The sequence below is a fragment of the Paraburkholderia sp. IW21 genome (assembly GCF_041321145.1).
Taxonomy (GTDB): domain Bacteria; phylum Pseudomonadota; class Gammaproteobacteria; order Burkholderiales; family Burkholderiaceae; genus Paraburkholderia.
On the sequence record NZ_JBGGWA010000004.1, the window covers coordinates 401,654 to 457,788 of the forward strand.

The 56,135-nt window shown below is 57.5% G+C and carries 60 protein-coding genes and 1 tRNA gene (2 of these 61 running past the window's edge); 23 read left to right on the plus strand and 38 right to left on the minus strand.

The window, feature by feature from the left end:
* Positions 1-369: the beginning of a methyl-accepting chemotaxis protein gene (locus ACAX43_RS12220; RefSeq protein WP_370708655.1), read on the minus strand. It extends 1,272 nt beyond the left edge of the window; only the first 369 of its 1,641 coding nucleotides appear in the window; its start codon is at positions 367-369; its stop codon lies beyond the left edge, outside the window.
* Between the two features lie 305 nt (positions 370-674).
* Between ACAX43_RS12220 and ACAX43_RS12225 the strand changes: the two genes are divergently transcribed.
* The gene (locus ACAX43_RS12225) at positions 675-1,475 is read left to right on the plus strand and encodes a hypothetical protein (RefSeq protein ID WP_370708855.1); all 801 of its coding nucleotides are present in this window, start codon (positions 675-677) and stop codon (positions 1,473-1,475) included.
* A 166-nt stretch (positions 1,476-1,641) separates the two neighbouring features.
* Here the strand turns inward: ACAX43_RS12225 and ACAX43_RS12230 are convergent, their stop codons facing one another.
* Both ACAX43_RS12230 and ACAX43_RS12235 read right to left on the minus strand, forming a co-directional pair.
* Positions 1,642-2,187 carry a single-stranded DNA-binding protein gene (locus ACAX43_RS12230; RefSeq protein ID WP_370708656.1) on the minus strand — a complete coding sequence of 182 codons (546 nt, stop codon included), beginning with the start codon at positions 2,185-2,187 and terminating at the stop codon, positions 1,642-1,644.
* Positions 2,188-2,299: 112 nt separating this feature from the next.
* Entirely contained in the window at positions 2,300-3,490 is a 1,191-nt protein-coding gene (locus ACAX43_RS12235) for an MFS transporter (RefSeq protein ID WP_370708657.1), read from the minus strand.
* Positions 3,491-3,834: 344 nt separating this feature from the next.
* On the opposite strand from ACAX43_RS12235, the gene uvrA reads away from it, so the two are divergent.
* Together uvrA and ACAX43_RS12245 are read left to right on the plus strand one after the other, a co-directional pair.
* Entirely contained in the window at positions 3,835-6,708 is a 2,874-nt protein-coding gene (gene uvrA / locus ACAX43_RS12240) for an excinuclease ABC subunit UvrA (RefSeq protein WP_370708658.1), read from the plus strand.
* A 34-nt stretch (positions 6,709-6,742) separates the two neighbouring features.
* Positions 6,743-7,828: an AI-2E family transporter gene (locus ACAX43_RS12245; protein ID WP_370708659.1), complete on the plus strand. Its 1,086-nt coding sequence runs from the start codon at positions 6,743-6,745 to the stop codon at positions 7,826-7,828.
* Positions 7,829-8,130: 302 nt separating this feature from the next.
* On the opposite strand, the gene purU is transcribed toward ACAX43_RS12245, so the two are convergent.
* The 5 genes from purU to ACAX43_RS12270 form a co-directional block, all read right to left on the minus strand.
* Positions 8,131-9,000, minus strand: a complete 870-nt coding sequence (purU, locus tag ACAX43_RS12250) for a formyltetrahydrofolate deformylase (protein WP_370708660.1) — start codon at positions 8,998-9,000, stop codon at positions 8,131-8,133.
* Positions 9,001-9,100: 100 nt separating this feature from the next.
* Complete coding sequence (locus tag ACAX43_RS12255) at positions 9,101-9,949, minus strand: DUF4743 domain-containing protein (protein WP_370708661.1); 849 nt, start codon at positions 9,947-9,949, stop codon at positions 9,101-9,103.
* A 48-nt stretch (positions 9,950-9,997) separates the two neighbouring features.
* The gene (locus ACAX43_RS12260) at positions 9,998-10,612 is read right to left on the minus strand and encodes a LysE family translocator (protein ID WP_370708662.1); all 615 of its coding nucleotides are present in this window, start codon (positions 10,610-10,612) and stop codon (positions 9,998-10,000) included.
* A 45-nt stretch (positions 10,613-10,657) separates the two neighbouring features.
* A complete protein-coding gene (locus ACAX43_RS12265) occupies positions 10,658-11,224 on the minus strand; it encodes an adenine phosphoribosyltransferase (protein ID WP_370708663.1) in 567 nt (188 codons plus the stop codon).
* 103 nt (positions 11,225-11,327) lie between these two features.
* Complete coding sequence (locus ACAX43_RS12270) at positions 11,328-13,331, minus strand: cation:proton antiporter (RefSeq protein WP_370708856.1); 2,004 nt, start codon at positions 13,329-13,331, stop codon at positions 11,328-11,330.
* 161 nt (positions 13,332-13,492) lie between these two features.
* On the opposite strand from ACAX43_RS12270, the gene kdsD reads away from it, so the two are divergent.
* The 11 genes from kdsD to ACAX43_RS12325 all read left to right on the plus strand — a co-directional run bounded on the left by kdsD (position 13,493) and on the right by ACAX43_RS12325 (position 22,905).
* Positions 13,493-14,476 carry an arabinose 5-phosphate isomerase KdsD gene (gene kdsD, locus ACAX43_RS12275; RefSeq protein WP_370708664.1) on the plus strand — a complete coding sequence of 328 codons (984 nt, stop codon included), beginning with the start codon at positions 13,493-13,495 and terminating at the stop codon, positions 14,474-14,476.
* Positions 14,476-15,036, plus strand: a complete 561-nt coding sequence (locus ACAX43_RS12280; RefSeq protein WP_370708665.1) for a KdsC family phosphatase — start codon at positions 14,476-14,478, stop codon at positions 15,034-15,036. The genes kdsD and ACAX43_RS12280 overlap by 1 nt, the downstream gene beginning before the upstream one ends.
* Positions 15,033-15,641 (plus strand): LPS export ABC transporter periplasmic protein LptC, encoded by a 609-nt coding sequence (lptC, locus tag ACAX43_RS12285; RefSeq protein ID WP_370708666.1) that lies wholly within the window; start codon positions 15,033-15,035, stop codon positions 15,639-15,641. Before ACAX43_RS12280 ends, lptC begins: the two co-directional genes overlap by 4 nt.
* A 20-nt stretch (positions 15,642-15,661) precedes the next feature.
* Complete coding sequence (gene lptA, locus ACAX43_RS12290) at positions 15,662-16,333, plus strand: lipopolysaccharide transport periplasmic protein LptA (RefSeq protein WP_370708667.1); 672 nt, start codon at positions 15,662-15,664, stop codon at positions 16,331-16,333.
* Complete coding sequence (gene lptB / locus ACAX43_RS12295; protein ID WP_370708668.1) at positions 16,330-17,115, plus strand: LPS export ABC transporter ATP-binding protein; 786 nt, start codon at positions 16,330-16,332, stop codon at positions 17,113-17,115. The genes lptA and lptB overlap by 4 nt, the downstream gene beginning before the upstream one ends.
* 186 nt (positions 17,116-17,301) lie before the next feature.
* The gene (locus ACAX43_RS12300) at positions 17,302-18,819 is read left to right on the plus strand and encodes an RNA polymerase factor sigma-54 (protein WP_370708669.1); all 1,518 of its coding nucleotides are present in this window, start codon (positions 17,302-17,304) and stop codon (positions 18,817-18,819) included.
* Positions 18,820-18,989: 170 nt separating this feature from the next.
* On the plus strand, positions 18,990-19,346 hold the full coding sequence (hpf, locus tag ACAX43_RS12305) for a ribosome hibernation-promoting factor, HPF/YfiA family (protein WP_179735939.1): 357 nt from the start codon (positions 18,990-18,992) through the stop codon (positions 19,344-19,346).
* Positions 19,347-19,636: 290 nt separating this feature from the next.
* Complete coding sequence (locus tag ACAX43_RS12310) at positions 19,637-20,152, plus strand: PTS sugar transporter subunit IIA (RefSeq protein WP_370708670.1); 516 nt, start codon at positions 19,637-19,639, stop codon at positions 20,150-20,152.
* 126 nt (positions 20,153-20,278) lie between these two features.
* Positions 20,279-21,247 (plus strand): HPr(Ser) kinase/phosphatase, encoded by a 969-nt coding sequence (gene hprK, locus ACAX43_RS12315; protein ID WP_007179412.1) that lies wholly within the window; start codon positions 20,279-20,281, stop codon positions 21,245-21,247.
* A gap of 95 nt (positions 21,248-21,342) precedes the next feature.
* Entirely contained in the window at positions 21,343-22,236 is an 894-nt protein-coding gene (gene rapZ / locus ACAX43_RS12320; RefSeq protein WP_370708671.1) for an RNase adapter RapZ, read from the plus strand.
* Positions 22,237-22,275: 39 nt separating this feature from the next.
* Positions 22,276-22,905 carry an LON peptidase substrate-binding domain-containing protein gene (locus ACAX43_RS12325; protein ID WP_370708672.1) on the plus strand — a complete coding sequence of 210 codons (630 nt, stop codon included), beginning with the start codon at positions 22,276-22,278 and terminating at the stop codon, positions 22,903-22,905.
* Positions 22,906-22,918: 13 nt separating this feature from the next.
* On the opposite strand, the gene mutY is transcribed toward ACAX43_RS12325, so the two are convergent.
* Both mutY and mutM read right to left on the minus strand, forming a co-directional pair.
* Positions 22,919-23,980, minus strand: a complete 1,062-nt coding sequence (mutY, locus tag ACAX43_RS12330) for an A/G-specific adenine glycosylase (protein ID WP_370708673.1) — start codon at positions 23,978-23,980, stop codon at positions 22,919-22,921.
* Positions 23,981-24,041: 61 nt separating this feature from the next.
* Positions 24,042-24,872 carry a bifunctional DNA-formamidopyrimidine glycosylase/DNA-(apurinic or apyrimidinic site) lyase gene (gene mutM / locus ACAX43_RS12335; protein ID WP_370708674.1) on the minus strand — a complete coding sequence of 277 codons (831 nt, stop codon included), beginning with the start codon at positions 24,870-24,872 and terminating at the stop codon, positions 24,042-24,044.
* Between the two features lie 87 nt (positions 24,873-24,959).
* On the opposite strand from mutM, the gene ACAX43_RS12340 reads away from it, so the two are divergent.
* The 8 genes from ACAX43_RS12340 to hisC all read left to right on the plus strand — a co-directional run bounded on the left by ACAX43_RS12340 (position 24,960) and on the right by hisC (position 32,201).
* On the plus strand, positions 24,960-26,801 hold the full coding sequence (locus tag ACAX43_RS12340; RefSeq protein ID WP_370708675.1) for a tetratricopeptide repeat protein: 1,842 nt from the start codon (positions 24,960-24,962) through the stop codon (positions 26,799-26,801).
* Complete coding sequence (gene lolB, locus ACAX43_RS12345; RefSeq protein WP_370708676.1) at positions 26,801-27,433, plus strand: lipoprotein insertase outer membrane protein LolB; 633 nt, start codon at positions 26,801-26,803, stop codon at positions 27,431-27,433. The genes ACAX43_RS12340 and lolB overlap by 1 nt, the downstream gene beginning before the upstream one ends.
* A gap of 65 nt (positions 27,434-27,498) precedes the next feature.
* Complete coding sequence (ispE, locus tag ACAX43_RS12350; RefSeq protein ID WP_370708677.1) at positions 27,499-28,380, plus strand: 4-(cytidine 5'-diphospho)-2-C-methyl-D-erythritol kinase; 882 nt, start codon at positions 27,499-27,501, stop codon at positions 28,378-28,380.
* A 51-nt stretch (positions 28,381-28,431) separates the two neighbouring features.
* Positions 28,432-28,508: transfer RNA gene (locus ACAX43_RS12355), tRNA-Gln, on the plus strand.
* A gap of 45 nt (positions 28,509-28,553) precedes the next feature.
* A complete protein-coding gene (locus ACAX43_RS12360) occupies positions 28,554-29,510 on the plus strand; it encodes a ribose-phosphate pyrophosphokinase (protein ID WP_370708678.1) in 957 nt (318 codons plus the stop codon).
* Positions 29,511-29,675: 165 nt separating this feature from the next.
* A complete protein-coding gene (locus ACAX43_RS12365) occupies positions 29,676-30,299 on the plus strand; it encodes a 50S ribosomal protein L25/general stress protein Ctc (protein ID WP_370708679.1) in 624 nt (207 codons plus the stop codon).
* Positions 30,300-30,441: 142 nt separating this feature from the next.
* Complete coding sequence (gene pth, locus ACAX43_RS12370; protein WP_091796808.1) at positions 30,442-31,044, plus strand: aminoacyl-tRNA hydrolase; 603 nt, start codon at positions 30,442-30,444, stop codon at positions 31,042-31,044.
* A 77-nt stretch (positions 31,045-31,121) separates the two neighbouring features.
* Positions 31,122-32,201, plus strand: a complete 1,080-nt coding sequence (gene hisC / locus ACAX43_RS12375; RefSeq protein ID WP_370708680.1) for a histidinol-phosphate transaminase — start codon at positions 31,122-31,124, stop codon at positions 32,199-32,201.
* A 78-nt stretch (positions 32,202-32,279) separates the two neighbouring features.
* Here the strand turns inward: hisC and ACAX43_RS12380 are convergent, their stop codons facing one another.
* Positions 32,280-32,537: a YfhL family 4Fe-4S dicluster ferredoxin gene (locus ACAX43_RS12380; protein ID WP_370708681.1), complete on the minus strand. Its 258-nt coding sequence runs from the start codon at positions 32,535-32,537 to the stop codon at positions 32,280-32,282.
* A 290-nt stretch (positions 32,538-32,827) separates the two neighbouring features.
* Between ACAX43_RS12380 and ACAX43_RS12385 the strand changes: the two genes are divergently transcribed.
* Entirely contained in the window at positions 32,828-33,268 is a 441-nt protein-coding gene (locus ACAX43_RS12385) for a hypothetical protein (RefSeq protein ID WP_370708682.1), read from the plus strand.
* Here the strand turns inward: ACAX43_RS12385 and ACAX43_RS12390 are convergent.
* The 27 genes from ACAX43_RS12390 to ACAX43_RS12520 all read right to left on the minus strand — a co-directional run.
* Positions 33,242-33,469: an NUMOD3 domain-containing DNA-binding protein gene (locus ACAX43_RS12390; RefSeq protein ID WP_370708683.1), complete on the minus strand. Its 228-nt coding sequence runs from the start codon at positions 33,467-33,469 to the stop codon at positions 33,242-33,244. The genes ACAX43_RS12385 and ACAX43_RS12390 overlap by 27 nt on opposite strands.
* On the minus strand, positions 33,399-33,812 hold the full coding sequence (locus ACAX43_RS12395; protein ID WP_370708862.1) for a hypothetical protein: 414 nt from the start codon (positions 33,810-33,812) through the stop codon (positions 33,399-33,401). Before ACAX43_RS12395 ends, ACAX43_RS12390 begins: the two co-directional genes overlap by 71 nt.
* A gap of 156 nt (positions 33,813-33,968) precedes the next feature.
* Entirely contained in the window at positions 33,969-35,237 is a 1,269-nt protein-coding gene (locus tag ACAX43_RS12400) for a hypothetical protein (protein ID WP_370708684.1), read from the minus strand.
* A 61-nt stretch (positions 35,238-35,298) separates the two neighbouring features.
* Positions 35,299-35,700, minus strand: a complete 402-nt coding sequence (locus ACAX43_RS12405) for a hypothetical protein (RefSeq protein WP_370708685.1) — start codon at positions 35,698-35,700, stop codon at positions 35,299-35,301.
* A gap of 63 nt (positions 35,701-35,763) precedes the next feature.
* The gene (locus ACAX43_RS12410; protein ID WP_370708686.1) at positions 35,764-36,558 is read right to left on the minus strand and encodes a hypothetical protein; all 795 of its coding nucleotides are present in this window, start codon (positions 36,556-36,558) and stop codon (positions 35,764-35,766) included.
* Positions 36,558-37,580, minus strand: a complete 1,023-nt coding sequence (locus tag ACAX43_RS12415; RefSeq protein WP_370708687.1) for a hypothetical protein — start codon at positions 37,578-37,580, stop codon at positions 36,558-36,560. The genes ACAX43_RS12410 and ACAX43_RS12415 overlap by 1 nt, the downstream gene beginning before the upstream one ends.
* A gap of 43 nt (positions 37,581-37,623) precedes the next feature.
* Positions 37,624-40,830, minus strand: a complete 3,207-nt coding sequence (locus tag ACAX43_RS12420; RefSeq protein WP_370708688.1) for a glucosaminidase domain-containing protein — start codon at positions 40,828-40,830, stop codon at positions 37,624-37,626.
* The gene (locus ACAX43_RS12425; protein ID WP_370708689.1) at positions 40,830-42,569 is read right to left on the minus strand and encodes a hypothetical protein; all 1,740 of its coding nucleotides are present in this window, start codon (positions 42,567-42,569) and stop codon (positions 40,830-40,832) included. The genes ACAX43_RS12420 and ACAX43_RS12425 overlap by 1 nt, the downstream gene beginning before the upstream one ends.
* Before the next feature lie 43 nt (positions 42,570-42,612).
* On the minus strand, positions 42,613-43,008 hold the full coding sequence (locus tag ACAX43_RS12430; protein WP_370708690.1) for a hypothetical protein: 396 nt from the start codon (positions 43,006-43,008) through the stop codon (positions 42,613-42,615).
* Entirely contained in the window at positions 43,009-44,745 is a 1,737-nt protein-coding gene (locus ACAX43_RS12435) for a hypothetical protein (protein ID WP_370708691.1), read from the minus strand.
* An 8-nt stretch (positions 44,746-44,753) separates the two neighbouring features.
* Entirely contained in the window at positions 44,754-45,368 is a 615-nt protein-coding gene (locus ACAX43_RS12440; protein ID WP_370708692.1) for a hypothetical protein, read from the minus strand.
* Positions 45,365-45,790, minus strand: coding sequence for a hypothetical protein (locus tag ACAX43_RS12445; RefSeq protein WP_370708693.1), 426 nt, complete (start codon positions 45,788-45,790; stop codon positions 45,365-45,367). The genes ACAX43_RS12440 and ACAX43_RS12445 overlap by 4 nt, the downstream gene beginning before the upstream one ends.
* A gap of 60 nt (positions 45,791-45,850) precedes the next feature.
* Positions 45,851-46,273, minus strand: a complete 423-nt coding sequence (locus tag ACAX43_RS12450; protein WP_370708694.1) for a hypothetical protein — start codon at positions 46,271-46,273, stop codon at positions 45,851-45,853.
* A complete protein-coding gene (locus ACAX43_RS12455) occupies positions 46,273-46,548 on the minus strand; it encodes a hypothetical protein (protein WP_370708695.1) in 276 nt (91 codons plus the stop codon). The genes ACAX43_RS12450 and ACAX43_RS12455 overlap by 1 nt, the downstream gene beginning before the upstream one ends.
* A gap of 2 nt (positions 46,549-46,550) precedes the next feature.
* Complete coding sequence (locus ACAX43_RS12460) at positions 46,551-46,700, minus strand: hypothetical protein (RefSeq protein WP_370708696.1); 150 nt, start codon at positions 46,698-46,700, stop codon at positions 46,551-46,553.
* The gene (locus ACAX43_RS12465) at positions 46,697-49,243 is read right to left on the minus strand and encodes a hypothetical protein (protein WP_370708697.1); all 2,547 of its coding nucleotides are present in this window, start codon (positions 49,241-49,243) and stop codon (positions 46,697-46,699) included. Before ACAX43_RS12465 ends, ACAX43_RS12460 begins: the two co-directional genes overlap by 4 nt.
* A gap of 100 nt (positions 49,244-49,343) precedes the next feature.
* Complete coding sequence (locus tag ACAX43_RS12470; protein ID WP_370708698.1) at positions 49,344-50,300, minus strand: DUF5309 family protein; 957 nt, start codon at positions 50,298-50,300, stop codon at positions 49,344-49,346.
* A 35-nt stretch (positions 50,301-50,335) separates the two neighbouring features.
* Complete coding sequence (locus ACAX43_RS12475) at positions 50,336-51,496, minus strand: hypothetical protein (RefSeq protein WP_370708699.1); 1,161 nt, start codon at positions 51,494-51,496, stop codon at positions 50,336-50,338.
* A 28-nt stretch (positions 51,497-51,524) separates the two neighbouring features.
* On the minus strand, positions 51,525-52,973 hold the full coding sequence (locus ACAX43_RS12480; protein WP_370708700.1) for a PBSX family phage terminase large subunit: 1,449 nt from the start codon (positions 52,971-52,973) through the stop codon (positions 51,525-51,527).
* Positions 52,970-53,467: a hypothetical protein gene (locus ACAX43_RS12485; protein WP_370708701.1), complete on the minus strand. Its 498-nt coding sequence runs from the start codon at positions 53,465-53,467 to the stop codon at positions 52,970-52,972. The genes ACAX43_RS12480 and ACAX43_RS12485 overlap by 4 nt, the downstream gene beginning before the upstream one ends.
* A gap of 135 nt (positions 53,468-53,602) precedes the next feature.
* Positions 53,603-53,761: a hypothetical protein gene (locus tag ACAX43_RS12490; protein ID WP_370708702.1), complete on the minus strand. Its 159-nt coding sequence runs from the start codon at positions 53,759-53,761 to the stop codon at positions 53,603-53,605.
* Positions 53,762-53,835: 74 nt separating this feature from the next.
* Positions 53,836-54,258, minus strand: coding sequence for an antirestriction protein (locus ACAX43_RS12495; protein WP_370708703.1), 423 nt, complete (start codon positions 54,256-54,258; stop codon positions 53,836-53,838).
* Positions 54,259-54,330: 72 nt separating this feature from the next.
* The gene (locus tag ACAX43_RS12500; protein WP_370708704.1) at positions 54,331-54,666 is read right to left on the minus strand and encodes an HNH endonuclease; all 336 of its coding nucleotides are present in this window, start codon (positions 54,664-54,666) and stop codon (positions 54,331-54,333) included.
* A 94-nt stretch (positions 54,667-54,760) separates the two neighbouring features.
* Positions 54,761-55,015: a hypothetical protein gene (locus ACAX43_RS12505; RefSeq protein ID WP_370708705.1), complete on the minus strand. Its 255-nt coding sequence runs from the start codon at positions 55,013-55,015 to the stop codon at positions 54,761-54,763.
* Between the two features lie 125 nt (positions 55,016-55,140).
* Positions 55,141-55,605: a hypothetical protein gene (locus tag ACAX43_RS12510; protein ID WP_370708706.1), complete on the minus strand. Its 465-nt coding sequence runs from the start codon at positions 55,603-55,605 to the stop codon at positions 55,141-55,143.
* Between the two features lie 36 nt (positions 55,606-55,641).
* A complete protein-coding gene (locus ACAX43_RS12515) occupies positions 55,642-55,989 on the minus strand; it encodes a hypothetical protein (RefSeq protein ID WP_370708707.1) in 348 nt (115 codons plus the stop codon).
* Positions 55,989-56,135: the 3' portion of a hypothetical protein gene (locus ACAX43_RS12520; RefSeq protein ID WP_370708708.1), read on the minus strand. 33 nt of this gene lie beyond the right edge of the window; 147 of the gene's 180 nt are visible here — the last part of the coding sequence; its start codon lies off the right edge, out of view; it ends in the stop codon at positions 55,989-55,991. The genes ACAX43_RS12515 and ACAX43_RS12520 overlap by 1 nt, the downstream gene beginning before the upstream one ends.

A 56,135-nucleotide genomic window follows, 5' to 3' on the forward strand; every position in this document is an offset into this window, starting at 1 on the left:
GCCCAGCATAGCCTTGATCAGGCGCTGTTCGTCGGCATCCCCGCTCGCGCGGCTCACATAGTGATCAAGACGATCGTTGGATGCTTTCTGGTATTGATCGAAACGCTTGAGCACAGCGTTCGCGCCATCCTGATCGTTCAGGTCGACCAGCGAAGCGTAGGTCGCGAGAGCCAGACGCAGGCGCAGCAGTTGCCCCGCACTGCCCTCGAGGTCGGCGACAGCCGGGGTGTCCACCGTGTACATCTGCTGCAATGACGCGTTGCTCGAACGCAACGACAGCAGACCGGCTGCGGCGCCGAACAGCAGCACCACGCCAAAGAACACGATCATCAGGGTAAGGCTGGTGCGAATCGACAGAGTTTTCAACATCGAGCTTGTCTCCATTGGGCTGCCTGACCGGATGTTCAGAAAATTGGCCTCGGCCACGCGTGCTGCGCCCAAAGTCATTCGGCCAGGTCCGCAACTTCTGTTTAAAACTTAAGCGAACGCCACATAGATGTTCTACGGCGGGATGACAAAAAACTTTATGGTTGATGGCGCATACGTTTGCGATACATCAACATACGAGCGGAAGGTGGCCGCCGTTCACGCAGGGGCATTTGCGGAACCGCCCGGGTTTCTGGCGGGCAACGGTTGATAGAAAGTGAAGAGGCATGCGTCTCCGGAGCATTTCTATGTCAGAAATTGGCTCGGCTCTGCTGGTTTTCGCTTTATTGCTTGTCGGGACCGGGCTCGGCGTGTGGGTGCGCCCGCTATTGCCTGAGGAGCATAAGGCGCACGAGACCGTGCAACTCATCCAATTGGTTATCGGCATGCTGGTGACGTTTGCCGCGTTGGTGCTCGGGCTGATGACGGCATCCGCGAAATCCAGTTTCGATACCGAGTCGAATGATTTGCGCAGTTATGCGGCTGACCTGATCGAGTTCGACACGACCTTGCGGGAATACGGGCGCGATACCGATGAGGCCCGGCACCTGCTGCGCGTGTACACCGCCGCGGCGATTGCCTCGACATGGCCTGGCGAGCCGGCTCCGGCCGGTGATTATCCAAAGAACATCGGAACGCAGGACGACTCGCAGAAGCTGGAGAACGTGCGGCTCGGCGATATGCTGACCGCGGTGGGCAGGCAGTTGCGGCAATTGCGGGCGCATGATCCATTCCAACAGCGCGCGCTCGATGATGCGTTGACGCAATATCGGCGGACTGTGGATGCTCGATGGAAGATCATCGAGGAAGCGCACAGTTCAATTTCTCAGCCTTTCTTCATGACGCTGACGTTCTGGCTGTGCGTGATTTTTCTCAGCTTCGGATTGATTGCGCCACGCAATGCCTTGGCACTCGTCACGATTACGCTTGGGGCGGTTTCGATTGCTTCCGCTATCTATGTGATCGTGGATCTGGATACGCCGTTCACCGGGCCGATTGTTGTGTCCAGTTTGCCGATGAGAGATGCGTTGGAGCACCTCAGGCGGTGATGGCTTTTTGCCTTTGGCTGCGGAAGGCAAAACGCGATTCAGCGCAAACAAACCTACAAGGCGCACTGGAGGTCAGGTGAGCCAACGGTGGCAGCTTGCTCACGCTGCAATAAAAAAACCCCGCTGGAAAGCAGGGTTTTTTGCATTCACACGTTCGACACCAGCCTCAGAACGGAATATCGTCATCCATCTCATCAAAGCCACCGCCGGCCGGCGCGCTCGGACGGCTCGAACCACCGCCGCCGCCGCCGCTGCCGCCGCGCGAAGCGCCGCCGCCCGAAACCGCACGGCCACCGCCACCGCCGCCGCCGCTACGCTCCGACGGCTCGCCGCGGCTGTAACCGCCTTCATCACCACCGCCGCCGCCCATCGAGCCGCTACGGCCACCCAGCATTTGCATCTGCTCGGCGACGATTTCGGTCGAGTAACGGTCGGTGCCGTCCTGCGCCTGGTACTTACGGGTACGGATGCGCCCTTCGATATACACCGACGAGCCCTTCTTCAGATATTCGGACACGATTTCAGCGAGGCGGCCGAAAAACGTCACGCGATGCCATTCGGTGGCTTCCTTCATTTCGCCGGACGTTTTGTCCTTGTACCGGTCCGTCGTCGCAAGGCGGATGTTCGCCAGTGCGTCGCCGCTCGGCAGATAACGGACTTCCGGATCGGCTCCGAGGTTGCCGACGAGAATGACCTTGTTCACGGATGCCATGAGTTTCTCCTGTTGATTCCGTTACGGGCGGCGCGGCACACACGGTTCGCGTCTCATGGCCGGCAGGCCGGAGACCAGAACTGCGCCTCAGCCCGCCGCCGGGTGAGTTTTGTCACGCCTTCTTGCGCGGCGGCTGTTTCATATTTGCCGCGATTATAAGCCAGCAAAACACAAGCCCCGAACAGGCGAAAAATACTGCGCTCTGACCATCTGCCTTCAGCAGCCAGCCGCCGATCACCCCGCCCATTGCAAGGCCGATCGACTGCGTAGTGTTGTAGACGCCGGTGGCCGCGCCCTTGCGCGAGCCCGGCGCCAGTTTCGACACCAGAGAAGGCTGCGATGCTTCAAGAATATTGAAGCCCAGAAAGTAGACAAAGAGGATCGCCGCCACACTCAGAATCGTATGCGGTGCGACGCCCAGCAACAACTGTCCGATCAGGATAAGACCGATCGCACTGACCAGCACGATTTTCATCTTGCCGCGCTTCTCTGCTGCAATGATGGCCGGAACCATCATCACAAAAGAGAGGCCCATCACCGGCAGGTAGACCTTCCAGTGCGACGCAACGGGCAAGCCGCCCGCCACCAGAATGCGGGGCACCACCAGAAACAGCGCCGTTTGCGTGGCATGCAGCACGAGCACGCCGAAGTTCAGGCGTAGCAACTCGACGTTGTGCAGCACTTCGGAGAACGGCGCGCGCACGTGGACGGGCTTTGGCGCATCGGGCACGACCCACAGGACGACGCCAATCGCCACAATCGAGAAAATGCCGACCAGCAGGAACAGCCCGCTCATGCCGACCCACTGGAACACGATCGGCGCGCCGACGATCGCCACCGCGAACGACATGCCAATACTGCCGCCCACCATCGCCATCGCCTTGGTGCGATGCTCTTCAGAAGTGAGGTCGGCGATGAAAGCGAGCACGGCGGAAGACACCGCGCCCATCCCCTGAATCACCCGGCCGACAATAATCCACGTCATGTCGTGCGCACCCGCCGCGACAAAGCTGCCGAGCGCGAAGATCAGCAGCCCGGTGGCGATGACCGGCTTGCGGCCGATCTTGTCGGAGATCCAGCCATAGAAGATGTACAGCATCGACTGCGTCACGCCGTACGCCCCGAGCGCGATACCCACCAGCAGCACGTTGTCGCCGCCGGGGATGGTTTTCGCGTAGATCGAGAACACCGGCATGATCATGAAGAGACCGAGCATGCGCAGCGCGAAGATGGCGGCAAGCGACACGGTCGCGCGCAGTTCAGGCGCGCTCATGCGTGAGGATGTAGCGGACGGATTGGACATCGGGAGCGTTCTTTGAATGAGCTTGAGCGACACACCGCAGGCGGCCAACCCAGCAGGGCGGCCACAACCGCGCGGCATACCACGGGACGGCGGGAAGCATGCGGCGCGGCATTCGAGCCGGCGGCCTTTGCACCCTCGCCTGGCACTTCGCGGCGTCTTGTACTCGCGGAAAATGGCCCCAGCTAGACCTCTTCCCCGCAGCGCTGGACCGTTGCTTACAGCTTGCCTCGGCGCCCGTTCAGGCTGTCAGGAAGCCGTAACGGCGGTCTTGAAAAGTCGTTATAGTAGCAGGTTTAGCCTCTTCCTCTTTCCGCCAGGTCACGGGCCAAGTCTTGGAATAACGCGTGGAACAAATCCGTATCCGTGGGGCTCGTACCCACAACCTGAAGAACGTCAATCTCGACCTCCCCCGTCACAAGCTCGTCGTGATTACGGGCCTATCGGGCTCGGGTAAATCGTCGCTCGCGTTCGACACGCTCTATGCGGAAGGACAGCGGCGCTACGTCGAAAGTCTCTCCGCTTACGCCCGTCAATTCCTGCAATTGATGGAGAAACCGGACGTCGATCTGATCGAAGGCTTGTCGCCTGCGATCTCGATTGAACAGAAAGCGACCTCGCACAATCCGCGCTCCACGGTCGGCACGGTTACCGAAATTCACGACTATCTGCGGCTGCTGTTCGCGCGGGTCGGTACGCCTTACTGTCCGGACCACGAAATTCCGCTGGAAGCACAAAGCGTCTCGCAGATGGTCGACGCCGCGCTCGCGTTGCCGGAAGAGACCAAGCTGATGATCCTCGCGCCGGTAGTGGCGAACCGTAAAGGCGAGCACGTCGAACTGTTCGAGGAAATGCAGGCGCAGGGCTTCATCCGTTTTCGGGTGCGCTCGGGCGGCGGCACGGCCAATGAAGGCGTCGCGAAGATCTATGAAGTCGACTCGCTGCCGAAGCTGAAAAAGAACGACAAGCACACGATCGACGTGGTCGTGGACCGTCTGAAAGTCCGCGGCGATATGAAGCAGCGCCTCGCCGAATCGTTCGAGACGGCACTGCGTCTCGCCGACGGCCGCGCGATCGCGCTCGAAATGGATACCGACAAGGAGAAGCTGTTCAGCTCGAAGTTCGCCTGCCCGATCTGCTCGTATTCGCTGCAGGAACTGGAGCCACGCCTCTTCTCGTTCAACAACCCGATGGGCGCGTGCCCGGAATGCGACGGCCTCGGCCAGATCACCTTTTTCGATCCGAAGCGAGTGGTGGCGCATCCCTCGCTGTCCTTGGCGGCGGGTGCGGTGAAGGGCTGGGACCGGCGCAACCAGTTCTATTTCCAGATGCTGCAAAGTCTCGCGGCGTTCTACGAATTCGACATCGACACGGCCGTCGAAGACCTGCCCGAGAAAGTCCGCAAGATCCTGCTGTCAGGTTCGGGGAAACAGGAGATACCGTTCTCGTACATCAATGAGCGCGGCCGCACTTCCGTGCGCGAGCATGTGTTCGAAGGGATCATTCCGAATCTGGAACGGCGTTACCGTGAGACCGATTCAGCCGCGGTGCGCGAAGAACTCGCCAAGTATCAGAATAACCAGCCATGCCCCGCTTGCGCCGGTACGCGGCTGCGCCGGGAAGCCCGTTTCGTGCGGATCGGCTCGGACAGCGATGCACGCGGCATCTTCGAAATCAGCGGCTGGCCGTTGCGCGACGCGCTCGGCTATTTTCAGACGCTGCGGCTCGAAGGCTCGAAGCGCGAGATCGCCGACAAGGTCGTCAAGGAAATCGTCGCGCGGCTAATGTTCCTGAATAACGTCGGGCTCGATTACCTGTCGCTCGAACGCAGTGCGGAAACGCTGTCGGGCGGCGAGGCACAGCGGATTCGCCTCGCGTCGCAGATCGGTTCCGGTTTGACCGGCGTGATGTACGTGCTGGACGAGCCGTCCATCGGCTTGCATCAGCGCGACAACGACCGCCTGATCGCCACGCTCAAACATCTGCGTGATCTCGGCAACTCGGTGATCGTCGTCGAACACGACGAAGACATGATCCGCATGGCCGACTATGTGGTCGACATGGGACCGGGCGCGGGCGAACACGGCGGCATGGTGATCGCCGAAGGCACGCCCAGGCAGGTGGAGGCGAATGCTGCCTCGATGACCGGGCAGTACATGTCCGGCGCGCGCAACATCGAATTCCCGGACGAGCGCAAGGCGCCGGACGAGCGGCGTCTGCGGATCGTCGAGGCATACGGCAACAATCTGCAGCACGTCTCGCTCGACTTGCCGGTGGGCCTGCTGACCTGCGTGACCGGCGTGTCCGGCTCGGGCAAGTCCACGCTGATCAACGACACGCTTTACCACGCAGTCGCGCATCATCTGTACGGCTCGTCTACCGAGCCGGCGCCCTACGAATCGATCGAAGGTCTGGAGCACTTCGACAAGGTCATCAATGTCGACCAGTCGCCGATCGGCCGCACGCCGCGCTCGAATCCGGCCACGTACACGGGTCTCTTCACGCCGATCCGCGAACTGTTCGCGGGCGTGCCGGCGGCGAAGGAACGCGGCTACGAAGCGGGCCGCTTCTCGTTCAACGTAAAGGGCGGCCGCTGCGAATCCTGCCAGGGCGACGGCGTGCTGAAGGTGGAGATGCACTTTTTGCCGGACGTGTACGTTCCTTGCGACGTCTGCCACGGCAAGCGCTACAACCGCGAAACGCTCGACGTCCAGTACAAAGGCAAGAACATCAGCGACGTGCTCGACATGACGGTGGAAAACGCCTACGAGTTCTTCAAGCCGGTGCCGGTCGTCGCGCGCAAGCTGAGAACCTTGCTGGACGTGGGTCTGGGCTATATCCGGCTGGGCCAGTCGGCCACCACCCTCTCCGGTGGCGAGGCTCAGCGCGTCAAACTATCGTTGGAACTGAGCAAGCGCGATACCGGTCGCACTCTGTACATCCTCGACGAGCCGACCACCGGTTTGCACTTTCACGACATCGCCTTGCTGCTGGAAGTCATTCATCGTTTGCGAGACCAGGGTAATACCGTCGTGATCATCGAGCATAATCTCGATGTAATAAAGACTGCCGACTGGGTCATCGATCTGGGTCCGGAAGGTGGAGCCGGCGGCGGTCAGATCATTGCGCAAGGTACGCCGGAGCAGGTTGCCAAGTCGAAGGCGAGTTTTACGGGCAAGTATCTGGCGCCTCTGCTGAAGCGCGCGGCCAGTAAAAAGTAACGCGGTACAACACGGGTGGGAGGCGGAATAAGCCATGGCCAAGCGGAATCAGGCGCGCGACGACGGGCAAGTGCAAGACTTACGCCCACGCCCGGTCAGGCTGACTAGCGACATGAGCCTGCCGAAGCTGTCGGCAGTGGAAATCGGCAGTTATATGCTGATGCTGTTCGGAATGTGGGCGGTCATCGAACTGAGGCTGCTCGGCGCGTTGCTCGCCGGGCTGCTGGTGTTCCAGCTGGTGCACACGATCGCGCCGCGCATCGAGCGGCATATGTCGAGCCAGCGGGCGCGCTGGCTCGCGGTGGTGTTCCTGTCGGTGGTGATAGTCGGCGCGTTGACGGGGTTGACGCTCGGCATCATCGAGCACTTCGAGAACGACGTGCCGAGCGTGCAGAAGCTGCTTGACCAGGCGATGCAGTTGATCGACCAGGCGCGCGGCCGCATTCCGCAATTCGTCGCCAACTATCTGCCGGTCGACACCGAGCAGATGAAGGTGAAGGCGACCGAGCTGATGCAAACGCACGCGAACATGCTGCAGCAAAGCGGCAAGACCGTGGCGCGCGGCTTCACGCACATCCTGATCGGCATGATCATCGGCGCGATCATCGCGGTCGGGGCGCAGAAACATATGCAACGGCTGCCGCTGTCCACGGCATTCGTCACGCGCGTCAGCCGGTTCGCCGACGCGTTCCGCCGCATCGTGTTCGCGCAGGTGAAGATTTCCGCGATCAATGCGGTCTTCACCGGCATCTTCCTGCTGGTGATCCTGCCGATCTTTCACGATACGCTGCCACTGTCCAAAACGCTTGTGCTGGTCACGTTCATCATCGGCTTGCTCCCGGTGATCGGCAACCTGATCTCGAATACGATCATCGTCGCCGTGGCGCTCTCGGTGAGCTTTCCGGCGGCGATGATGTCGCTCGTGTTCCTCATTCTGATTCACAAGTTCGAGTATTTCCTGAATGCGCGCATCGTCGGCGGCCAGATCGAGGCGCGCGCCTGGGAACTGCTGGTCGCGATGCTCGTGATGGAAGCGGCGTTCGGTCTTCCCGGCGTGGTCGCGGCGCCGATCTTCTATGCGTATATCAAGCGGGAATTGATTTATCTGCGGCTGGTTTGAGCGCCTGCCGGGCGCGTAAGCGGACGCAGGCGACAAGCGGCACTTCGGTGCCGTTTTTTTTCGTCGGCCGTCTTCGGATGTCGAGCTGCACGTTCGACGCAAGCCCCCTCGAACAGCCCACGCCTTGCTGAAAATTTGCAGTAGGCAACATGATTCGCAAAAAATGCGAATAAATCCCATTTACACCGCGACCGCCGTGATGTGTCGTTAGCTACTCTTTTCCGCCTGCCGGTGCGCGCTTGCAGCAGGTTCATGCGGCCATGGCTTCACCTCAGTGCCCACCGCAAGCGCATCCACTGCTTTTAGCGAAACACCACCGTTTTGCTACCGTTCAATACGACGCGATGCTCGACGTGCCACTTCACCGCGCGCGCGAGCGTCACGCATTCGACGTCACGGCCGATCGCCGTCAATTGCTCCGGCGTCATGCTGTGATCGACCCGCTCCACTTCCTGCTCGATGATCGGACCTTCGTCGAGATCCGTCGTCACATAGTGAGCGGTCGCGCCGATCAGCTTCACGCCGCGGTCGAACGCCTGGTAATACGGCTTCGCGCCCTTGAAGCTCGGCAGGAACGAATGGTGAATATTGATCGCGCGACCCGCGAGGGCTTCGCACAACTGCGGCGACAGAATCTGCATGTAGCGCGCGAGCACCACCAGATCGGCTTGATGTTCGTCGATCACTTCGAGCACGCGCGCTTCCTGCGCGGCCTTCGCGCCGGGCGTACCGCCCACCAGCGGGAAGTGATGGAACGGAATGTCGTAGCTGGCGGCGAGTTGATAAAACTCTTTATGGTTCGAGATGATCGCCGGAATTTCGATACCCAGCTGACCCGTGCGGTAGCGGAACAGCAAGTCGTTCAGGCAATGGCCGATCTTCGACACCATGATGACGACGCGCGGCTTCACCGACGCATCGTGCAACTCCCAGCGCATTCCAAACTGCTCGGCGAGCGTCGCGAACGACGTACGCAACACCTCCAGGCCCGGATCGCCACCCACCTGCTGGAAATGCACCCGCATGAAGAACTCGCCAGTGCGGCTGTCGCCGAACTGCGCGGAGTCGAGAATATTGCTGCCACGCTCGAACAGAAAGCCCGAAACCGCGTGGACGATGCCGGGCCGGTCGGCGCACGACAGTTTGAGGATAAAGCTGTGATCGGTCGGCATGACCTGGGTGACTCCCTTCTTCAGTGCGTGGTTTGTTCGGTCTGTATTGCTCGATGCAGTGTGTTTCAGCGAACCGGTCGCACAAGCGCCTGACTCGCGTTCATGCAAGCGCCGGCGGTGCGAACACCGTCTCGATGCCCGGACACGCGTCTTCGTCGATCCAGCGGCGGCGCAGCAGGCAATCCAACGTGGCGAGACTCGCATCCACCGTCATCGCGCCTTCTTCGATCCAGCGCGCCACTTCGTCGATCCGCGCGAGCCGGTGTTCACCCACTTCGCCGTCCTGATTGCGCGGCGCAAAATCGGCCGGCAGCGCGAGGTCGTAGATGAAGATCTGTTCCGCCTGCGTGCCTTCCGGCAACGATTGCAGCACATGCGCGGTGCGGCCGGTCACGGCACGCGCGGCAATCTCCTCGGGAATGCCGGCTTCTTCCCTGCACTCCTTGATGATCGTCGCCTCGATGCCGAAGCCCCAGCCGATCCCACCTGCCACGACATTGTCGAGCATGCCCGGATCGGTTGCCTTGGTGTCGCTGCGGCGCGCGATCCACAATTGCGGCGCGCCATCCACGTATTCTACGACGCCGTTCAGATGCACCGCGTAGGTCATCGTGCCGAAGAAGCGCGAGGCCGCGCGTTCAATGTATGCAAGCGGCGGCGCATCGAAGGCATTGCGGATTGCGTAAGTCTCGTTGCGCCAGCCGGGAATGCGGCCTTCTGCAGCCAGCGCGCCGATCACGGAGCCGAGCGCCGCGCTGCGCAGATCGACCGTATTGAAGGCAGGCGCGAGCGTCACGCGGGCGCTGCCGATTTCGAAGACATCGGACCAGCGCGCGAGCAACGGCACATCGGTGAAGCGAATCCAGCCGACTTGCTCAGCGTCGATCCAGAACGGCAGATGCGCGTGAACATCGAAGCGGCGCGCGGCGGTGATGCAAGGCAAAGTCATTAAAGCTCCAACCCTTTCTTCAGTCGCAGTGGATGATCGTCAGGCGCTTCAATCACGCAAGGCCACGCGAATCCCGATCGCGATAAACGTCGCACCAGCGAGCCGATCGAGCCACACGCCCACGCGCGGCCGACGCTTCAGCCAGCCGCCGATCATGCCCGCGCACACGCCGAACAGCGAAAACACCACCACCGTCTGCAGCATGAACAGCACGCCGAGTTCGAGCATCTGCACCGTGACGCTCTGCGTGCCGTGCGGCTGTACGAACTGCGGCAGGAACACGACGAAGAACAGCGTCACCTTCGGGTTCAACAGATTACCGAGCACGCTCTGGCGAAACACCGTCATCAACGGTTGCGGCGCGCGCTCGTGCGCCGTCGCGAGGCCCTGGCTGCGCAACGCCTTGATGCCGATCCAGACCAGATAGGCGGCGCCGGCCAGCTTGATCACTTCAAACGCAACCGGCGACGAGCGCAGCAACGCGGCCACCCCAAGCGCGGCCAGCGTGGTGTGAAACGTGATGCCGGCGGCAAAGCCGAGTGCGGCGACGAGGCCCGCCGCGCGCCCCTGTGAAATGCCGCGCGCCAGCACTTGCAAATTGTCAGGGCCGGGCGCCATCGTGATGGCGATCGAGGTAGCGAGAAACAACAGGAAGTCAGGCATCGTTCTTACCTTCCATATAAGCAGGAAGAAGTTCGTATCCAGCGATCAATGGCCGTCGAATCCAGTCACGGTATAAAGCGGCAAGCCGCCGTCGCGCAGCAGCTTCGAGCCGCCAAGCTCAGGCAAATCGATAATCGCCGCGCCTTCGACCACCACCGCGCCGAGCCGCTCGAGCAGAATCTTGCCAGCCATCATCGTGCCGCCGGTCGCGATCAGATCGTCGATGATCACGACACGGTCGCCGGGCTTGCAGGCGTCCTCGTGAATCTCGACGGTCGCGGTGCCGTATTCGAGTTCGTAGGATTGCGAGACCCGCTTATAGGGCAGCTTGCCCTCCTTGCGGATCGGAATGAAGCCGAGGTTCAACTCGTACGCGAGGATCGGCCCAATGATGAAACCGCGCGCATCCAGACCGGCGATGTAATCGAGCTTCGCGTCGATATAACGCAGGACGAACAGATCGATCAGCACGCGCAGCGATTTCCGCTCCTGCAGGAGCGGCGTGATGTCGCGAAACTGCACACCCGGCTGCGGCCAGTCGGGCACCGTGCGGATGTGGCTTTTGATGTAGTCGGCCGCATCGAGCGGCGCGCTCGCGAGCGCGTTGGACATGATGTCTCCGGATGGACCTCGACAGGTCCGATGAAAGGCTAAATCAGGCGCGGCCGGCTAGGCGCGGCCGGCCAGGCGCGGCCGGCAACGCCGACCGTACGCGTTAGGCCGCAGCGGCGCCCGCGCGGCGATGTTTCGAGAGCCGCTCTTCGGCTTCGGCCAGCTGTTCGGGCAGACCGCGCAACACCACGATATCGCTCGCGCGCAGCTTGGTGGACGGATCCGGCTCGACGCCGCGAATGCCGTGCCGGCGAATCGCCGTCACTTCGACGCCCAGATCGAACAGGCCCAGTTCCGCCAGCGTTCGGCCCACCGCGTCCGAGTTTTCGTCGACCGGCACCGATTGTAGCCGCACCTGTTCGGGGCCGTCGTCGTCTTCCACGTCGTCCGCGCCGTGGAAATAGCCGCGCAACAGCGCGTAGCGCTCGTCGCGCATCTCCTCGACCCGCCGCACCACGCGCCGCATCGGCACGCCCATCAGTACCAGCGTGTGCGAGGCCAGCATCAGGCTGCCCTCGACGATTTCTGGAATCACCTCGGTCGCGCCGGCAGCCAGCAGCTTCTCCAGGTCGGCGTCGTCGACGGTACGAACGATCACCGGCAGCGTCGGTTCCAGTTCATGAATGTTATGCAGCACGCGCAGGGCCGAAGGCGTGTTCGCGTAAGTGATCGCGATGGTGGCAGCACGATGGATACCGGCGGCGAGCAGCGATTCGCGCCGCCCCGCATCGCCGAACACCACCGACTCACCCGCCGCCGCGGCGGCCTGCACGCGATCGGGGTCAAGGTCCAAAGCGACATAAGACAAACCTTCATGCTCCAGCATGCGCGCCAGATTCTGGCCGGCCCGGCCGTAACCGCAAATGATCACGTGGCCGCTTTGCTTCAGGCTCTGTGTCGCGATGCGCGTCATCTGCAACGACTGCATCATCCATTCAGTCGACGACAGCCGCAGCACGATACGATCCGCGTTCTGGATCATGAACGGCGCGGCCAGCATCGACAGCAGCATCGCCGCGAGAATCGCCTGCAGCAGCGTGGCGTCGACGAGATGCTTGTCGAGAATCAGATTCAGCAGCACGAAGCCGAACTCGCCGGCTTGTGCGAGGCCGATACCGGTGCGCATCGCAACGCCCGGCGAGGCACCGAACAGGCGTGAGAGTCCGGTCACCATCACCGCCTTCAGCAGGATCGGCCCGACCAGAAAGCCAAGCACGATGAACGGGTGATCCCAGATCACGCGCGGATTCAGCAGCATGCCCGTCGTGATGAAAAAGAGCCCCAGCAGTACGTCGCGAAACGGCTTGATGTCCTCTTCCACCTGATGGCGGTACGGCGTTTCCGCGATCAACATACCGGCGATGAACGCGCCGAGCGCGAGCGACAGCCCGAATTTGTCCGTGATGAACGCCGCGCCGAGCGTGACCAGCAGCAGATTGAGGATGAACAGTTCCTGCGAGCGGCGCCGCGCCACCACGTTGAACCAGCGCGTCATGAAGCGCTGGCCCACTATTAACAATAGCGCCAACGCCACGACGATCTTGATCGCCGCCACCCCGAGTGCGCTGACGAGATCTTCCGAATTGCCGCCCAGCGCCGCGATGACGATCAACAGCGGCACCACCGCCAGATCCTGGAACAGCAGCACGCCGAAGATATTGCGGCCGTGCTCGGTTTCGATCTCGAGCCGCTCCGCCAGCATCTTGCTGACGATGGCCGTGGACGACATCGCCAGCGCGCCGCCCAGCGCCACGCTCGCCTGCCACGTGATATGCACCCAGCGCTCCAGCACGAAGCCGAGCGTGACCGCGACCGCGATCGTCCCGATCACCTGCAACAGGCCGAGGCCGAACACGAGCCGGCGCATGGAGCGCAGTTTGGAGAGCGAAAACTCCAGCCCGATCGAAAACATCAGGAACACGACGCCGAACTCAGCCAGGTTCTGCGCGCCTGCTGAATCGGGAATCAGGCCGAACGCGTGCGGCCCGACGACGATGCCGACCGTCAGATAGCCGAGCATCGGTGGCAGGTTCAGAAAGCGAAAGATCACCACGCCCGCCACTGATGCCAGCAGCAGGAACAGCGTCATTTCGAGCGGGGAAATCATCGGCGGAAACGCATGGGTAAAGCGTCCTCGTTCGTCAGCGGAACCGCGCACGCAAAACACCGTGCGACCGGGTTGTGGGGCCGTTAAAAACAGCAATAAAAGCAGCGGCTTGGCACAGCAGGCCCGGCGCGGCGAACAAGCGCCTTTGCTATACTCCGCGAATGATAGCGAAAATCAATGGCGACCGGGCACTCGCGCTCGCTCGTGACGTGCTCGACATCGAAGCGGACGCCGTGCGCGCGCTTCGCGATCAACTCGACGATGGTTTCGTCGGGGCGATCGACTTCATCCTGGGCTGCCGTGGGCGCGTCGTCGTTTCCGGCATCGGCAAATCCGGCCATGTGGCCCGCAAGCTCGCGGCTACGCTCGCCAGCACCGGCACACCCGCCTTCTTCGTGCATCCCGCGGAAGCCAGCCATGGCGACCTCGGCATGGTCACGGCGGACGACGTGTTTCTCGCGCTGTCCAATTCCGGTGAAACCGAAGAACTCGTGGCGATCCTGCCGCTCATCAAGCGGATCGGCGCGAAGCTGATTGCGATGACGGGACGTCCGTCGTCGAGTCTCGCACAACTGGCCGACGTGCATCTGAATTCCGCCGTGTCGAAAGAAGCCTGTCCGATGAATCTCGCCCCCACCGCCAGCACCACCGCCGCGCTCGCGCTCGGCGATGCGCTCGCAGTCGCGGTGCTGGATGCGCGTGGCTTCGGCCGGGACGATTTCGCCCGCTCGCATCCGGGCGGCGCGCTCGGCCGGCGCCTGCTGACCTACGTGCGCGACGTGATGCGCACGGGCGACCAGGTCCCGAAAGTGACGCCGCAAGCGACCGTGCGCGACGCGTTGTTCCAGTTGACCGCCAAACGCATGGGCATGACGGCGATCGTCGACCACAACGATCACGTGACCGGCATCTTCACGGACGGCGACTTGCGCCGCGTGCTCGAACGCGACGGCGACTTCCGCGAACTGTCGATCGCCTCGGTGATGACCGCAGGCCCGCGCACCATCGGTCCGGATCAACTGGCTGTCGAAGCCGTGGAACTGATGGAGCGCCACCGGATCAATCAGATGCTGGTCGTCGACGAAGCAGGCAAGCTGATCGGCGCACTCAACATGCACGACCTGTTCTCGAAGAAGGTGATCTGATGACCGTCACCCCCCTGAGCGCCACTGAACGCGCCAGCCGCGTCAAGCTGATGATTTTCGACGTCGACGGCGTGCTGACCGACGGCGGCCTGCTGTTCACGGCGGAAGGCGACACGATGAAGGCGTTCAACTCGATGGACGGTCACGGCATGAAGCTGCTGCGCCAGGCCGGCATCGAAACGGCGATCATCACCGGGCGCCAGTCGGGCATCGTCGCGGCGCGGGTCAAGGAAATGAATATCACCCACGTCTATCAGGGCGTGCAAGACAAACCCCAGGCGTTCGCCGACCTGCTCAAGCAAACCGGCATGACGGCGCAAGAATGCGGCTATATGGGCGACGACTGGGTCGACCTCGGCGTGATGCTGAAGGTCGGCTTCGCGGCGGCGCCGGCCAATTCGCATCCTGAAGTGATCGCGCGCGCCCATTGGGTCAGTGAAGCGCGCGGCGGCCACGGCGCGGCACGCGAAGTCTGCGATACGCTGCTGCGCGCCCAGCATAAATACGACGCGCTGCTCGCGGCAGCCTGTAGCGGCGAACAGCGAGGCCTCGTCGGATGAATCAGTTTCGCTGGACCTCACTGATTCCGCTGGTCGCGATGGCCGCGCTCGCCGGTATTACGTGGTGGCTGCTGCAAGCCACATTGCCGCGGCAGAACGAAGACGTGGTGCGCCCCAAGCAGCACACGCCGGACTACTTCGCGGACAACTTCTCGGTTTCCGAACTCGATCAGTCGGGCTCGACGCAATACCGTCTGACCGCCCAGTCCCTGATCCACTACGAGGACGACGAGCTGAGCGACCTGGTCAAGCCGGCCATGCGCGCGTTCCAGCCCGGCAAGCCGATCGTCACCGCGACCGGCGACACCGGCAAGGTGAATGGCGACGCGTCGATCGTCGATCTGTACGACAACGCGCGCATCCTGCGCGCGGCCGGCAACGGCGATCCGCAGATGCAAGCGGATTCGCAGCATTTTAGGGTGCTGGTCAACGACGATGTGATCGAGACCGAAAAGCGGGTTAAACTTCAGCGCGGCATGTCGGTGATGACTGCCAGCGGCATGAACTACAACAACGTCACCCGGGTGATACAGCTGTTCGGCAATGTGAAGGGCGCGATCGCCGCGTCCGAAGGCTCCGTCAGCTCGCCCAAGCAACCCGGGTAATCCATTCCAGGCGTGACTGCATGAACGAATCGTTCCCCCGTTTTGATACCGGCCGCTCGCGCACTCTGTCCGCGTGCCGCGCCGGACTCGCTGCGCTAATCGTCGCGTTGCCGCTCGTCGGCTTCGCGCCGCTTGCGCACGCCGACCGTGCCGACAAGGACAAGCCGCTGAACATCGAAGCGGACAACATGACTTACGACGACCTGAAACAGGTCAACATCTTCACCGGCCACGTGGTCGCCACCAAAGGCACGATCGTGATCAAGGCCGATCGCGTCGAAGTGACGCAAGACCCGCAGGGCTATCAGTACGCCACCGGCACCTCGAGCGGCGGCAATCTGTCGTATTTCCGCCAGAAGCGCGAAGGCCTGGATGAATACATCGAAGGCACGGCGATCCGCATCGACTACGACGGCCGGCAGGATCTGACCACGCTCACCACCAACGCCACCGTGAAGCGCCTGCAAGGCCTTTCGACGGTGATGGACCAGGTACACGGCAGCGTCATCACCTATGACGGCGAGAACGATTTCTACACCGCGAAGGCAGGCAAGGACGTCGCCGGCCCGGGCAACCCGACCGGCCGCGTGCGCGCGATGCTGGCGCCGCGCAACGGCGGCGCCGCGCCGCTGAACGGCGCGTCGGCCACGCTCGCGCCGTCCACCACGATCCAGGGAGCGCCAAACCAGTGAGCTCCTCCGCATCCCTCCCCAATCGCAAACCGGCTGGCACCAGCAGTTCGCTGGTGGTCCGTAACCTGAAGAAGCGTTACGGCTCGCGCACGGTCGTCAAAGACGTGTCGCTCGACGTGAAAAGCGGTGAAGTGGTCGGCCTGCTCGGCCCCAATGGCGCGGGCAAGACCACGTCGTTCTATATGATCGTCGGCCTCGTGCCGCTCGACGCGGGCGAAATCGATCTGGACGGCAAGTCGATCAGCCTGCTGCCGATCCACAAGCGCGCCTCGCTCGGCCTGTCGTATTTGCCGCAGGAAGCGTCTGTGTTCCGCAAGCTCAGCGTCGAGGAAAACATTCGCGCGGTGCTGGAATTGCAGCACGAAGACAACGGCAAGCGGCTCAGCAAAGACACCATCACGAACCGCACCGAAGCCTTGCTTGACGAACTGCAGATCGCTCATCTGCGGGAAAATCCGGCGCTGTCGCTGTCGGGCGGCGAGCGTCGCCGGGTAGAAATTGCACGCGCGTTGGCCACCAATCCAAGTTTCATTCTGCTCGACGAACCGTTCGCGGGCGTCGATCCGATCGCGGTGCTGGAAATCCAGAAGATCGTCAAATTTTTGAAGCAGCGCAATATTGGCGTGCTCATCACCGATCACAACGTGCGCGAGACCCTCGGCATCTGCGATCACGCCTACATCATCAGCGACGGCAGCGTGCTCGCCGCCGGTGCGCCGAGCGAAATCATCGAAAACGAAAGCGTGCGGCGCGTCTATCTGGGCGAGCACTTCCGCATGTAAGCGCACAAGGGATGACCGGCGGTGCGAGCGCGCATCCGCCGGCCCCTTTTGCGGCACCCGCACATCAGCATTTTTGACCGGAGCCCTCTCGCGCGCCGCGCCGCCGAAAACGGGCGCACGCGTAATTGCGAATGTCTCAATGTATCGCGGTCGTGGCAAACTCTTTACAATGAATCTCAACTTGCCATGAAAGCCAGCCTCCAACTCCGCCTATCGCAGCATCTTGCGCTGACCCCGCAACTGCAGCAGTCCATCCGGCTGCTTCAGCTGTCCACGCTCGAACTGCAGCAGGAAGTCGCAATGGCGATCTCGCAGAATCCGCTCCTCGAGAACGAGGACGACTGGATCGCGAGCCCCTTGCGCGTGGCGTCCGACGGCTCGCTGATCACCCAGGCACCCAATTCCTCCGCGCCGCCCGACCAGATGGGCGGCAATATGTCGTCTTCGTCCACCAGCAGCAGCGAGCGCGCCGAGAACGGCGAGCCACAGGGTGTCGACGAATACAACGGCCTCGCGGGCGACAGCAACGGCGACGCGTCGCAATGGGATCTCGGCGACTACGGCCGCTCCGGCAATGCCTCGGACGACGACGATCTGCCGCCTTTGCAAATCCACGAATCGAGCACCTCGCTGCGCGATCATCTGATGGCGCAATTGCGGGTCACCCAGGCGGGCCAGCGCGACCGCGCGCTGATCACCTTCCTGATCGAATCGCTCGACGACGACGGTTACCTTGCCGCCACGCTCGACGAAGTACTGGCCGACCTGCCCGAAGAACTCGAAGTCGATCTCGACGAAATGAATGCCGCGCTTGCGCTGCTGCATAGCTTCGACCCGGCAGGGGTTGGCGCACGCTCCGCGTCCGAATGTCTCAAGCTACAATTGTTGCGGCTCGAACAGTCGCCTACTCGCACGCTTGCGCTCGACATCGTTGCCAACCATCTGGAACTGCTCGCGGCACGCGATTTCACGCGTCTGCGCAAGCACCTGAAGGCGAATGACGACGATTTGCGGGATGCGCATGTTCTGATCCGCTCGCTCGAGCCATTTCCCGGCGCCGCCTACGGCAAGGCGGAAGCGGACTATGTCGTGCCCGACATCATGGTGCGCAAAACAGCACAGGGCTGGCAGGCGGAACTGAATCCGGAAGTGGTGCCGAAGCTGCGCATCAACCACCTGTACGCGAATATTCTGCGCAATAACCGGGGCGATCCGGGTAGCGGATCGTTGCGCCAGCAACTGCAGGAAGCACGCTGGTTGATCAAGAATATCCAGCAACGCTTCGAGACCATCCTCCGGGTGGCGCAAGCCATTGTCGAGCGCCAGAAGAGCTTTTTTGTGCACGGCGAAATTGCCATGCGCCCCTTGGTTTTGCGAGAAATTGCTGATACGCTGGGCCTACACGAGTCAACTGTCTCGCGTGTGACAACCGGTAAATACATGCTGACCCCATTCGGGACGCTTGAATTTAAGTACTTCTTCGGATCACACGTTTCAACCGACACGGGCGGCGCGGCCTCTTCCACAGCGATTCGCGCGCTCATCAAGCAACTGATAGGAGCGGAAAACCCGAAATCTCCTCTTTCAGACAGCCGCATAGCCGAACTGCTGGCGGAACAGGGCTTCGTGGTCGCACGGCGTACCGTTGCGAAGTATCGCGAAGCGCTCAAGATTCCGGCAGTCAACCTGCGCAAGTCTCTGTAGCCCGTCGCCTTCCGTGGCGGGCATTTACCGGCCGCTCCGCAGTTGGCGGACAGGCCGGCCGATGCGACCTGCCAGAAGTCAGTCACCGGGGGGCGACTCAGGCAAGCCGACAGATCGACCGGACCTTCGTCATCGTGCGGAACAAGCGGCCATTAGCTTGGAGAAGCACTATGAATCTGCAGATCAGTGGACACCACCTCGAAGTAACGCCTGCGTTGCGCGAATACGTGATCACCAAACTGGATAGGGTGCTAAGACATTTTGATCAGGTAATTGACGGCAGTGTGGTCCTCTCGGTCGACAACCACAAGGAAAAGGAAAAGCGGCAAAAGGTTGAAATCAACCTGCATCTCAAGGGCAAGGACATCTTTGTCGAGAGCTGTGACAGCGATCTCTACGCTGCGATCGATCTGATGATCGACAAGCTCGACCGACAAGTGATACGCCATAAAGATCGCCTGCAAGGCCATCAGCACGATGCGATCAAGTACCAGCCGGCGCCGCAACTGGACGTGCCGCCGCAATAAGGGAAATTAGAAGGTTTTCCTTTATTTTCCTTCAGGTGCCCTTAGCCAGCCAAACCGCCCGAGACCGGGCGGTTTTTCGTTTCCCCGGCACCCTTCTCGCGCCCCGGCGCCGCGCGGATCGATTCTTCAAATAAACCCAGAGCGCATCGTTGGCGCGCCGCACCATCGGTGGCTACCCTGTTCTATAATGTTCCGGTTACCATCGGGGTCAAGTTAGCTCAAGCGGAAGTCGGTCGGCCGGAATCCTGCGCTTTCGGACTCCAACGCACGTCGCCGTGAGCATCAAACGAATGGAACTTCACTCAAACGCCCCAGCGAGGAGAACCCAGGCCACGTTTTCGCCTGTCAACATGAATCGTTTAGCCAAATTTCTTCCCCTCGAGAACGTCGTCGTCGGACTATCGGTCACCAGCAAGAAGCGCGTGTTCGAGCAAGCGGGCCTGATCTTCGAGAACCAGAACGGCATCGCCCGTAGCACGGTCACTGACAATCTGTTCGCGCGTGAGCGCCTCGGATCGACAGGACTCGGCGAAGGCGTCGCAATTCCGCATGGCCGGATCAAAGGCTTGAAGCATCCGCTCGCCGCGTTCGTCCGCCTCGCCGAACCCATCCCCTTCGAATCGCCCGACGGCCAGCCGGTCTCGTTGCTGATCTTCCTGCTCGTGCCCGAACAGGCCACTCAGCAGCACCTCGAAATTCTTTCGGAAATCGCCCAGTTGCTGTCCGATCGCGAAGCCCGCGAGCGCCTGCATACGGAAGAAGACCGCGAATCGTTGCATCGCCTGCTCACTCAGTGGCAACCTTGATGCATCGGCGGTTATCCGCACGCCGGTTATTCGCCCGCAGCGATTACAGCCCGGCAAAGTAGGCGGCCCGCGTTAGCGCGGCCGCACCCTTGCCTGGCAAGCGGCCCACACTGGAGTCACTGACTCATGGATACGTCCAGCATCAACGCCCAGAGCATTTTCGACGACAACGCCGCCACGCTGAAACTGAGCTGGCTGACGGGGCATGAAGGCTGGGAGCGCGGCTTTTCTTCGGAATCGGTCGCCAATGCCACGTCGAGCGCCGACCTCGTCGGCCACTTGAACCTGATCCACCCGAACCGGATCCAGGTGCTCGGCGACGCCGAAATCGACTACTACAAGCGCCAAACCGACGAAGACCGCTCGCGTCACATGGCCGAGCTGATCGCATTGGAGCCGCCATTTCTGGTCGTGGCAGGCGGCGTCGCCGCGCCGCCGGAACTGGTGCTGCGCTGTACACGCTCGTCCACGCCGCTCTTCACCACGCCGATGTCCGCCGCTGCAGTGATCGACAGCCTGCGCCTCTACATGTCGCGCATTCTCGCGCCACGCGCCACGCTGCATGGGGTATTTCTCGACATTCTCGGCATGGGCGTCCTGCTCACCGGCGACTCCGGTCTCGGCAAAAGCGAACTCGGGCTGGAACTGATTAGCCGTGGCCACGGCCTCGTAGCCGACGACGCAGTGGATTTCGTGCGCCTCGGTCCGGACTTCGTCGAAGGACGCTGCCCGCCGCTGCTGCAAAACCTACTCGAAGTGCGCGGCCTGGGTCTGCTCGACATCAAGACGATTTTCGGTGAAACCGCAGTGCGCCGCAAAATGAAACTGAAGCTGATCGTCCAACTGGTGCGCCGTCCCGACGGCGAGTTCCAGCGGCTGCCGCTCGAAAGCCAAACCGTCGACGTACTCGGCCTGCCGATCAGCAAAGTCACGATTCAGGTGGCGGCGGGCCGCAACCTCGCGGTGCTGGTCGAAGCGGCCGTGCGCAATACGATCCTGCAACTGCGCGGCATCGATACATTGCGCGACTTCATGGATCGCCAGCGCCTGGCAATGCAAGACCCGGACAGCCAGTTTCCCGGCAAGTTGATCTAAGTCGGGAGCGTTTCGCTGCGCTCGCCGCCAACGGCCGGCTGCGGGCGCCCGCAAGGACCAGATGCTATGATGAACTGTACGGATTTCACGATTCCATGCGCATAATCCTGATCACCGGTATTTCCGGCTCCGGCAAATCAGTTGCCTTGAACGCGCTTGAAGACGCAGGCTACTACTGCGTCGACAATCTGCCGCCGCGTTTTTTGCCGCAACTGGCCACCTATCTCGCCGACGACGGCCAAGAACGCCTGGCGGTCGCTATCGACGCGCGCTCGAGCGCTTCGCTCGACGAAATGCCCGCGATGATCCGCGACCTGTCCGGCGCCCACGACGTGCGCCTCCTGTTCCTGAACGCCAGCACGCAGGCGCTGATTCAGCGCTTCTCCGAAACGCGCCGCCGCCATCCGCTGTCCGGTTCTACCGCGCACGACGCGGATGTCGGCTTGTTGACGTCGCTCGCCGAAGCGATCGAACGCGAACGTGAACTGGTGGCCGGGCTCGTCGAATTCGGCCATCAGATCGACACCAGCAATTTGCGCGCGAACGTGCTGCGTGCGTGGGTCAAACGCTTTATCGAGCAGGAAGACGCGGGGCTCGTGCTGATGTTCGAGTCGTTCGGCTTCAAACGCGGCGTGCCGCTCGACGCCGATTTCGTTTTCGACGTACGCACGTTGCCGAACCCGTACTACGATCATGAATTGCGGCCGCTCACGGGCTTGGACCAACCGGTGATTGATTTTCTCGATGCACTGCCGGTTGTGCACGAAATGATCGACGACATCGAAAAGTTTCTCGCCAAATGGCTGCCGCATTTCCGTGACGACAATCGCAGTTATCTAACGGTTGCCATCGGTTGCACGGGTGGCCAGCACCGCTCGGTGTTTATTGCGGAGGCGCTCGCCGCGCGCCTCGCCGCTTCGGCAAATGTCATTGTGCGGCATCGCGATGCGCCGGTTCATGCTGGCGAATCATCGAAGTTAGTGGCTTAACCGGCCGCATCGCGCGGCCTCAACTCGAAGCGTTGCGCCATGTCTTCTACTGTGCTTGCCGATGTACCGCTGTTTCCGCTGCATACGGTGCTGTTTCCCGACGGACTGCTGCCGCTGAAAATTTTCGAAACACGCTACCTCGATATGGCAAGCGAGTGTCTGCGTGAAAAAACGCCGTTCGGCGTGTGTCTGCTGAAAAGCGGCGCCGAAGTGGCGCGTGCGGAAGAGCCTTCGGTGCCCGAAGCAATTGGGTGTCTCGCCGAAATCGAAGAGTGCGATGTCGAAGCCTTCGGCATGCTGCTGATTCGCGCGCGCGGTACGCGGCGTTTTCGCCTGCTGTCGCATCGGGTGGAGAGCAGCGGCTTGCTGGTCGGCATGGCGGAACCGCTCGGCGACGACATACCGCTCGAGGGCAATGAGCTGTTGGCCAAATTCGGCGCATGCGCGGAAGTTCTCGAACGGATCATCGCAACGATCCGCGAACGCGATCCGGAAAGCTTGCCGTTCGCCGAACCGTTCAAGCTCGAAGATCCCTCGTGGGTGTCGAACCGGCTAGCGGAAGTGTTGCCGATCGCGCTGCGCGCCAGGCAGAAACTGATGGAATTGCAGGACGCCGGCGCACGTATCGACGTGGTTCACCACTACATGCAGCAGCATCAACTGCTTTAGGCGCAGGCGTTTTTTAAAGCAGCGAACCGTGCAAGCTGTCCAGCAGTTTGCGCACCGGCGCGGGCACACCGAACGAATCCAGATCGCTTAGCGCGACCCACGCGGTGTCCGCATCGCCCAACGCAGCCAGTGCACCCACGCCGCGATCCAGTTCAGCGAGCCGCGGCTCGATATCCAGCTTGAAGTGCGTGAACACGTGCGTGAGCGGCGCGAGCGGCGAGACCGTTCCGTCGCCACCGAAGGCGCGCGCACGCTCGGCGAGCGCGGCTTCGCCGGCGGCTTCGGGCAGGCTCCACAAGCCGCCCCAGATGCCTGACGGCGGGCGCTTTTCCAGCATCACAGCGTTGCCGTCGCGCAGCACCAGCATCCATGTGCGGCGCGTCGGCACCGTTTTTTTGGGGCGCGCCGTAGGCAACTCACGCTGACGTCCGGTTACGTTCGCCACGCAGTCGGCGGCGAACGGGCAGCGCAGGCAGTCCGGCTTGCCGCGCACACACAACGTCGCGCCGAGATCCATCAAACCTTGCGTGTACGCACTCACGGCGTCGTCCGATGCATTGGACGGCAGCAGCGATTCCGCCAGCGCCCACATCGCATTCTCGACCTTCTTTTCGCCCGGAAAACCTTCGACGCCAAATACACGCGCCAACACGCGCTTCACGTTGCCGTCCAGAATCGTAGCGCGCGCGCCAAACGCGAAAGACGCGATCGCCGCCGCCGTCGAGCGCCCAATGCCTGGCAATTCGGCGAGCGCTTCGGCCGATGCCGGAAACGCTCCGCCATGCTGTTCGACCACCACCTGCGCGCAGCGATGCAGATTGCGCGCGCGCGAGTAATAGCCGAGGCCGGCCCACAACGCCATCACGTCGTCCGCAGGCGCGGCGGCGAGCGAGGCGACATCCGGACAACGCGCGAGAAACTTCGCGTAGTACGGAATCACCGTCGAGACCTGAGTCTGCTGCAGCATGATTTCCGAGAGCCAGATGCGATACGGATCGCGCGTGTTCTGCCACGGCAGGTCATGACGGCCATGCTGGCGCTGCCACGCGATCAGCCGCGTGGAAAAATCAGACATGACGGGAAAAGCGGACGGGGCAGAGGCGGAGGACGAACTTAAACGAGAAGGCATCGAAAAATTAGCGCTGGCAGGTGGGACAGAAGTAAGTCGAACGCTGCCCCTGCACGATCTGTCTGATCGGCGTTCCACACACGCGGCATGGCAGCCCCGCGCGATCATAGACGAAATAGTCGAGCTGGAAGTAACCGCTTTCGCCGTCACTGCCGACGAAATCGCGCAGCGTGCTGCCGCCCTTTTCGATGGCGGCAGCGAGCGTCACGCGCACCGCGTCCGCCAGCAAATCGTAGCGCACGAGCGAAACCCGGCCCGCTGCGGTGGTAGGCCGGATGCCGGCGCGGAACAGGCTTTCGGATGCGTAGATATTACCCACGCCGACCACGATTTCCCCTGCCAGCAACGCCTGCTTCACCGACACCTTGCGACCGCGTGTGAGCCGATGCATCAACGCGCCGGAGAACGCCGGCGAGAATGGCTCGACACCGAGGCCGGCGAGCAGCGGATGCTCAAGCACGTCGCCGGCTTCGCGCGGGTGCCATAGCACCGCGCCAAAGCGCCGCGGATCGCGATAGCGCAAAATGAATTCGTCGAAAATCCAGTCGACGTGGTCGTGTTTCGCCGCCGCCGGCGGATGCGGTACATGGCGCAGCACACGCAGCGTGCCGGTCATGCCCAGGTGCACAATGAACCAGCCGGCGTCGATTTCGAACAGCAGATACTTGCCGCGCCGCTCGACCTTGCGCACCACGCAGCCGCGCAAGGTTTTCGCAAGGTCCGCGGGGATCGGCCAACGCAGCGCGGGCGTACGCACCTCCACGCGTTCAACCTTGCGGCCGGACACATACGGTTCGATTCCCCTTCGGGTAACCTCAACTTCTGGCAACTCTGGCATGTCTAACTGGTCTGCAACTTGCGTGAGTGGTTGTGCGCTTATTGTAGCGAGCGCGTTACAATCGTCCGAAACATTGAACGGATTTCCATGAACTTGTCCTTCGTGAAGCTGTTTTCGAAGCGCCCGGCTAGCGCATCCCGCGTGCCGCTCGCCGTGTCCGCTCGCCGAATGCTCGGTGCCGCCGCGCTCGCCGTTTGGGCGCTGGCTGCCGCGCCCGCGCACGCGCAGAACCCCTCACCGGACTCGGATGACACGTCCGTCACCTTGCCGGACCCGCTCGGCCCGGCATCGGCAGAAGACCAGAAGTCTTTGCCGAACATCCCGCTGTCGAGTCAGATCGTATTTCAGGTACTCGCCGCTGAAGTCGCCTTGCAACGCGACCAGCCGGCGCCCGCCTATCAGACCTACCTCGCGCTCGCGCGCGACACGCACGATCCGCGCATGGCGCAACGCGCCACCGAAATCGCGCTGGCTGCGCAAAGCCCGTCGGACGCTTTGGCCGCCGCGCAATTGTGGCAGCAGTATGCGCCGAATTCGGAACGCGCCGCGCAACTCGACGCGTCGCTGCTCGTGCTATCCGGTAAGCCTGACGACGCCGAGCCACTCCTCGCCCGTGAACTCGAGAAGGTGCCCGCGAACAATCGCGGCAGCGCGATTCTGGCGCTGCAACTGCTGCTCTCGAGAGGACCGAACCGGATTGGCGGCTTGCATGTGCTGCAAGACCTGCTCAAAAACGACATGAACCGGCCGGAAGCGCAACTGGCCGTCGCGCGCCAGCAGCTCGTGTCGGACGACGCGCCGGGTGCGCGCAAGTCGCTCGAACAGGCGCTCACGCTCAAACCGGACTATTTGCCGGCGGCGCTGACGCTGTCGCAGATGGGCCCAGAAGAGCGCAAGGAAGGCATCGCGTCGCTCGAAAAGTATGTGCAGCAGAATCCGAAATCGCATGACGCGCGTCTCGCGCTCGCTCAGATGTATCTCGCAAGCGACCGTCTGGACGACGCGCAGAAGCAGTTCGAGATCATGCACAAGAACAACGCGGCCGACCTCACGCCGCTGATGGCGCTCGCGCTGATCAAGATCCAGCAGAAGAGTTTCAACGACGCGCAAACCTATCTCACCCAGTACGCGAAGCAAGCCGAGAAAACACCTGGCGCCGATCCGGGCCAGGCGTATATCTATCTTGCACAACTGTCGCTGGAACAGAAGAACGAAGCGGCGGCGAGCGACTGGCTCGACAAGGTTTCGCCGTCGAGCCAGCAATACATGCCGGCGCAGATCACGCGCGCGCAACTGCTCGCCAAGCAAGGCAAGCCGGACGACGCGCGCAAGCTGCTGGCCGGCCTGCAGGCCCCCGATCCGCGCGACAAGGCACTCATCGCTCGCACCGACGCGGCCATTCTGTTTGACGCAAAGCGCTACCCGGAAGCGGAAACACGCCTGCGAGAAGCAACGGCGTCTTTCCCGGATGACCCGGATCTCACTTACGACTACGCCATGGCTGCCGAAAAGACCGGCCATTACGATGTCATGGAAGCGCAACTGCGCAAGCTGATCCAGACGCAGCCGGACAATCCGCAGGCGTATAACGCGCTCGGCTATTCGCTGGCCGACCGCAACCAGCGCTTGCCGGAAGCGGACAAGCTGGTGGAGAAAGCTTCGTCACTGGCGCCGAACGACGCGTTCATCATGGACAGCGTCGGCTGGGTCAAATACCGGATGGGCAATACGGCGGACGCCATCAAACTGCTGCGCAAGGCCTACGGCATCCAGCCGAACGCCGAAATCGGCGCGCACCTCGGCGAAGTGTTGTGGAAAACTGGTGAGCAGGATCAGGCCCGCGCCGCTTTCCGCGATGCGCGCAAGCTCGAACCGGACAACGACACGCTTGTTAAAACGCTGCATCGTCTTCAGGTGAACGATCTTTGATGCGTCTTTCCCGCTTGATTTTCTTTCCCCGGGCGCCGCGTGGCGCGGCGCTCGGATTCGTGGCGGCAGCGCTTGTCGCGTTGGCCGGTTGCGCGTCGGTTAAGCCGCAAGGGCCGTCCACGTCGAATACGGCGACTTCCGTCACTGCCCAGACGAGCCGTGCTTATCAAGGCCGTTTCGCGATCCAGTACAACGATCAGAACGGCCAGCAGCGTAATGCCTACGGCAACTTCGCCTGGCAGGAAACCGGTGACACCGTCACCCTGCAGTTGCGCAATCCGCTCGGTCAAACGCTCGCGATCGTGACTTCGTCGCCGGCTTCGGCCACGCTCGAGTTGCCGAACCGTCAACCGCTCACCGCCGACAACGTCTCCACGCTGATGCAGAACGCGCTCGGCTTCGCGCTGCCCGTCGAAGGGCTGCGTTACTGGCTGCAGCCGTCACCGGCGCCCACTTCGCGCGCGAAGACCGAGAAGGATCCGCAGCAGCCCTCGCGTCTGAAGCAGATCACACAGGACGGCTGGACGATCGATTACCTGGCGTATGCCGACGCGCCGGCCACCGGCGTGAAGCGCTTGAACCTGAGCCGCTCGGAACCGCCGCTCGACATCAAGCTCGTATTGGATCAGTAGTCGCGCCGGTTCGCGCAACCCTTGCCGCTTCTTTGGCGCCGCCATGGCGCATGTAGCCCAGACTCATGATTGAAACGACCGATTCGCTGCGCGATTGCCTGGCACCCGCGAAACTCAACCTCTTCCTGCACATCACCGGCCGCCGGCCGGATGGCTATCACACGCTGCAAACGGTCTTCCAGTTGCTTGACTGGGGCGACACCCTGCACTTCAAGCGGCGCGACGACGGCCTCATCACACGTAGCACCGAGATCGCCGATGTGCCTCCGGAACACGACCTCACTGTGCGTGCGGCGACGCTCCTGAAGGCGCATACGGGCTCATCCGAGGGCGTCGATATCGAAATCGACAAACGCCTGCCGATGGGCGCGGGCCTCGGCGGCGGCAGTTCCGACGCGGCCACCACGCTGCTCGCGCTGAACCGTTTGTGGAAGCTCGATTTACCGCGACTGGAGTTGCAGGCGCTGGCACTGAAACTCGGCGCGGACGTGCCATTTTTTATTTTTGGGAAAAATGCGTTCGCCCAGGGTGTCGGAGAAGCATTAGACGTTGTACAATTGCCGCCGCGTCATTTCCTGGTAGTGACACCGAGGGTTCAGGTTCCGACTGCAGCGATTTTCTCCGAAAAAACGTTGACAAGAGATTCGAAACCCCTCATAATTACGGACTTTCCTGCAGAACTTAGCTGCAATACTGAATGGCCAGAAAGTTTCGGCCGGAATGACATGCAGCAGGTTGTCGTGGGAAAATACGCGGAAGTAGCGCAAGTGCTGCGGTGGTTTGAAAACATCGCACCCGCGCGGATGTCTGGATCAGGTGCAAGTGTATTTGCAGCGTTCCGTAGTAAAGCTGGAGCAGAAGCGGCGCAAGCCAAACTGCCGGCCGAATGGAACAGCGCAGTGACTGCAAGTCTCGATCAGCATCCACTCTTTGCTTTCGCGTCATAAGTTTTGCATCGTCGAACGGTTCCCTTGTTCGGTGAAGCTCAAAGTTAGTGTAGGGGAGTCGCCAAGTTGGTTAAGGCACCGGATTTTGATTCCGGCATTCGAAGGTTCGACTCCTTCCTCCCCTGCCAAAAATTCTCGCATTTCCCTCGCCCCCAGCCTCAAGTAGGTGCACGATGAGCAGCCATGACGGCCTGATGGTTTTTACTGGCAACGCAAATCCCGCGCTTGCACAGGAAGTCGTCAAAATCCTCGGTATTCCCCTCGGCAAAGCAATGGTTAGCCGTTTCTCGGACGGTGAAATCCAGGTCGAGATTCAGGAAAACGTGCGTGGCAAAGATGTTTTCGTCCTGCAGTCCACCTGCGCACCGGCGAATGACAATCTGATGGAACTGATGATCATGGTCGATGCGCTCAAGCGCGCATCCGCCGGCCGGATCACCGCCGCCATCCCCTACTTCGGTTATGCCCGTCAAGATCGACGCCCGCGTTCGGCGCGCGTCGCCATCTCGGCGAAGATCGTGGCGAACATGCTGGAAATCGCCGGCGTCGAGCGGATCATTACAATGGATCTGCACGCTGACCAGATTCAAGGCTTCTTCGACATCCCGGTCGACAATATCTACGCTACGCCCGTGCTGCTCGGCGATCTGCGCAAGCAGAACTACGAGAACCTGCTGGTCGTTTCGCCGGACGTCGGCGGCGTGGTGCGCGCCCGTGCATTGGCCAAGCAGCTGAATTGCGATCTCGCGATCATCGACAAACGCCGCCCGAAGGCGAACGTTGCCGAAGTGATGAACATCATCGGTGAAGTCGAAGGCCGTACCTGCGTGATCATGGACGACATGGTCGACACCGCCGGCACACTCTGCAAGGCAGCTCAGGTTTTGAAAGAACGCGGTGCGAAGCAGGTGGTCGCGTACGCTACCCACCCTGTGTTGTCGGGCGGTGCAGGCGAACGCATCGCGAGCTCGGAGCTCGATGAACTCGTTATCACCGATACGATCCCGCTTGGCGAAGAAGCCTGCTCATGCTCGAAGATCCGTTCGCTGAGCAGCGCCGGCCTGCTTGCCGAAACGTTCTCGCGGATTCGCCGCGGCGATTCGGTGATGTCGCTGTTCGCTGAAAGTTAAGTATTTGCGAAGGCGCAGCGCGCATTGCACTGTCGCATGCTGCGCTTTTGCACAATCGGCATGAACGAACGAAGGTTCGTGCCGCTGCTCTTGGGGCCTCAGCCGTAATGGCTTGCAGGCCCCGTTTTTACTGCCTGGTCGCGGGCAGTGCATTGGAGATTCAAAATGAAAGTAGTCGCTTTCGAGCGTTCCCTGCAAGGTACGGGTGCGAGCCGCCGCCTGCGTATCTCGGGCAAGACCCCGGGCATCGTATATGGCGCTGGTGCTGAAACGCAGTTGGTCGAACTGGACCACAACGCGCTGTGGCACGCGCTGAAGAAAGAAGTTTTCCACTCGTCGATCCTCGATCTGGAAGTGGGCGGCAAGTCGCAACAAGTTCTGCTGCGCGACGTGCAGTACCACCCGTTCCGTCAGCTCGTGCTGCACGTGGACTTCCAACGTGTCGACGCGAAGAAGAAGCTGCACACCAAGGTGCCGCTGCACTTCTTGAACCAGGAAACCAACCCGGCAGTGAAGCTGTCGAGCGCGGTGATCTCGCACGTCCTCAACGAAATCGAAATCGAGTGCCTGCCGTCGGCACTGCCGGAATTCCTCGAAGTCGACCTCGCGAAGATCGAAGCTGGTCACTCGCTGCACGCCAAGGACATCGTCCTGCCGGCAGGCGTTGCACTGGTTGCTCACCTTGAAGCAGAAAACCCGGTCATCGCAGCTGCAACGATCCCGGCTGGCGCAATCGCTGAAGGCGACGCCGCTGCTCCTGCAGGCGAAGGCGAAACGCCGGCTGCTTAAGCTGCACTGAGCGAGCAAGCCTCTCGATCCGTTTCAATGAAACGCTCGATGTGACCCGCCGAGGTTCGCCCCGGCGGGTTTTTTTTCGGTTTTTTTCGGCTCGGCCGCGTTCGGCTCCCGGGCCAGATGGACCTACGCAATCATGATCAAGCTGATCGTCGGACTCGGCAATCCGGGCGCCGAATACACCGCGACGCGCCACAATGCCGGCTTCTGGCTGGTCGATCAACTGGCGCGCGAAGCAGGTACGACGCTGCGCGACGAGCGGCGCTTCCACGGTTTCTACGCGAAGGCGCGGCTTCACGGCGAAGAAGTGCATCTGCTGGAACCGCAAACGTATATGAACCGCTCGGGCCAGTCGGTCGTGGCAGTTGCGCAGTTCTTCAAGATTCTTCCGGACGAAATTCTGGTCGCACACGACGAACTCGATATGCCGCCAGGCAGCGTCAAGCTGAAACTCGGCGGCGGCAGCGGCGGCCATAACGGGCTGAAGGACATCACCGCGCATCTGTCGTCGCAACAGTATTGGCGGCTGCGAATCGGCATTGGCCATCCGCGCGACCTGATTCCCGAAAGCGCGCGCGCCGGCGCCAAGCCGGACGTCGCCAATTACGTGCTGAAGCCGCCGCGGCGCGAAGAGCAGGATGTGATCGATGCGTCGATCGAACGTGCGCTCGCCGTGATGCCACAGATCATCAAAGGCGAGCTTGAACGGGCGATGATGCAACTGCATCGCAATCCCTAAGCACCCTGGCCGAACGCGCCCGCAGATCGCATCGCCGCATCGCCGCATCGCCGCATCGCCATCGACAGGAGAATCGCTTGAGCCGCTATTGGAGTGACATCGTTCACCGTCTGACGCCATATGTGCCGGGCGAGCAGCCCGTGGTTGCGCATCCGGTGAAGCTGAACACCAACGAGAATCCCTATCCGCCGTCGCCGCGCGTGCTTGAAGCGATCCGGCACGAACTGGGTAACGCAGGCGAGTCGCTGCGCCGCTACCCCGATCCAAGCGCGCGCAAGCTGCGCGAAACAGTAGCGGCTTACCACGGCATCCGCGCCGAGCAGGTGTTTGCGGGTAACGGCTCGGACGAAGTGCTCGCGCTCACGTTTCAGGCATTGCTGAAGCACGATAAACCGTTGCTGTTTCCCGATATCACGTACAGCTTCTACCCGACCTATGCGCGCCTCTTTGAAGTCGACTATCGGACGATCGCGCTCGATGACAGCTTCGCTATCAATGTCGACGACTATGCGGCACCTAACGGCGGCGTGCTGTTCCCGAACCCGAACGCGCCGACTGGCCATGCTCTGCCGCTCGCCAATATCGAGCGCCTGGTGGCGAGAAACACCGACTCCGTCGTGGTGATCGACGAAGCCTACGTCGATTTCGGCGCCGAATCGGCTATCACGCTGATCGACCGCTATCCCCACCTGCTCGTTATTCAAACGGTTTCGAAGTCGCGTTCGCTGGCCGGCATGCGCGTCGGCTTCGCGTTCGGCAATCCGGAGTTGATCGACGCGCTGAACCGCGTGAAGGACAGTTTCAACTCGTATCCGCTCGACCGTCTGGCTCAGGCAGCGGCCACCGCTGCCTACGAAGACAAGGCGTGGTTCCTCGACAATTGCGCCAAGGTGATTGCCAGCCGTGAGCGGCTTGCGGCGGGATTGACCGCGCTGGGTTTCGAGGTGGTGCCGTCAGCGGCAAATCTGCTGTTCGCGCGTCACGAAGGCTACGACGCAGCGACGCTCGTGGCACGGCTAAGGGAAAAGGAAATCTTCGTGCGCCATTTCAAGGCGCCGCGAATCGACCAGCATCTGCGAATCTCGGTCGGCACCGATGCCGAATGCGAAATTCTGCTGGACGCGCTGCGCGACATTTTCAGCGCGTATGCCGGATAACCGCGCGCGCGCATCACAGGCGTTGCTGCAAAAGAAGACGGCTAGGCAAGCGCCTCGCGGTTCACCATCATTCAAACTTCACGCGCCCTTCGCGGCCTGCAGCGCATGGTACTTCGCCATCAATCCGTCCGGCGTCTCCAGATGCTCCGGGTCGCGCGGAATGCACTCGACCGGGCACACCTGAATACACTGAGGCTCGTCGAAATGACCGACACATTCGGTGCATTTCTTCGGGTCGATCACGTAGATTTCCGGGCCCATCGAAATCGCGTCGTTCGGGCACTCGGGCTCGCACACGTCGCAATTGATGCACTCAGACGTTATAAGTAGCGCCACTTTGCTTCACTTTCCCTTTACTTTTCAACAACTTAGCAAGTCTGTCGAACGGTGAAATTCGACGATCTGCTCAAAATCCTCGATCTCTGTCGCACTGTGCTAGCACAGTTTGCACGCCACTTTTCGCGTGCGACTGCTGCACAAACCGTACAGCAGGTGGTTTGCGTCAAGTACACAGTGCTGCCATCTGATAGCACGGCTTGCACTGGCCTGCAAGTGTAGCGCGAATTTTGACATTCTGCTGACCGCCATGCGAGCATTGACCCATAACAAAAATAATAGGGTCGATAATGACAATAACAAAGAAAGACCGCTCCGCTTACGCGAGCCAAAAATCCCATGCCAAACAGCGCGGTATTAACTTCAATCTGAGCTTCGAACAGTGGTACGACTGGTGGATTGGCACCGGGCATTATGAGCAGCGCGGACGCAAAGCAGACTGCTACGTAATGGCAAGATTAAACGACAGCGGGCCGTACGAGCTTGGGAATATCTACTGCTGTACGGTTGCTGAGAATGCATGTTACGGCAACAAACTAAAGCCGCGCACGATCAGTAAAAAGACGCGCGATGCTGCTACTGCCGCAAATACTGGACGGACACATAGCAAGGCATCGCGGGATAAGATGAGTGCTGCTCAGGCAAAATGGAAGCGCAAACCCGAGCAGTTTCAAAAGATGGTCGCAACTAGACAGGCTAACCGCTCAGTGAATAATGACCGCCGAGCGTAGTAGTCTGATCCTTGCTTGACGTGCTTTCGCTGCTGCACTGAGTTTGGCTCGATGCTCAGGGGAGAACACTCTCCCCTTCTTGGCTGCGCTCATCTTTGCTCGCGTTTCTGCGCTAACTGTGCGCCCCATATCAGTACGCTCCCGAGAACTTGAGCTTGAAGTGGACCTGATGCGCATCGACCTCGGCGGGAGTAGCACCATCGAACTCGACGTGGATTTCGTAAGACGTCGGCAACAGGAACGTTGCTCGTGCGAAATCAGGCACGATAGTCGCAGTCCCGAGTACATAAGGAACGTGAGTAGGACAGACCTGCTTCAGCTTCGGCGGATGCGCGGGATAATCGTCAGGGTCTTCAAACAGATCGACCCATTCTTTATACTGCTCTCCGAAGGTCTCGTCCCACCACGTACACACCTCAATAAAATGGTTCAAGACGTCAATACGAAATGGCGTCATATGAGCTTGCGGTAGTTTCGAACAGTCGAATACGCATTCGAGAACAGTATCAACGCCGGTCGGCTTTACGTAATTCAGGTTAATCATTTGGTTTCCTCGCTTTGTTTTAAGAGTGAGTTGGCATTATTAATCGCAAGGAAAGCGACAGTCAAAATGAAAAAACCACCTTTTCGAAAATCGAAAAAGGTGGTTTCGGATCAATAACTTATCGCGTTGTTTTATTGCACGCTGAAAATTTTACAATCAGTACATGCCGGGAATGATCGCAGCCGGGTTCATTGACGTGCCTGCACCGGGCATGAAGTTGCTGCCATTACCCAGATTGGCCATAGGGTTCTGAGAGTTGGCGAGCATGTTGCCCAGCAACGCCTGATAGCTGCTTGTTGTCGTTGGCAGAGGTGCTGTGCCCATGCTTGGCATTGCCACCATGGACGCGGCCGGATTACTCATCATTGGAAGCGGCGCGGGACTTGGCATCGCATTCGCGACGCCTCGACCTGAACGTGGCGCTCTTGCGGTGATTACTGGAGCCTGCTGTTGCGGCTGGTTCATACTGTTGGCAACGTTGTACGCCTTGCTTCCAAGATTCACAGCACGCAATCCATTACTCAGCATAGGGCTATTAGCGAAGCCACCCATCGACGTTGTCGCGCCAGTACCGAAACCGACTGGCGCTTCACCGTAGGCCATACCCGACATACCACCACCCAACGCACCTGATGAGGTGCCGGTCATTCCACCACCGGGAAGCAAACCGCTATACAAGCCAGTAGGTGCTTCACCCAATGCAGAGCCGTAAGCTGTAGGCATTGAGAACGTGCTTGCGCCCCCTGTACCCACACTGCCAAGCAAACCGCTATCGCCGTAAGCGGCTGCGCCATTCATAGCGCCGTAGAAACCTGTGCCAGCTTGACCAGCACCAGCGCCGATACTGGCCCCAATACCGTTACCGACGCCGGTCATCCCAACGCTAGTTGCTCCTGCTCCCAAACCAGCGGCACCAGCACCGAAACCACCGGCAGCGCCGATTGAACCCGTAGCGCCCGCTGTTGTGCCCATAGTTGCGGCAAGTGCTCCGCCCCCTAAATCTGTACCCGCTGTTCCTGCAAGCAAGCCAGAACCGAGACCTGCGGCAGTACCAACGTCAGCGGCACCCGCACCAACTGCTGCGGCAGTTCCTGCATCTGCAGCACCTACACCAGCAGCACCAGCACCTGCCCCTGCTGCACCACCACTACCAGCGAGCGCACCGTCAAGCGCACCGCCCGAGAAGATAGAACCAACTACAAGGCCGATCGTATCCGCTGGCTTTGCTTCGGCGACCTTCCCGATCCGATCGAACAGCGGAATTTTCCGCAACGGGTTAATGGCTTCGTCGATCTTTCCCAAGCCCTGAGTAATAGGAGCGAGTGCCGTGTTTGCAAAACGAGGAATGTCCTCGTTCTCCCACTTTGCAAATTTGCCGCCAGTGACCCATGACAGAGGGTTGAGAACCTTGTCTACTGGTTCCATGATCGCGCCAATAGGCGAATCATGGTTCGTAGGAGAAAGTGTATTACCTATTGCGCCCATATTATTCCTTCTTATTCTTTTCTCTTCGCGCTGTTAGTGCTTTCTTTAGATTGTCCGCTAGCTTTGCGCGATGTTCTTCTGACTTTGCCTTTCCCTTCAATGCGGCACTGCGTTTTGCGTTCGCGATTGCCGTTTGAGGCTTTCCCGGCTTACCCTTGCAAGCGTGTCGAACGTTATCTGCATGCGTGCAGCAGTAGATGTTCCCTAGCTCATACGGGCCGGTATCATTAAAGCGGGCCATGACGTACTTCCCCTGACCCTTGCCTCGTTCGTGATAGTGTCCAGTCTCTTGCCACCACGTGAACCATTCCTCAAATGTGAGGTTGAATTCGATGCCGCGTGCGAAGCGTGCATTGGAGCGATGGCTCCAGAACTTGTCTTTGTCTTTGCGTGTGTATTCCATGATTGCCTTTTTATTGTTAGTTGTGGCTTACTTATTTAACAACCATGGAACACAAACATCAATTTATGTGTTGGCAATTTTGCAGACAAACACCAACGCGTAGTACGGTGGGATCACAGTAAATGCAGCACCTGAACCGTTGTACTGAATAGAAACACCAGTACCTGAACCGTAGATGCCAATGCCTGTACCTGCACCATAGATACCAATACCAGTTCCGCTAGCTGATGTTGTTGCCGTTGAATCACCAACCCAGCACCAAGTTGAGCTACCGGACTGCGGTGCTGTACCTGATCTATATGCGTAATTGTGGGCGTGACCTGGGTCATACACACCGTGAGCATGACCGGGATCAGAAACACCGTGTGCGTGACCGGGATCGTTCACGCCGTGATTGTGAGAAGGCATGTTTGCAACTGACAGCGTGTATGTTGTCGTGCCACCGGTTGCGCCTGTCGCATAGCCGCTACCTGCACCAATGACAAAGCGATTGCGCAAGTCGGGAGTGCCGCTAGTACCATCACAGAGCGCCCAATTGGAACCCCATGCAGCAACAACAGCAGCTTGAGTTGCCGTGCCGTTCCACATCTTGATAGTGCCGATTGGCTCAATGTTCTTAAGCTGCTGATACGTGACTGCATCTGTATTTGCAGTGCCGTTCGCCAAGTTGTTAATCTGGTAGCTGTTCATCGACAATGCTTTGGACATGTTGATGCCAGTACCGTTTGCAACCTGCGCGATAAACGCAGCGTGAGATTGCAGATAGCCTGCCAAGTTGTTGCCGATTGGTTCACTGCCAACCGGCGTGTTCAACGATGGTGTAACGTTGAGTTGTGAGATTGATGTTGCGACTGTCATTATAGGTATCCTCCCTGTGCCAATGAACCAAGCAAGCCAGCACCAGCGGTTGCTGCGCCAACGGTTAGGCCCAATGGGTTTGCGCTTTGAGTTGTGCTTGTAACGCCCTGAGCACCATTACCCAACGCAGCACTGAGACCTGATTCTTCAACACCAAGCTGCTCGTATGGAGACATAGCGCCTTGGTACCATTGCTGGTATGCGGCGTTGTCTTGGTTTTGTGCAGCAGTTTGCAGCGCTGTACCGCCTGTGTACTGAGCGTTAAGCTGGCTCAATGTGTTTGCGTCGAGCGATGGAGCAAGACCAGCAGCAGCAAGAGCACGTTGTTGAGCAGTGTTGTAGTTGCTGCTGTTCAAGCTAGCTGCTTGCAACCCTGCACTTTGGTTTGCCAAGCTTGCTTGCGTTGCTAGAGTTGCGTTTGTGTTCGCTGCTGACGCTGCGGTGTTGTACGCGTTGTTGTAGATGTTGGCCGAGTTATTAGCCAATGCGTTCGCAAGCGTAGTGTTCTGGTTGTTGACTGCGTTTTGATACGCACTACCACCAAACGCACCACCGTTTTGGAACTGGGTGTTTGCCTGCATGGCGTTCTGGTTAAACGCCTGTGTGGTTTGCTGATTGGCAGCGTTCACCATCTGCTGTGAGTACGGATTAACCGTAGTCGCATATGGGTTTTGTGCTGCTGTAGCTTGCGTTGCTGATACGTTGCCGTAGTTGTTGCCACCGTTATTAGCAGTGTTGGCAACTGAGCCGCTTACTTGACCGCCTACACCACCGTTATTAGCGAGATTGGTCATCCCGTTAATCGCGTTGGTCTGCGTGTCGTTCATGCCCGCGTATGTCTGACCTGAATACTGCGGCACTGACTGATTGCTCAGGTTAGTGCTTTTGGTCAGAATGTCCTGAGCAGTTGGTTGCGCATAGCCAGGCAGTTCCTGCGTAGTAGATGAGCTACCACCACTGCTGCCGCTAGATCCGCAAGGAACAAAGCCTTGGGCCTTACGTTTGAATACAAAGAATGACATTCCTATTCCCTTGTTATTATTATTTTTATGGGATTGCTGCGACTTACTTTTTGCGCTGATCCTTGCCAGTTTGGTTAGCGATCTGGCCTGCTGCAACTGCCCCTAGCAGACCGCCTGCTGTCTGGACACCCTTCACCTTACTTATCAGGTTTTCCTTGATAGCTTTGGTGTCAGTCGCATGCTTGTCGAGAGCTTGAATCGCATCGCCCAAACGCTGTGGGTTCAGCATCAAGTGTTCGACTGCTGCGCGGTTTGCTGCCGTCTTAGCTGCAAGCGCTTCATCTGTTTGACCACCGAACAGACGGCCGGCAGTTTTTGCAGCACCTGTTGCGGCCTTGTCCATTGCGTAGTCAGCAGCAACGGCACCAAGTGGGCCTGCGTGTGCAAAACCAAGACCGCTAGCAATTGAGCCAAGCACAGTACGGCTCAGGCGTTGGCCGCCCTCACCCATCATGTAGTTACCAATACCCTTGCCACGCTCTGCATTAACCAAGCTATCGAAGCCTTCACGCTTTGCAAAGTTGGACGCGGTATCACTCCCTGCAACCTTCTCAGTACGTGATGCGTAGCGTTCCAAGTTGTCACGCACGTTGTTCAAGCGGTTCAAGTGGTCTGCCGAGAAGTCAGCCGCATTGTTAGTAACGTTCTTCACGTCATGCCATGAAACGTTGCCATCTGTGCGTGTGTCAAACTTCTTGACCAACTCGTTGAAGTTTTCCTGATGCGCAATCTTCTGCTGCCCTGTCTGCGCTGCGTCGTAAAACTGCTTGTATGCAGGACTATTCGCTGTCAGGTGGTCTTGCAACTGTTGAGCGGCGATTGGGTCTTTTGCAGCAGCTTGACGCAAGTAGTTGTATGCGTCGCCGTGAATGCCCTGCGCGCTGTTACGGTTCATCGCAGCAACAGCGTCATCTCGCATCTGAGTAAGTTGTGCTAACTTTGATGCTGAAACGGACTTGGCAGGATCGAGTGGATTGTTGTTCGCCTTCCCTGCTTGGATGGACTTAACGAGGCTGTCCAGCTTGTTGACATTGAGCTTACCCAACGCACTAACCATGTTTGGGTCAGTCAGGAACTGGCTTTCTGCGATCTGGTCGGAACGACGCGCAAACTCCTTGTTCACGTCAGCAAAGCCTTGAACCTTGTTTTCCAACAGGTTGTTGATCTGCTTGCGCACGTCGAGATATGCGCCCTGCTGCCACTTATCCGCTGACGCCGCATCCATTGGATTATTCATGCGCTGGATATAGCTGTCCAAGTGCATCTTGGCAATGTTCAAGTCTTGCGGCGTGATGGAACCGTTGTTGATCACTGGTGTTTGATCGCCAGCGTTCAGCTTATAGGTCTCAACTTCACGCAGAGCCTTTTGCATTACTGGACGCTCAAGCAGATTCTGCAATTGGCCGTCTACTGGCAATGGCTTTGCTGCGCCCAACACGTTCTCGTACATTGGCGAAGTGACAAAGTTACGATCACGCTCAAGCGCTGCTGTGATGGCGGGATTGCTTGCGGTGCCGTTCCAACCCGCTACGAGGTCATCGTTAGGCGCGTTGAATGCTTGTTGGATTGCTGTATCGCCGTCGTTTTGTGCAACAACGTTGGCACGTTGCAAGTTACGCTGCATTGCTGGTGTGTTGAACACAGTGCTGTCTTGCGTTGGTGTCACTGGTCCCAGCTCTGCATTACCGCGAGCAGCCAGTGTGTCTTGGCCGTCTTGGAATGCGTCCTTCATTGCTTGCAACTGAGTGTCGCTCGTTGCGCCTTGACGTAGATGGTCTGTGTTTGCATCAGCGTTTGCAGCGGCGCGCGCTGCGAGACCGCCGTTGTTGTCGCTCTTATCCAGACCTTGCTGAATAGCTTGAACAGTTGGGTTATCCGTCGTTTCCGCCGCTGTGCGTTGATAGCCCGGCACGTTGCTCTGTGCGTTGGATTGCATCTGCGCAGCTACGTCTTGGGCTGATTGCGGGGTGTTGTCAGCGTTGATGTTGTCAGCAATCTTGCCTGCCATTTGCTGCTCTGCTGGCGACAATGTACCGCCCGTTTCATTACCGGCATTCGCCAATTGTGTCTCGGCATCTGCAAGCTGCTTTGTAGCACCTGTGATCTTTGAGATTACTGGCTTTGCTACTGCACCTACAACATGACCTAAAGCATGGCCCACAGCGCCACCAGCACCACCAATAGCAGCACCGGCCAATGGGTTATTGGGATCGCTCAGAGCGCCTTGTGCAGCGGTTTGAACGAGCGTGCTGCCCAGCCCGCCACCTGTCATTGGCGTCATTGCCACTGAACCAGCAAGGTTAGTAGCTCCGCGGAGCAATCCGCTGCCTGTGCCATGCTGTGCGCTGTCATAGGCTTGCTGTTGCGCGGCGTTGGTTGCGTGCAAATCGTTCACGCCTTGCGCTGCATCTTTGGCAAACTGTGAATCTGGCGCAATCCAGTTGGCACCCTTCGCAATCCACCCCATAACAGGATCAAGCTTGCTGTAGATAGCATCACGAGCGCCCATCATTACTGGGTTAGTCGTGGTCGTTACTGTGCCCGGAGCTTTGTCAGCGCCAGCATAAGGGCCATACTGCTTGAGGAAGCTTGAAACGTCGTCGCTGGAATCGTTAGCACTGGCTGCTGGTTGTGCAGGTTGTGAAGCACCGCCGTATTGTTTCAAGAACGCATTCACATCTGGTGATGCGCTGCTTGGCTGTGGAGTCTCGCTAGCATTTGCATTGCTTGAGCCGGTGATTGCGCCCAACACGTTAGACATGATGTTCGCAGCACCGCTTACCTTACCGACATACTTAGGGTCTTGAGCATAACCACCCGCTTTCAATGCGGTCGCGAAGCTTGTCGCATCTTTCGCACCTACCGCGTTTGGATACTTGTTCTTGATCAAATTGACGTAGCTGTTTGCAAAGTCATCTGTCGAGGGATAAGCTGCATATACGTCATTCGAGCCGGTCTGATTGTCGGTAGCGCTTACGCCCTTACCGGTCGTGCTCTTGATGTTGCCCAGATTGTTAGTGCCGGGAATAACGGACTTTCCGTAACCTGTTTCCAATGCAAGCTGACCAGCGATGATCGACGGATCGACCTTCAACTGGCTAGCAATGTTGTTGATCGTAGGGCCGTATGTTTGTGCAAACGCCTGTGGCGTTCCGTCTGGTGTGCCGCTAGCAGCAGGAACCCAACCGCCTGAAGCGGACTCGTCCGCGCTTGATGCGTCGCTTACTGGTGTCCAACCGTTGTCAGCCATTATTGACCTCCAAAGATTGGTTTCATCAGCACGCCGGCCTTAACAAGCTGGTCACGCTTCTTAGGGTCTTTAGCCATTGCAAGCGCTTGCTGGATTGCCTTGTCGTCAACGTTGGATGACGATGCCCATGACGGATTGATCATAGGTGGCTTGTAGTCCACAAAATGCTGCTTCGCGTCCTCTGCAACTTGCTGCATGGACGTGCCCTTACCGTAAGTCTTTTGCATGCCGTTAATTGTGATTGTTGTTGGCTTTGACAGATCGGCTTCGTTACCGCCGTTAGCAGACAAGTAAGCAGCGCGAGCAGAGTTATCAACAGCATGGACGTTAGCCATTACCTTGTTGAACGCAGCGTTCTGCAACAACTGCTCTGGAGTAGCTGAAGCTGGGTCCGCTTGCGTCTTGGTCAACTGCTTTTCGATGAATTGGTTTGGCTTAGCAATCGCTGGCAACAGTGAGAATTCCTGCGTCACGTTCATGCGGTTTGCAACTTGTCGGATAGATGAGTTCGGATCGTAGACACCCAACTTTGTAAGCGCTTGGCGGGATACATCACCCAGAAGACCGCTGCTGCTGCCCAACGCATCCTTGGTTTGCAATGCGCCCATCAAGCTGTCGTACTGATCGGCTTGATCTTGTGCCTTGCTTTGCGCTTCGTGATATGGCTGAATTGCTTTTGATACATCTGCGGGAGCCATACCGCCGGTTTGTGTTTGTGTTGCGTTTGGCTGACCGTTCGCACCTGAACCGTTGTAGACGTTCACATTGTCTGTAACTGGTGTGTTGGAAACCACGGTCTGCGTACCGACCTTTGCTTGCTGGCCTGTGCGCTTGTTGATCGCATAGACGTTACCAACGCTGTCTTTCTGAATGTCCAAGTCTGGGAAGTAGGACTTGACTGTTTCAGCATTACCGCCGTTTGCCAGAATGCCTTGTGGTGTAACACCATTAGCGCCCGGATTAGTCATGTACGACTGCAACGCTTTGATGTTCGCTGTTGAAAGCTGGGTCTGCGCTGTGTCCGCGTTGGCCTTGCCAATCTGTGCTTGTGCAAGCTGCGCTTGACGTTGGTATTGGATCGCTGCCATGTTGTTAGCAATAATTTGCTGATGCAGCGCGTTGTATTGCTGCTGACCGGCCAATACACCCGAACCAACGGCAGCAAGGCCAGGTGTGCCGTAACGGCTGTTTGCCATCATGCTTGCACCCGCCGCCATGACTGACTGCCACAAAGCAGGATCGCTAGCTGCCTTGCTTGCCACCTTGTGCAACCAGCGTTCTACTGGGCCGGGTTGGCTGTCGCTTGAACCGTCGCTTGATGCTGCGCTGCTATCAGAAGTCGTAGCAGCGTCACCATTGCTCTGGCTATCCGAAGACGTATCTGCGCTTGAACTATCCGCAGAAGCGTTGGCAGCGTCATCCTGTGCAGTCTGTGACGCTGTTTCGTCTGCTTTCTGTGAGTCGGTTGCGTAGCTGGGGTTTGCGTCGCTGCCTTGATCTTTGCTAGCGCCTTGCCCCACGTAATTCAGCAAACCTTGTTTTGTAGCGTCAGCGACGGGCTGAGCGTCTTGTGACGTTGAATCGTCACCGCTTACGCCCATCAATGCTGAAACGCCTGTTGTTGGGGCGCTCTGTTGTCCTTGTTGCGCTTGCAGCAAGGCTTGTTGGTCTTCATCATCAAGCGAAACGGGAATGCCGCTTGAGTTGTTGAGTCCCATAAGAGAGAAAAGTGATGCCATTGAGAATCCCTATCTTGTTCTTGTTATTTATTTCATATGGCGATCAGAAGGGAGCCACAACACCGTAGAACGGTTGGAACGTTGGCGGCTTTGCTGTGCCTGAGTTACCGCCCGCTGTACATATCCAACCAAGCAGAATGTATGTATGGCCGTTAGCTGTTACGGTTGTTGGCGTCTTGTTCTTGATCTCGTCTCCCACATCCCACGTAATGCCCAATGTTGCGCCGGTAGGATTGGTTGTGATTGTCTTGCCTGTTCCTGTTGGCGGTACGTTTGATGCGGTGTACGTTGCTGACGCGTAGCCACCAGCTAGCAAGTCGATGATGCCTGCTAGCTTGTTGAGAATAGTCTCAAGCTGCGTTGAGTCTGCGTATGTGACTGACTGCCCGTTGATCGTTGTTGTCTTTGTGGGCAGTACGATTTTCCCAATGCGTGCCATTTAGTTTCTTCCTGTGATTACCATCATTGGGTACCACTCCATAACTTCGAAGTCGCCCGTAAATGACAGGTTCAAGCTGTGCCAACGTGCGTTGAAGTCAACGTCGATACGTGCGTCGATAGGCATAAACGGCCCTGTCGCTAGTGTTGTGATTGCGCTTGGATCGCTAGTGCCTAACGTTGTGCGTCCCTGCCACAATGCAGTGCCTGATGCTGGCTCCTGCTTGAAGCGCATCTTGAACTGCTGCATGGTTGAGTAAGACGTGTCATCACCAAACACGTTGGTCGTGATGGTCGCGCCCGTAGAAGCACCAGCAAGCGCCATAAGCGTGTTGGTCGAGTCGAAGTAACCCGGTGTCACGCGGAAGTTAATCCAGTACGCTGAGTTGTAGCTGATTGATGGAATGTCGTTGTACGTATTCCACTGCGTGCCCATACTGTTGTACGTAATCTGACCGTTCAGAATCTGCATGAAGCCTTCCATGCTTACGTCCATGCGGCCCCAAGTTTCAGTCTTCCAGTTATAGGTAATGCAGGTGTCGATAGCCCCTGTGGAACTGTTCGACACGAACGCCCAGTAGATAACCTGCTTGTCTTGGTCGTAATAGCTGCTAATCTTGTTCTTGTAGCTTGGATTGAGCGTGTTGAAGAACCAGCGGCGCACGTTTCCACCAATTGGCTGTGGCAAACCGTTGTTCTGGTATGCGTAGAAGTCGTCAGAGCCAATAAAGAACAGAGCTGAACCAGTATTGACTACAGCTTCCTGACATAGCGCACCAACTTGCTTGCTGATCGCTTCGAAGCCCCAGCCTGTTGGAAAGCCTTGGTTCGTGCCGACGTACATGGAGTTGGACTTGAACAGGATTGCGTTAGGGCCCAATGCTGTACCCGCTGTAATACCGCCTGCTGTATCGCCCAATGGTGCGTAAGCGCAAAGTGTTTGCTGGTTGGTGTAGTCCCACGCTGTTTGATCGCCAATACCTGAGCAATACCAGTAGTGCGGTCCTGGCCCTGCTGCTGATGCGCTGAGGTTGCAGACAAACACTTGATAGTTGACAACGAACACGATCTGCCCCGTAGGAGCATTCCAAAGTGTTGCTGTTGCTGTAGCTGTCGTAGTTGCACCGCCACCAGTGATGGTTACTGTTGGTGCGCTTGTGTAGCCAGAACCGGGATTAGTTACGGTAATGCTTGTAACTGCACCACCTGACACTGTTGCTGTCGCTGTTGCTTGAACGCTGTTAGGCATTTGCGGGGCAGACAGCGTGACAGTAGGCGCGCTCGTGTAGCCAGCACCACCAGCCGTTACTGCGATTGATTGCAAAGGCACTGGACAGTTGGTAAAGCCGCTGTCGATAGCGACTTGCAAGGGGTCAGTACCGTTGACTGCCAGCGATGCGTTACCAAAGGCTGCATAGCGCCATTGTGAGCTTGTACCCAATGAGTAACCGCCTGTGCGGCTTACATCATTCCAAGTGCCGTTGACGTTCTCGTAGATGTGCGATGCCGTACCTGCAAACTGGCGATCTGTATTGTCTAGTCGTGCAATAAGCGCACTGCCTACCACTGTAGATGGCAATGATGTAAGACCAGCATTAACGGGACTAGCAGCAGCTTTGAAGCCTTGTGCTGTAGGAATGATGTTGTTGCAAGTCTGGAAGATGCCCGGTGTGCTTGGGTCAACGTCAGGTGCGAAACCGACAAGCTTTTGCGGGTCTAGTTGTATTTTTTTACCCATACTGCCTCTTACGATGTTCTACGTGTCAGCTTGGTCTTTTGTGGTACGTTGCCGATACGTGATGCCTGCTGCGCTTCTGTTACTGCTTCTGACAGCATGCCTTGCCACTTCTGCATCTCCTCGTCATCCTTGATGTACGTGACGGCTTCAAACAATGTCGCGTACAGGTAGATGTTTGGATAGTCTTCAAGTACCCAGTTGCTCTCATTCGCATCACTCAAGCCAAGCAGTGTTGCGTAGTAATACATCGTGAGTTCGGAAGTACCGTCAACGTATGTTTGCAGGATCAGCTTGTTACCAGTAATGGTGTATTCCTGCGCGTACTGATTCCACTTGCGCTTGTCGATCTGCTCCGGAGACACGTAGTTCAATTCGCAGTCGTCGTATGTTGCATGCAGCATTGCGCCGAAGTCAGACGGCAGCGCGATAACGTTCGTACCCACTGACGGAGTAACGGAGTACGGCAAAGCAATCTGCTGGTCGAGCGTTTGCAGCAGCGTCTTGAGTCTCGCTTCCGCAAGCTCAATGAAGACAGGGATTTGCGCTGTCAGGTTGGCACGCTGTAGGTACGTGGCAACCACGTTTTGAAAGTCGTCGTATGAATCAAAGCTCAAGTTACTCATTGGAGCCCTTGTTTTAGTTTTTGTTTAGCACGCCATTCGCGTGTTCGCTCCGCTGGAGTTTTGGGATTATCAGACTTAGGTCGACCTACAGGTCGACCTGACTGTTTCGCGATCTTGCGGAACTCTAAAATGTTCTCGGAATGTAGCTGGATGAAAACATTCCCGATCTCATAGTCCCCGAGATCGTTGTAGCGTGACATGCAATACTGGCCGCGCTTTGTTCCACGTTGCTCCCACTTGCCAGAGTCAATCCAAACTTGAAACCACTCCTCAAACGTTAGCTTGAACTTGATTTCGTTTCCGTTTAGATCGACTCGCTTTCCATTAGAAACAGTGCCTTTCTGCGCGTTATACTTCATCATTGCATCGCGCTTTACTACTTGATCCAAGAATGAATCACTTAAATCTTTCAGGTACTTCATAAACACGTCCTTGTTATAAAAATTGTTGACGTATCTATTTATACTGCCGAAGAATTTTCGTTACTTCTGTGTGCGGTATGCTGAACGCAAACGGAATGCTGACAGGTCAGGATCATGCAAGATCGCTTTGATATGCACGCCATTTGATTGCTTGCTGAAAAACTCCGCTAGCGTGATGCCTTTGTCCAAGCAATACTTCTCGATCAGAATGCCGGGAATGTCCATCACTGGACGCATCTCTTCGCCGTAGCTGCTCTTTACTTCAAGCTCACTGCGCCATGCTTTTGCATCTTCCACAGCGTCGCCAATGTTGACCGTGTGGATAGCGGTGATCTTTTCTCCGGTTACGTCCTTCTCTACGTGGAAGTCTGTACGGCTATCTGGCAGGATGATTGCGGGTGCGTTGTTGGCAACTGGCTGCGCTTTTGATCCTGACAGATCGAAGCTAGCGTTGCTGCCGCTTGCGAAAAACTTGTTACTCATTACTCACCCTTCAACTGGTCTTTCTTTTGCTTTGCAAGGCGACCAGTGTTGGTCAGCGTTTGCAGTTCAGCCTTGAGTGCGCGCATAGCTTGGACACGGTGCCATGCCAGTTCACGCTCAGACAGAACCAAGCTGTCGATCATCTTTTGTGTTGCTTCGGCTTCCAGCTTGTCCAGCGTGGAAGTCAGCAAAGGGTTTGACAGCAATGCCGCTGCTTCATTGCCCTTTGCGATTTGTGCGTCGTACTCAGCGACTGATTTTTGATTGCGTTGCATAGTTATTCTCCTTTATTGAACTGGTCGATTAGGTCTTGCTTTGCTTGCTGGATAACCTCCAGAATCATGCGTGCTTGGTCCTCGTTCTTCTCGTCAATGGCCTCTACCATCTTTCGAAGCTCGTTCAAAATCTCTTTAAGTTCATTGCTCATTGCTGCCCGCCTTGGTATGGGTTGGCTTGTGGCCCTGTTGGGTCTGGTGCGTTGCCGATCGTGTTGATCAGGTCGTCCATCTCACCGCTCATCTGCATGTTGATGCCAGTAAGTGCTTGCGTGAACAGCTTGTCAGTGGACTGGTATGTCTCAGCAAACAACTGTTGCTCTTGTGCAGGTGCCAGTGCAGCTTGTGCAGCGATCTGCTCACGTTGGATTGCAGCTTGAATGATCAATTGCTCGCGCTTGTTAGCAGCTTCCAACTGAATTTTTTGCAACTCGCGTTGGTGTGCCATCTCTGCTTGCTTGTCGTCTGATGCCGCTTGCGCTTGGATACGCATTGCATCCAACTGTGCTTGGCGCTCTTGGCGTTGTTGCTCGCTTTGCGCTTGCTGCTGCGCAATTTGCAACTTGATTTGATCTTGCGGTGGCACTTGTGGCTGTGGTGGTTGTGGCATTGGTGAAGGTGGAGTGCAGAAGTATTCTTCTGGGTTCAACCCGAAAGCCTTAACCAATTTGTTAACCGTGTTCTGCACGAGGTGCAGGTTAGTCATTCCGGTGAACTGATCCAATGCCTGCTGTTGCAAGCCCAGAATTTGTTGCAGGTTGCCAATCTCGCGTGCCTTGTCGCCAGTACCCAGACCGACCTTTACTTCAACGTCAAAACGGTTTGCCGCATCGGTTGGGTCTGCTTCCACCAGTTGGCCGTTCAGGCGAATCTGCATGTATTCGTCTTGGTACTGCGCCAACAGCTTTTGTATACGGAGTGCTAACGGTTTAAAGCCTGTCTCTGCAAACTGGCGTGCGATCAACTTAATACGCTGCTCGCTGCGTTCTGTCATGGCTTGGTAGCCTGTAGCGGTCTCGTTCACAATGTCAGCGTCACTACCCTGCGTCAGCTTCATAACGCCAGTACGCTCTTGCTTCATTGTGTCCATCAACTCCATCAGCGTAGTAACGCCTTGTACGTCACCACTACCTTGTTGAAGTACGCCAACTGCGTCTGCTGACTTCACACGGATAATGCCGCCCGGACGTGAGTCGAGCAGGTCGTCCAAGTTCACAGCGCCGTCAACCGCATACATCTGCGCGTTAGCACCAAGTCGAACGTTGTCGATCAATGCACGGCCAAGCTCAGTTTGTTGTACCTGTGCTTGGTGTGCTTGCTCCGCGGGAGAGATACCAAATGCCAAGTGTGGCAATGGGTTCGCTACGAGCAGCACAAATGGGTTGCCGTCGCATGCCTCGTTGAGCAAAATGTGATCGCCAACGTGGATAATCTTGCGCCACTCTGCAATGCCGTCGAGGTCATAGTCCATCTTGATGTAGCTCTCGATGACCATAACGAGGCGCATGGATGGATCAACGTTGTTGTTGATGTCGCTAAACGCATAGGCACCTTGCAACTGTGTTCGTGCTAGGTATGTTGGACTCATCTCAGGGTTGAACTCGCTGCTGCTAATCTCGTCCAGATCGCCTTCGTAGTCAGGGAACATTGCTCGCAAGTCGCTGATAGTTACGTTGCGGGCATGTGCGGAATAAACAGCATCACGAACGTTGCGTGCCAGTGGATCGAAGTAGAATTCTTCCAGTGGGATATTGACGATACGGACACTGCCACGCGTGTTACTGCTTGCGTCAGGCTTGCGCTCGATAGTCACGTCATACAGGTTCTCGCTGATCTCTGTATTGTTAGGATCAACCTGTACGTTCTGAGCGATTTGGATTGGCTGTGCGCCCTGTTGTGCTTGCTGCTGAATTTGTGGTGCAATTGGTGGAGCACTGCCTGTAGCCAGAGCCAAACCATGCTGGATGATGGCCAGCGGATCGTAGTCAGGGTTCTTGTATTCGCGGAGCTTCTTAATTGCAAACTCGCCCGCGTCTGCTGCCTCGCGCATGAACTCAAGCTGTAGCTCTGTCAGACCGCGATACTTGACCGTTTCTGTTGTGAGGTCAGGTTCCCAATAGACTTTGATGATGCCGCCCGGTGTCCACAACGCATCGTGAATCCATGTACGGGCAATCTCATAGCCTGCGTTCTGTTGCCATACGTGATTGACCATTGCCGTGGTCATGTCAGCGGCTTTCTCTTGCGCTACTGTGCGTGGTGTGAAGCGGACGATCTCATCAGTGCCGCAAAACACGTCAAGCAATGGTGGCAACAGCCAGTTCACGGTATCTGCTACGGATGAGTCAACGTAGTTGGAACGGCCGGGTGTTTCTGGTGCTCTGTAGTCGCCGTGAGCTTGCGCGTAGTAATCGTTGATGCTGCGCAGTGAGCGAAGCTGAATGTCGTCCTCCATGAAGGAACGAGCACGCGTCTTGTGTACGTTCAGGATTGCGAGTACGTCTGGGTCAGGCATTGGGCCATCTTCGCCCGTTGTGTCTGCTGAGATTTCGATTGATTGCCCCTCGTCCTTTGGCAGTACGCCGGGCAGTATTTGATTCATTTGATTGACAACAGCATCTGTGTTGTCGCCATCTTGGGCGGCAAACAGTGGATTGTTGTCGTCTAGCGTGTATGGTTGTTTCTTCTTCGCCATTAACGGATTCCTGTTATCAGGTTTATCCGTTATTTATTTCGAGGCTCAAATGAAAAAACGGGAACCGAAGTTCCCGTTTAGTATCCAAACCCCAACGTTATTAGACGTTGTTCAGGTCGCGGATTTGGAAGCTTGATGCTTCGTTGCGTGCTTCCAGTGTGCCTTCCCAACGAATTTGGAAGTTACGTGCATCACCAGTTGTCGCCATTTCTTCTGTTTCCATGCCACGCAGAACAGCCAATGCGAACATGTCTGTGTCGATACCGTACACAGCGTGGTCACCAACTTGGGACATAACACGGTTAGGAACGCATGTAACATCACCGAAGTCTGATTGGTAGATTGTGTAGCTTGTCTTCAGTGTGATTTCGCCGCTGTTGGAAACGTCTTGGAACTTTGTAACGTTACCTGAGAAGCTTGACTGGACTTGCTTGCCCAATGGTGTCAGCAACAGAACGTTGACGTCGCCGCCTGCGTTGTATGCTGAGAGCAGTGCTGACTTCAACAGAGCTTCTGTGTAAGCCTGTGCTGTACCTGCTGCTGGCGCTGTACCTGGGTTGCCTGCTACTGGAGCCGCACCACCTGTACCACCAACGTAGTTAGTAGCCAAGAAGCCTTTCAGACCCTTCATTTGACGGCCTGTTGAGCTTGTACCTGCTGATGAAGTGCCATTGACGATTGCTGAAGCTTCAATGTCCTTCTTCAGTTGCATCATTGTTTTTGCTTGCACACGAGCGATCTGGTTTGGACCAGCGTGCTTAACTGCTTCTTGTGTGTTTGACACTGAGAATGCATCCAGCACGATCTGTGAGTAGTTACCCAGACGTGTTGTTGGAGCTTCTACTGAGTATGAAGCGTCTGCACCTTCAACTGCTGCGTTGTTAGCAATAGCTGCTGACAGCGCATCTGTTTGCCACTCGTGGTAAACGGCTGTTGCTGATGTTTGTGCAATTGCAGACACGAATGGTGTGTCTGTTGGGCTGATCATGAACACTTTGTCGATCAGGTCTTCACGGTTGCCTACTGTACCGTAGGTTGTTACTGTATTTGCTGGCATGCTTTATCCTTATAGTTATAGGCCAGATGGTTCAATCACTTCTTTTTAGCCCACTGGTTAGCCAGATAGGTTTCGAAGTTCTTGCGCGATGGATCGACTCTTAGGGAATCGTTAATCGCTTTTTGCTCTCGGGCTGCTTTGGTTTGTGCCTGTCTTGCTGCGAAGTCAGGGCCACCAACTGTAGCCGTACCGGCATTCAAAGTTTTACCAGAAGGCTTTGCCGCTTGTTGCTTCTTCTGGGCGTTAGCTTTTACTAACTTATCGTATAGTGCTGCTTTGTGAACCACTGCAAGCATGCGAGCGTCATTAAGACCATCTTGCTCTTGAGGTGAGAACCCTTCGTTAGCCAGGTAGTCTTGAATCTGCTTTGCGTCGCGCTGTGCTACATCCTTGTTCTTCCACTGTGGGAACAACTCGAATACCTTGTCGCGTTGTGCTGACAAGTGCTTTTCTTCAGCTTGCTTGCGCTCTGCTTCTTCCTGCTTAGTAAGTTGTTCGCGGTAAGCTTTAGCTTGAGCCAGTTGGTACTCACGTGCTTGCCAGTATTCCTTTTGGCGGATGTATTCCGCTGGGTTCTGTTCGAGCAAAGCGTTCCAATCTGGTTGCTGTTCCTTATACGATGATTCAATAAAATTCTGATACTGTGTCAAAACGCTCTTAAGGGCCTCGCGCTCTTGGGCGTAAGTTGCCTTTACTTCTTCCGCTTCTTTGCGCATTTCAGAAGCTGAGATATGGAGCTTTTCGGCATCGCGGAACTTGTTAGAAGCGGACTCTTGCTTCTGGTAGCTCGCGATTAGCTCAGACTGCTTAACTTCGAATTTCTTTCCATCTACTGTAATCTCGAAGCTTGGCTCGTCTTCGCTATCGTTAGTCTCTTCGTCTTTGGTATTCTCTGAATCGCCGTCGATGAGATCCAAGTCCAGCTCGTCTTCGCTGCTGTCGGATTCCGTATTAACTTCAGGTTCGCCATTGTCAGCAGATTGTTGTTCTGCTTGAGGTTCGAACGGATTAGGCAACATCTTGCCTTTTTCCCCGCCTCGCTTCCCTTCAAATGCTTTAGGGATCGTTTCGGTCTGTGTGTTAAGGTAGTTAGCAAGTTCATTCTCGCTAAGGGCTCCGCCAATTTCTGCGCCGCTGTTAGCAGGGATTGCGCTTCCGCTGCTTTCATTGGTAGGAGAGTGATTTTCTGTCGCCATTTTTATTTATCCTTTTGTTGGCTAATTTTCATTTGAAGATCGTGTTATCGCGATACTTCAGTGGTTTTCCCCAGCTTGTCGTTTGGTTCGTTGAAGAAAGGGATTCTTGGTTGACTGCCACGTAGCGGAACGCGTCTGCGCCGTGGGAGTACATGTCGTGGACTGGATCACCGAAAGAGCCGTCTGGGCGCTCTTTGTAGTGGTAGCGCTTCAAGCACTCAAGCAGCTTTGAGCATTCATCTTTGTCAAAGTACATGGTGGAGAACATCTGCTTTGCTGCGCGGATGCCCATATCGACTGCCATGCTTGGCGTGATCTGGACTTTCCATCCGAAAGCTTCCATGATCTCTTGCGCAGACTGGCCGGTTTTAAGGTCTCGGTGTGCGCCGTCATGCGGGAGCCACATCGTTCCCCAGTTAGCTACGTTGTGATCCATTCCCCACTGTCGTAGCTCGACGTTGTATTCGGCCAATGTCTTTTGATTGCTCTCGATGTAGCCGACCACTCGCATTTCTGACAGCGTGCGTTGAATAAGGATGATTGCCGTTTGATCGGCCCAACCCAAGTCCCAGACGGCATGCACGGCAAGCTTGGGATCGACCAATACGCGGGTAACGCGCTCCTGCTCGTATGCCTTTGATAGCTCTCGGAAGTACACCGCGCCTTGCTGTGCTGGCAGTACCTTGCCTTCCCAGATATGCGCGTACATGTCTGCGTTAAGGCGCTTCAAGTCTGCACGGCGCTCTACTTCCAACACTTGTGGGAACCAAGGGTTGTGCTGCCAGTTGACTTCAACGTCCTTCACGTCTTCACGCGTGTTCAACACATAGCGCTGATACACCGCATCAGTATCGAGGGATGGGTTCCATGTGAAGTAGAAACGGCTGTTGTCCGCTCGAATGGTTGGGATTAGGATATTCAGCGACTTGTCTGTTAGGCCTGCTGCTTCCTCACCCCAACAAATGTCAATACCTGAGAAAGACTTGATCGAATCGACGGTTTGGTCGGACAAGCCCTTGAAGATGAACACAGAGCCATTAGCGCCGCGTATTTCGCTGAGCGTTGCCGTGAAGAAGTCGCCAAGCTCAAGCTCCTGTATGAGGTCTTGCAGCGAGGTATAAACCGAGTCCTTGATACTGTTCTGCACTTCGCGGAAGCAAAGGACTTTGAGCGGCTTGCTGTACGCTTGGATAAGCAGGATTTTCGCTACTGTGACGGACTTGCCGGAGCCACGACCGCCACGCATGGATACGAAGCGATACTTGCTGTCCAGCAACGGCAAGAAATCTTCCGTGATGCTGGTGTTGTGCTCAGTGCCTTCCAGTGGCTTGCCGTTGACATCAACGACACCTACTAGGTGCTTTTCTGTGCCTGAGCGATAGACGCCTATGCGGAACTGCTTTGGTGCTTTGATCTGTTGTTGCTTCTTGACCAACTGCTCTAAGCTATCCAGCCGCTTGAGTAGTTGCGTTGTCATAGGGAAATCAAGTCTCCCGGTCCTGCAACAGAGGGATGCTTGGGCTGTGGCACGAAGGCGTCATGCAGCATCTTTTCCAACTGCTCGATGCGCTTCACCAGTGCTTCTTGCTCATGGACTGTCGCGATATGCTTGATGCTGTTGATAATATCGAGCGCAACGTCTGGTGGAATCTCGCCCTTGCTCATTGCTTCCATGACTACTTCTGCTTTTTCGTGGTAAGCAGCGTCGCGGTCATACTGGAATGCGATGTTTGGAAGTGTTGTGCGGGCTGTTGGTACTGCCGCTTTCATGAACGCTTCCAGCATTTCTTTGTTGCCGTTCTGGAAAGCTTCTGTTGCGATGTGGTCGTATAGATCGTCCTCAGACCAACCCATTGTGCGTTGGAGTGCTGCTAGGGCTTTTGTCTTTGGGGATTTGCCTCGCGTATTGCCGTTGTTCGCAGGCTGATTGCCGGGGCCGAACGCGTTGGTAGGGATATTTTTGTTGCTCATCTGTTCTCACTGGGGCGCCCTTGCGGGTAGGCCATATGGGTTACAGATGTATTTAGTTTCCCTTTAATCCCAGATGAAAAAAGGCCGCATTGCGCGGCCAAGGTACTGCTTCGGGGAAGTTACTACAGCGTGTTGTTACCACTTGAACCCGTTCATATGGGCGAATGCTGTGACTGCCGCGACACCACCACCAATCGGCCCTGCAAAGCAAGCAACGATCAGCCCCAAAACCGGGGCAACCAGCAAGCTTGCAAGGAACCACGCACCGTGATTTACTTCATTTGTCTGTTTCATATCTAACCTCGTTAGTCTGTAGTTATCCATAGCCTATGTTCTGGGTAGCGGCCTGTACACAAGTTCTGCCACGTTCAGTCGATTGCGCGGAAAATACTTGCTCGCTCTGCGTGCTGCCCCGCATAGTCCCTGAGTTCGTGGTAGCGGTCGCTCAATCGTTCAGCAAGCTCGTTGTTACCGCGCGCTGCTAATTCGTGGGCAAGCTGATTGAGCACAAACATAGTGATGACGATGCCTGCTGCGTCGTTGCTCATTTCCCCCTCGAATCCGTTGCCCTGCACTGCTAGGTTGTAGCGTTCGGGCGTTGTGGGTGCAGCGTAGCCGCCGTTGTTGCTGAGCTTGTAGAAGTCCCACAGTCCGCCCCTGTACTCGTCAGGTGCTAGCTTGGTTGCGTAGCTGTACAGCAGCGCTTCGCCTCGCATCATCGAGCTACCAAACATGTAGGGCAGGAAGTTGAGGCGTCGTGATTCTGGTAGCTTCATAGCGGTGATTTTCATTGGTAGTCCTACTCGTGTGTGGGACCACGATGGTAGTGCCGTGGTTGCGGGCCATCACCTAAAGAAAAGGCGTCACTGCCGCCTTGCAGAAGCCAAGTAGTCGCGGTTCAGATAGGTCTTGAGACGATGACAGTTAGCACACAGGGTCCTGAGGTTTGCAACGTCGTTGTTTGCGTGGTTTCCGTCAATGTGATCAACGTCAAGCTGTGCAGGCACTACGGCAACAAATCCACAGTCTTCGCAGTAGGTTTTCTTGTGCAGTTTGTATGAGTTCTTCTTGTCGTACTTAGCCTGCTCGCACTTTCGGCAAATCTTCCTATACCGCCGAAGTCCCGTTTTCTTGCTGATGCTTCCCGGTCGTGCTGGATGAGTGTTGCAGGATTTGCAAATTGGGGTTGTTGTTATCATTGTTATAACCTCTTTGGGCCATTTTGCTTTCCTCTCGTTGAGCAGTCAAAAAGAAAAGGCCTCCAAATGTTTGGAGGCCTTTAGGGTTTGTCGCTTACTTGAAGAACTTCTGCAGAAAGAATGCCAGCGCACCAATCGCTGCTGTTGCTGCTATTGTTAGCGCGCCGTTGCGGAAGCTTCTCAGCTCAGCAATTTCGCGAGACATAGCGGCAATCTCAGCACTTTGGGTTGCAACAATCTTGTTGAGTTCCATGATGACATCGCGCAAATCTGCAATGTCTTCTCGAAGCTCAACAAGATTGAGACGGCGTTCTAACAGCAAATCTTCGCGACTTGTGTCTTCGCCCATGCTTCACCTCCAAACGAACCACCCGTCTATTTAGGGAGCCAGGTGAAGATGTAACAAGGCGTTATTGGTTGCTCGTCTGCTGCTGGAATCTCGCTACTGCGTCGGCAAATTGCTGCAATGCTTGCTCAAGGGCGTCCATTGTTATCCTTATCTGGGAACAACTTGTAGTCACCACGCACGTAGCGTTGAATCTCCCAGTTGGGTGCTGGCACATGATGGACGCCGCACTGAGGATCACGGTGATGTGCCTCGCAGAGCGGTAAAGTGTTGTAGATCGAATCTACGAAGTCCGTCGCGTCGTTGAACGTTGACCAATCGAAGTCTGGGTGCAGTTCGCGCATCAGGTTCCAATCAACCGCACCGGCAAACGCCCACTCAACATACCTGTGATGTATCTCGATGCCGCCTTTGCAGTCATGGTTGATATAGCACTCAGTGCCAAGCTCATGCCAATGCTTCTTTGTCTTGCGAAACAGTGCTGATTCCGTGCGTGGCGGATGATCAGGATAGTATTCTGCAAACTTGCTGCTTTCACTTACTAGGTGTTCGCCCGCTACTTGCGGATCTTTTTCGTTATCTGTGTGTTTCATCTGATATGGCGCGTCTGGTGACGTTCTGCCAGTCTCCTAGCTCTTACTAGTGCCCTTGCTTGTCTTTTTACCGCGTCCCTTGGTTGGCTCTTCTGCGACTTCTCTCACGATCTGCTCGCCAATGGCGAGCATGTAGACTTCAAACTTATCCGTGTGGAAACGCTCGTTAAGCTTGTCGGCCAATGACAGCGCACGGCCCTTATCTGGGAATACAGTACGGCGATAGCTGCGCGTGCCTTCGTTGAACTCATGTCCGCTTCGTGCGGTTACGAGCTTGCCCTCATAGGCAATGCCGTACATGGCTGGTTGCTCAAGTACGTCATAGTTGTAGTGTGTCTTCTTGTTGTAATCAGAGACAATGATTTTTGGTGCTGGTCGTGACATTAAAGTCCTTCGAATTCTTCAAATAGGCGTGCGGCATCTTGCGTGTTGTTGAACAGTAGGCGCACTTTCTGGGATGAGGGCCAAAGATAAAGCTCAACGCTGATTCGGTTGTTGAGCAGCCATTCAGCAATTGCGACGCGGTGCTT

Coding starts and splice junctions, on each gene's coding strand:
- ACAX43_RS12495 (WP_370708703.1), bottom strand. CDS start 54,258: ATGAAAATCACCGCTATGAAGCTACCAGAATCACGACGCCTCAACTTC.
- mutM (WP_370708674.1), bottom strand. CDS start 24,872: ATGCCAGAGTTGCCAGAAGTTGAGGTTACCCGAAGGGGAATCGAACCG.
- ACAX43_RS12270 (WP_370708856.1), bottom strand. CDS start 13,331: ATGATTTCCCCGCTCGAAATGACGCTGTTCCTGCTGCTGGCATCAGTG.
- ACAX43_RS12490 (WP_370708702.1), bottom strand. CDS start 53,761: ATGAAACAGACAAATGAAGTAAATCACGGTGCGTGGTTCCTTGCAAGC.
- ACAX43_RS12230 (WP_370708656.1), bottom strand. CDS start 2,187: ATGGCATCCGTGAACAAGGTCATTCTCGTCGGCAACCTCGGAGCCGAT.
- ACAX43_RS12445 (WP_370708693.1), bottom strand. CDS start 45,790: ATGAAGTACCTGAAAGATTTAAGTGATTCATTCTTGGATCAAGTAGTA.
- ACAX43_RS12435 (WP_370708691.1), bottom strand. CDS start 44,745: ATGGGTAAAAAAATACAACTAGACCCGCAAAAGCTTGTCGGTTTCGCA.
- ACAX43_RS12310 (WP_370708670.1), top strand. CDS start 19,637: ATGGAACTTCACTCAAACGCCCCAGCGAGGAGAACCCAGGCCACGTTT.
- ACAX43_RS12245 (WP_370708659.1), top strand. CDS start 6,743: ATGGCCAAGCGGAATCAGGCGCGCGACGACGGGCAAGTGCAAGACTTA.
- ACAX43_RS12515 (WP_370708707.1), bottom strand. CDS start 55,989: ATGTCACGACCAGCACCAAAAATCATTGTCTCTGATTACAACAAGAAG.
- ACAX43_RS12410 (WP_370708686.1), bottom strand. CDS start 36,558: ATGACAGTCGCAACATCAATCTCACAACTCAACGTTACACCATCGTTG.
- ACAX43_RS12255 (WP_370708661.1), bottom strand. CDS start 9,949: ATGACTTTGCCTTGCATCACCGCCGCGCGCCGCTTCGATGTTCACGCG.
- ACAX43_RS12505 (WP_370708705.1), bottom strand. CDS start 55,015: ATGGGCGAAGACACAAGTCGCGAAGATTTGCTGTTAGAACGCCGTCTC.
- pth (WP_091796808.1), top strand. CDS start 30,442: ATGATCAAGCTGATCGTCGGACTCGGCAATCCGGGCGCCGAATACACC.
- ACAX43_RS12420 (WP_370708688.1), bottom strand. CDS start 40,830: ATGGCTGACAACGGTTGGACACCAGTAAGCGACGCATCAAGCGCGGAC.
- rapZ (WP_370708671.1), top strand. CDS start 21,343: ATGCGCATAATCCTGATCACCGGTATTTCCGGCTCCGGCAAATCAGTT.
- ACAX43_RS12465 (WP_370708697.1), bottom strand. CDS start 49,243: ATGGCGAAGAAGAAACAACCATACACGCTAGACGACAACAATCCACTG.
- ACAX43_RS12480 (WP_370708700.1), bottom strand. CDS start 52,973: ATGACAACGCAACTACTCAAGCGGCTGGATAGCTTAGAGCAGTTGGTC.
- ACAX43_RS12400 (WP_370708684.1), bottom strand. CDS start 35,237: ATGGAACCAGTAGACAAGGTTCTCAACCCTCTGTCATGGGTCACTGGC.
- ACAX43_RS12390 (WP_370708683.1), bottom strand. CDS start 33,469: ATGGTGCTACTCCCGCCGAGGTCGATGCGCATCAGGTCCACTTCAAGC.
- ACAX43_RS12460 (WP_370708696.1), bottom strand. CDS start 46,700: ATGAGCAATGAACTTAAAGAGATTTTGAACGAGCTTCGAAAGATGGTA.
- ACAX43_RS12395 (WP_370708862.1), bottom strand. CDS start 33,812: ATGATTAACCTGAATTACGTAAAGCCGACCGGCGTTGATACTGTTCTC.
- lptA (WP_370708667.1), top strand. CDS start 15,662: ATGAACGAATCGTTCCCCCGTTTTGATACCGGCCGCTCGCGCACTCTG.
- ACAX43_RS12405 (WP_370708685.1), bottom strand. CDS start 35,700: ATGGAATACACACGCAAAGACAAAGACAAGTTCTGGAGCCATCGCTCC.
- ACAX43_RS12470 (WP_370708698.1), bottom strand. CDS start 50,300: ATGCCAGCAAATACAGTAACAACCTACGGTACAGTAGGCAACCGTGAA.
- ACAX43_RS12225 (WP_370708855.1), top strand. CDS start 675: ATGTCAGAAATTGGCTCGGCTCTGCTGGTTTTCGCTTTATTGCTTGTC.
- ACAX43_RS12260 (WP_370708662.1), bottom strand. CDS start 10,612: ATGCCTGACTTCCTGTTGTTTCTCGCTACCTCGATCGCCATCACGATG.
- ACAX43_RS12365 (WP_370708679.1), top strand. CDS start 29,676: ATGAAAGTAGTCGCTTTCGAGCGTTCCCTGCAAGGTACGGGTGCGAGC.
- ACAX43_RS12385 (WP_370708682.1), top strand. CDS start 32,828: ATGACAATAACAAAGAAAGACCGCTCCGCTTACGCGAGCCAAAAATCC.
- ACAX43_RS12455 (WP_370708695.1), bottom strand. CDS start 46,548: ATGCAACGCAATCAAAAATCAGTCGCTGAGTACGACGCACAAATCGCA.
- lolB (WP_370708676.1), top strand. CDS start 26,801: ATGCGTCTTTCCCGCTTGATTTTCTTTCCCCGGGCGCCGCGTGGCGCG.
- ACAX43_RS12280 (WP_370708665.1), top strand. CDS start 14,476: ATGACCGTCACCCCCCTGAGCGCCACTGAACGCGCCAGCCGCGTCAAG.
- ACAX43_RS12450 (WP_370708694.1), bottom strand. CDS start 46,273: ATGAGTAACAAGTTTTTCGCAAGCGGCAGCAACGCTAGCTTCGATCTG.
- ACAX43_RS12475 (WP_370708699.1), bottom strand. CDS start 51,496: ATGGCGACAGAAAATCACTCTCCTACCAATGAAAGCAGCGGAAGCGCA.
- hprK (WP_007179412.1), top strand. CDS start 20,279: ATGGATACGTCCAGCATCAACGCCCAGAGCATTTTCGACGACAACGCC.
- ACAX43_RS12510 (WP_370708706.1), bottom strand. CDS start 55,605: ATGAAACACACAGATAACGAAAAAGATCCGCAAGTAGCGGGCGAACAC.
- mutY (WP_370708673.1), bottom strand. CDS start 23,980: ATGTCTGATTTTTCCACGCGGCTGATCGCGTGGCAGCGCCAGCATGGC.
- ACAX43_RS12300 (WP_370708669.1), top strand. CDS start 17,302: ATGAAAGCCAGCCTCCAACTCCGCCTATCGCAGCATCTTGCGCTGACC.
- ACAX43_RS12500 (WP_370708704.1), bottom strand. CDS start 54,666: ATGATAACAACAACCCCAATTTGCAAATCCTGCAACACTCATCCAGCA.
- kdsD (WP_370708664.1), top strand. CDS start 13,493: ATGATAGCGAAAATCAATGGCGACCGGGCACTCGCGCTCGCTCGTGAC.
- ACAX43_RS12430 (WP_370708690.1), bottom strand. CDS start 43,008: ATGGCACGCATTGGGAAAATCGTACTGCCCACAAAGACAACAACGATC.
- purU (WP_370708660.1), bottom strand. CDS start 9,000: ATGCCGACCGATCACAGCTTTATCCTCAAACTGTCGTGCGCCGACCGG.
- ACAX43_RS12235 (WP_370708657.1), bottom strand. CDS start 3,490: ATGTCCAATCCGTCCGCTACATCCTCACGCATGAGCGCGCCTGAACTG.
- ACAX43_RS12425 (WP_370708689.1), bottom strand. CDS start 42,569: ATGGCATCACTTTTCTCTCTTATGGGACTCAACAACTCAAGCGGCATT.
- ACAX43_RS12265 (WP_370708663.1), bottom strand. CDS start 11,224: ATGTCCAACGCGCTCGCGAGCGCGCCGCTCGATGCGGCCGACTACATC.
- ACAX43_RS12485 (WP_370708701.1), bottom strand. CDS start 53,467: ATGAGCAACAAAAATATCCCTACCAACGCGTTCGGCCCCGGCAATCAG.
- ACAX43_RS12440 (WP_370708692.1), bottom strand. CDS start 45,368: ATGAGTAACTTGAGCTTTGATTCATACGACGACTTTCAAAACGTGGTT.
- hpf (WP_179735939.1), top strand. CDS start 18,990: ATGAATCTGCAGATCAGTGGACACCACCTCGAAGTAACGCCTGCGTTG.
- ACAX43_RS12340 (WP_370708675.1), top strand. CDS start 24,960: ATGAACTTGTCCTTCGTGAAGCTGTTTTCGAAGCGCCCGGCTAGCGCA.
- lptC (WP_370708666.1), top strand. CDS start 15,033: ATGAATCAGTTTCGCTGGACCTCACTGATTCCGCTGGTCGCGATGGCC.
- ACAX43_RS12415 (WP_370708687.1), bottom strand. CDS start 37,580: ATGTCATTCTTTGTATTCAAACGTAAGGCCCAAGGCTTTGTTCCTTGC.
- ispE (WP_370708677.1), top strand. CDS start 27,499: ATGATTGAAACGACCGATTCGCTGCGCGATTGCCTGGCACCCGCGAAA.
- ACAX43_RS12360 (WP_370708678.1), top strand. CDS start 28,554: ATGAGCAGCCATGACGGCCTGATGGTTTTTACTGGCAACGCAAATCCC.
- ACAX43_RS12325 (WP_370708672.1), top strand. CDS start 22,276: ATGTCTTCTACTGTGCTTGCCGATGTACCGCTGTTTCCGCTGCATACG.